This is a genomic window from Actinokineospora enzanensis DSM 44649, assembly GCF_000374445.1.
Taxonomy (GTDB): Bacteria; Actinomycetota; Actinomycetes; order Mycobacteriales; family Pseudonocardiaceae; genus Actinokineospora; species Actinokineospora enzanensis.
This window is the reverse complement of the sequence record NZ_KB894431.1, coordinates 57,672-114,489: the sequence shown is the minus strand read 5'-3', so window position 1 is coordinate 114,489 and position 56,818 is coordinate 57,672. Positions and strand designations below refer to the sequence as shown.

Genomic DNA, 56,818 nt, shown 5'->3' with positions numbered 1-56,818 from the left:
CACCGCCCAAGAGACCGCGATCGCCCGCTACATCCGCTGGACCAACAAACACGCCACACCCAAACAACACTTCGCGGTCAACTCCAAGATCCGCAGACCTGATTACCTACCCAACATTGCTTGATGCGGCACTAGCTGGTGCTCATCGGTCTTGGCCGAGCATCATGTGAGCCGGTCGGAAGCGCCCAGCGGCGACCACCTGGACCTCACTACGGGCGTGCCAATACTCGGTGGGTGGGAGAGTGTGCGCGACGATTGCTCCCGAACACCGGAGGGCCCATGTCGGCACGCAACGAGTCTCTCGACGAACTCAGGGTGAAGTTGGCTTTTGGTTCGCCGGTTCGTGAGGGTGTCGAACTGGTCCGCGCGCAGGGGCGGGGCGCGATCGTTGTCCTCGGGTGTGGTTCCTGCCATGAATCGATGTTCGGCAACGGTGTCGTCACGGACCAGCCCGTCACCAGCGAGGTGATCCTGCGTGCGACGAGTGGTGACGGCGCACTGGTCGTGAACGCGGACTGGAGCCGAGTCGTTCGTACGCACACCAGGCTGGAGCCGGACCCGACGCCGTCGTCGGCTGGTGGAACCAGACATGCCACAGCCGAGCGGTTCGCGGCTCAGTCCGGCCACCCGGTCATAGTGGTGAGTGAGGAGCAGCGGGCCATAACGCTGTTCATCGGTGGCCGTGGTCACCGCCTCCGTGAACGCGTCGAATTGCGCGGCGAGATCGACGACCGGATGAACCTCGTCCGGACCCTGGGAACCAATCGCGATACGTCGGATCATGACACCGTCACTACAACGCTGCGGGAACTCAGCGGACTCCTCGACGAACTGGGTGAATCGGGGCGAACGCTTCGGACCGAATGCCAGATACTGATGTCGCGGGTCGACAAGGCCTGGCCGGGCACCGACCTGACACCTGCCGCCCCGGTCATCAAAGGCGTGAGCAACCAGATGGCCGGTTTCGCGCAGACGGTGGTACAGGCGGGAACGATCACGTCGCTGATACTGCCGTCCCCGGCACCGACTCAACCGACGCCTCGACAGCTCCCTTTCACCGTTCGGGAGCTGGTGAATCAGGCCGTTGCCCTCAGGCGCCTCACCGAGATGGCCGACGCGGACATACCCGAGGTGCACTGCGTGGTCGGCACACCCGGTGTCGGGAAGACTGCGGTCGTCGTGCACTGGGCCACCGTGCACGAGGACCGCTTCCCCGACGGTGTCCTCTTCGCGGAATTGCGCGGATACCATCCAACTGCGCGTACAGCGGAGCCGGACGAGGTCATCGACGGATTCCTGTCCGCTCTCGGCATGTCGGCGCTGGTGACGGGGAACTCCCTGCAGAGCAGGGTCGCGCTGTACCGCTCGGTCATGCACGATCGCCGGATGCTCGTCGTGCTGGATGACGCGAAGGACGCCGAGCAGGTTCGGCTCCTGCTGCCCAGCGGCCGCAACGCGGTCGTCGTGACCAGTCGCACGAGGTTGCGCGGACTGGTCAGCCGGGAGGGGGCAAAGGTCATCGACCTCGACCCGCTGCCGTCGCACGAGGCCATGATCCTGCTGGGGCAGGAGGCCGATCCCGATGTCGCCGACCTGGCCCGGTTATGCGGACATCTGCCGCTCGCGCTGCGGATCGCGAGGCAACGGCTGGCAAGCGGCGAGTACGCCGACGTCGCGGCGTTCATCGCCGAACTACGCGCGGACAACGCATTGAACCTGTTCGACGATGAAGATCCAGCGGCCGCGTTACGCCCGGTCTTCATCGCTTCTTACCGTCACCTCACCGACTAGCAGGCGCTCACGTTCCGCTTCCTCGGACTGTTCGCGGGGAGCACCATATGCGCGGAGGCAGCAGGGGTGCTGTCCGGTCTGGGTACGGCCAAGGCTCGCAAGGCGTTGGCCGGGCTGCACCAGGTCAGCCTCGTCGAACTCGTGGGCCCCGGCCGGTACCGCGCGCACGACATGCTGCGGCTCTTCGCCATCGAGCGGATCAGCACGGAGGAGTCGGGCGACACCCGGACCGCCGCGGTCCGTGCGGTGATCACGTGGTACCTGGCAAGCGCCGCCAACGCTGACCGGCTGTTCGATGTGAAGCACCCCGAGATCTTGGGGATCGCTGGTCCCGGTATGGAGTTCTCCGACGCGACGGCCGCGATGGACTGGCTGCACGCGGAGCGGACCAACTTGGTCGCTTGCGTGCACCAGGCGGCAGAGTGGAGTCTGCACGACCTGGCTTGGCGCCTGGCAGCGACGCTGTTCGAGTACTTCTACCGCACGAAGATGTGGTCGGACTGGATCGGTACCCACACCACCGGTCTGGCTTCCGCGCGCACCGAGAGGGATCGCCACGGCGTCGCGACGATGCTGTCCAGGCTCGGTGTCGCCCACCGTGAGCGGTACGAGCACGAACTCGCCGAAGATTGCTTCCGGGAAGCGCTGTCGACCTGGGAGGAACTGAAGTATGCCGTCGGTGTCGCGTGGGTCGCGGGCCGCTACGCACAGGCTTGTCGGGAACGCGGTCGGCTCGACGAGGCCGCCGTGCTGTGCCTGCGCGGGCTCCACGTGGCCGAGCAGACGGCCGACCGTCAGGAACAGGGCGTCATCCACAACAACCTCAGCGGCATCTACCGCGACGCGGGCCACTTGGACGAGGCGCTGGAGCACTCCACACGGGCTCTCACCGCCTTCACCGAGGTCGGCTACCACCGCGGTATGGCCTGGGCCAGGACCAACGCCGCCAACATCCACCGCGACGCGGGCAGACTGGACATCGCCTTGGAGCTGTACCAGCAGGCCTACAACCAACGCGTGGATCTGGGCGACCAGTACGGCCAAGCCCTGACCCTCAGCGACATGGGCTACGCGCAATGCCTGGCGGGTGCCGTCGAGACCGGCGTCGCGACCATGCGTACCGCCCTCGACCTGTTCCCCGAGGATGACCCGATCACCCGACGACTCCGCGCTCGACTCACCGAGTTCACCGACACGATCGGGTAATCCGGCCACACCTCCACGCGCAGGATGCGTGACATGCGACAAGGACATTCTGCACCCGTGGTCCGCATCGACCGGCTAGCGTGATGCCCCGTCTGTGGACCAAAGCCCAGCCGGCGCGGACGGAGCTTCGATGGCCGACCACCCTGAGCAGTTGCCCCCCGTTCTGGCCTTCGGTCAGCAACTTCGGAAGGGACTTGAACGCGTCCGGGGAAGCGGTAGGGGGACCGCGGTGGTGCTGGGCTGCGAGCACTGCCACGAGGAGTTGCTCGACGGGGGCATGCCCATCGAGCTGAACGTCACCTCCGCCTTGATCCACGACGGGTCGCAGCAGCACGGGGCGATGATCCTCAACACCGCTTTGGACCGGGTGATCCGGATGCGGACCATGCTGCGCCCTTCTCGGAGCGCCCTGCTCACCGACGGCGGTACCAGACATCTCAACAGCAAGCGGTTCGCCGCGGAGACACGCCATCCGGTTGTTGTCGTCAGCGCGGAACGCGAAGAGATCACCCTCTTCCTCGGGGATGACGAGTACGAGCTCCGCACGTACGAAGAGTTGATCAGACGCACCGGGTGGTACCTGTCGGCGCTGCGCGAACTCGACAGCGATCTCACGGAACGGTCATCCGAGCTGGCACGGGTGCGAGCCGGTCTGGAGGCACATCTGACCGAGCTCGGCAGGGAAGCCGACGTTTTTCGCTTCCAGCGAACGGCGATCATGGAGTCACTGGCCAAGCGGCGGCTTTCACTCGCCGTCGCGGATGTGCGGGCGATCGACCTGCGGCCGCTCTCCGTGGTCCACGGTGACACCGGGCACCCATCAACCGCCATCGTCGACCGCGAAGACTACGTGCGGGACCTCCGAGATCTGGTTGTGAACGGCCCTTGGGGTGTGTCCGTGCTGCGCGGCACGCGGGGCATCGGCAAAACGCGCATCGCGGACGAGACGCTGGAGAAGCTACGGAACGACGGGGTGCGGGTGGCTCGACACCGCGCGGATGCCACGAACCGGCTGGACGTCGCCACGTTCATCGACTACGTGGAGGGTGGCCCAGACCCGTCGCGCGACTCCGGCAGATCCTCGCTCGTGCGGCTGGAAACCGCGTTAGGGCGGATTGTCGCACCGGTGGTGGTCATGATCGACTCGGCGGACCACCTGCTCGACCCGAGGACGAATCATCTCATGGACCCGCAGTTGGACGAGGCGTTGGAGATGATAGCCGACACATCGGAACACCTGCTGACCGTGCTGCTGGTCACCCAGGCCGACCCGGTCTCGCCCAGCGGTGGCACGTGGTCTGCACCGGGGCGGCAAATCACCGTCGACCAATTGTCCCAAGAGCACTTCCGCGACTACCTCCGAACCCTGGAACCCGCCGGGCGCTGGGACCTCGACCGGCTCACAGCGGAAAACTGGGCAGCCCTGCACAAACGGTGGCAAGGCAATCCTCGGCTCGGTGAGCTGGCCCACGCCGTGGTGGTCGTTGCCGACAGTAGGTTCGACCCGGTCACCTTGGCCGACCACCTGAGCCGATTCAAAGCGAGCAACGTGCTCACCGAGCTCATGCACCTCTTGGTCGAGAGCGTGACAACGTCGCAACGCGCGGTACTGCGGGCTTTGGCGGCCTTTGGCACAGCGGTACCGTCGAGCCTGGTTGTCAATCTGGTCGAGAGCGCGACAGCCGCCGAGGTCGAGGAGGCGTTGTCCACCCTGGCGCGCCACCGGATCATCTACCGCGTGGCAGGCGATCACTACTCATTGCCGGAGGAGGACGCCGTCCTGGTCCTGCGGCACAAGGACCAGCCACCAGCGTCGACCATGTATCTCCGCGCGGCGATGTTGCTCAAGTCGCAGTTCGTCGCAGTTCCCCGCAATGTGCACGAACTCCGGGCACATTTCGCCGCGTTGGAGGCACGACTCCTGGCTGATGCTCCGAGTTCCGCGTACGAGGTGGTGGAATCGATCAACGGGGTTGTTCGCGAATGGAACGCCGAACACCTGTTGTTGGACAGTCGGGAGCGGTTGCGAGCGGCGTTGGATGACCACCACCTGCGCAAGGCGAACCTGAATGCGCTGGGTATCATCCATCTTTCCGCGCAGCGGTACCAGGAAGCATCAGACTGCCTTCGGGAAGCGCAGGGCATGGCACTGGAGGCCAATGACGGCCTCAGCGTGGCCAAGATCTACAACAACCTCGGCACGCTGGAATGGGAGTGTCACGACATGACGATGGCACTCACCTACTACGAGATGGGCCGTGAGGGCGCTGAGGAGTGCCAGAGCTTGTCGACGCAACTGGAAGCCTTGGAAGGCATCGCCAGCTGTCATCGCCGCCTCGGCAGGTATGACCTGGCCCTGCATGCCGCCGAGAAGATCACCGATATCCGAGAGCGGCCGGGGTTCCCGGAAACAGATGGCTCGCCGATGTTCTTGTCGAACACCGTTTCCGCTGCCCTCCGGCTTGCTCGTTGGCACAGCGAACTCGGGAACTCCGAACGAGCCGGGCATTTCCTGAATATGGCCGAAACCGATGCGAGGCGACATCCGCTCGGCCTGTTGCGAGCGGCGACACTCGACGGCCGGGCCGAGGTCCAACTGTACCTCGATGATCCGGAATCGGCGAAAGTATCCGCGAACATGGCCATCGACCTGGCACTGGATCAAAGGGATCCGGTCGTGTTGGCGCAGGCCCGGACCACCCTCTGCTTCGTGTACCTGACGATGGGCCAACCCTCCGCTGCCAGGAGGGAGATAGGGCTGGTTTGGCCCTCCCAGCGTAGGCACCAGGCACTCATGGTGTTGGCCCTCCGAGCGTTGACCGCCCATCTGACCGGCGATACCCGCGAAGCAAGGACCCAGTTCGAAGCGTTGCGCGATGAGTCGGCAGGCCGGGTGAAACACAACGGCGACGACTTCGCCGCCTGGCTGCTTCTCGGCTACGCGCTGTGCGGTCTGAACTTCACCGCCCCTGACGACATCTCCGCTGCTCTCGTAGCCTTCCAGGCCGGGCTCCGGCCGGACATTCCTGCCCTGCCCGGTTTTCTAGGGCGACTGCGGTACATGATCGAACAACTTGGCCACCCCGAGGCACTCAAACCCGCGCTCGACATGTTGTGACAGGTCAGAACCAGTCGGACTCTCGCGCCAGCATGATCGCCTCGATCCTGGTGCGCACCCCCATCCGTCGGTAAACCCCGCGTAGCAAGCGGAACATAGCCCGTTCGGAATACCCGGCCGCGCTCGCCAACCGGCCGACCGTCACTCCCGCCGCCAACTGACGCAGCCATGCCACTTCTTCCGTCGACACCGGTCGGACCGTGTCCGAGCGATCGCCCGCCACCAATTCGGCGGCCACGGCGGCGGGCATCACAGCTTGGCCCTCGATCGTCCCCACCACAGCCCGACGCAGCACTTCCCCGGTCGCGGCCCTCGGCACCACCGACCGTGCCCCCAAGCGCAGCGCCCGCACCCCTGCCGTCGTCCCACCGTCGAGCACCGCAATGACGACATGCGCACCCGCCAACGCACACAACCGCCGAAGTACGTCCCAGTCATGCTCGACGAGCAAGGTCAGCAGTACGACCACATCGCCGGGTTGGCGCACCCACGCCAGCGGGTCGGCGTGTGTCTCCACGGGATGACCGGCAGCGGCCAGGACCGCGGCCACTCCCCGCCGATACAGGGGCAACGGGTCGACGACGAGGATCGGAGCGACCACGGTGACGCAGCGTTCCTTCCCGGCGGCCATCCGGCGACCGCACCGACAGATCATCGTCCCTGACCGCCGCGGCGGGTGCGGACACGCCAACCATGTCAGTGCCCTGCCACCAGACCTGTCATGGACCCGCGTGTGTCCGCGTTCCTAGCGTCGACGGGTGAGGTGATGCCCATGAATTACGATGACGACACCGGCCGACGCACATACTCCGAGATCCACAGTGCCGACCGTCCACCGGATCCGCCAAGCAGCGTGCGCGCGGTCGATCCGGCGGTGCGGAACTTGTTCATCGACCACATGCACCGCCACCCCGACTGGAGTGCGGCGGAAATCTGTGACCACTTGCGGGTTGAGCACCAAGCCCAGGCGCTCAACCACTCGACCGCACACGCGATCTTCACTCAGCACGGCAAGCTTCGACGTTAGACGGCCTCTTTCTGACGCGACCGCAGAACAGGCAGCCTCGCCCGAATCGAGCGAGGCTGCCTACTACTGTCGTTTCTACCGATCGGCAGCAGGCTCCGGAACAACGTCGGGCAGGCGCACGGCTCGCCAACGTGGCGGCACGATTCACCAGGACCGTCAACGGCGACGCGGATGTGGCCATCGAGCGGGAGCGCCTCGGTCGGATCATCGCCGACTCGGCCAACGGACGCCCGACGTGGCTTCCAGCCCGACCCACCGCGAGAAGAATCTTGAAAGTGTCCGAGACGATGTCGAAACCGGGTAGGCCCGTTCGACGCCCCCATCGGTGACCGCGTTCCCGCTCGGTGAAAGTCAGCGAAAGAATGACCTGACCGGCTTGAGCTCACACTTCTCGGCCCCGTCCATTGCCGTGCTCCGGTCGCGCTCGTCTTCCCAGACGTCCACCTCGGCCAAGCCACGCGTGTAGGACTCCAGATCCGACGTGCCCATCACGTGGAAGGGAGCATGTGCAGCCGCGGCGAACTCCTCGGCGAGGACTGAGTGGGTTCGCAGGTACCCGTTCCGATGCTCGACCCAGCCACCGTCCTTGTGGTCGAGTCGCTCACGGACAGGTGTCGGGTGGTCCGCTTGACGCCGAAAACCGCCTTGTTGATCGACTGGCCGAACCTGTCGGCTTCCTCGTGCACGTCACGCAAGATGGCCGACGATATTGTCATGGAATTGTCCAGCACCTCGACCTGGACCTGGTTGGGCACCCACAACCTCGACCGGATGGCCTGAAGCGCCGCCAGCAACTCGCCGCGAGGCTCCTTTGGCGACCGGTATAAACCGAGGTAGACACAGGAGTCTGCGACGAACACGGCGGCGTCGAGGTCATCTCGCAGCCCGCGCCAGTCCGGAAGCAACAACGGACTGCGAGGCAACGCCGACGGGTTCTGCACGACACCTCCGAAGACAGGTTGACGACGATCGACCGAATCCTGTACGCCGCACCGGCGCCAGGAGGGGTACCCTGCCGGGTGTTCCGGGGAAACGATCCGAGCCGGACACTATCAGGGGGTGCAACCTGGAACCCGAGGAATCCACCGCAGGGCGTGTCGCGTTGTCGGCGGTGGCCACCGATGGCGAGGCAAATATTCACCAGCAAGGCCGAACGATCGGTGAACTTCCCGGTCGGATGCGAGTCGTGGCCTATTTGGACAACGGTGACGCGGCTTTCTATCGGCTCGTGCTGGACGTACTCCTCGAAGAAGAGTCGAGGCTCGGCCTGCATCTTCCGACTGCCGAGATCGCGAGTCGTGTACTCGACAAGCTGGCGGGCCACACCCAGCGCGACGATCTACCGCCGGTGGAGCGGCTGCTTGGCAACCTCCACGAGTGGGGAAACGTGGATCGCATTCACAACACCCACCGTAAAGGGTCATACCAGGAGTACCTCAAAAAAGACTACCTGTTCCAGCTGACCCCCGCAGGCGCCCAGGTGCACCGCGCTCTCACCGCGATCGACCAGGAACTCGGCGCCGCGGGCGCGCTCCAGTCGTCGATGCTGCCGGAGGTGTTGAGCTCGCTGAATTTGCTGGTTACGCAGCTTGGCCAGGCTCCCGACGGGCACGGCCGCGAAAGGGCGCGGAAGACAGCCGTCTACGGGACGGTCCAGCGAGTCTTCAACGGATTCACCCAGCTCTCGGAGAATGCCAAGCTCTTCGTACAGGGGTTGAACCGGGCCTTGGAGCCCGGCACCGATCTCGACGACGAGATCTTCCTCGCCTACAAGGATGTTGTCGTCCTCTACCTGCGTACGTTCGTGATGGCATTGCTGCAGTACGCCGCGCCCATCACCCAGGCGATCGAGGACGCCGAGGCAGGCGGAATCGTGCTGCTGTTCCCGGAACTGGCCAGACTGGAAGCGACACCCGTCCTCGGGATGTCCATTGTCGAGGTGGTCGAGCAGGACACGCGGTTGCTCGACGAGCAGTGGCGCGGACTCCGGAGTTGGTTCTTCGGGGAGCACGATCGCCCACCTGTGGCGCAAACCCTGCAGGATCGTTCGGCGGAAGCGGTCAACCACATCGTGGCCATCGTGCGGCGCCGCAACGATCGCCGCTTCCGCAAGGTCAACCGCGCCGCCGACCTGCTCACCCTGGCCACCTGGTTCTCCGGAACCTCGGATCCGGTGGATCGCGCCATGATGTGGCGCGCCGCGTTCGGCATGTATTCCGCGCGCCACATCGGCGCCGCGCACTCACGGGAGAGCGATCTGGACGCGCGCCCCAAGACCAGCTGGTGGGATGGACCGGCAGCGCCTGTCGAGCCCAGGCTGCGTAAGCACGGTCCCAAGGCCACCACCGGGCGTCCCGCAGGCGTGGGCGACCCGAAGGCCGCGAAGCGAAAGTTGGCCGCCCGCCGCGCTGGGGAACAGGCTGTCGTGGACGCGGCGGTCGCGCTGTTCGTACGGCAGTCACCGGTACGGATGTCCGCGTTGCCATGCTTGGCTGACAACGAACTGGATCTGCTCCTCGGCTGCCTCAACGTCGTGCTCGCAGCCCGACCCGATGCCCACGGCCTGCGCCGGGGACGGACCGGGGACGGCCGGTTGGACATCGTCCTGCGCCGCGGGAGTTCCCGACGAGGGGCCACCGTCCGTACGCAGCGAGGTGATCTCGCGATGGAGGACTTCGAGCTGACCGTGATCGATCGCAGTCAGGGGATCCGATGACCGCGGACGAGGATCTGGATGACATGCGGCGCGCCGCGCGGATGCTGCTCACCCGCCCGCTGCTGAGAGCGGGTGGTGAAGCAGCCGATATCGCCGCGGCGGTCCGCAGGCCCGAGTTGCGGACCAGACTCCAGCAGTGGTTCGACCACAACCTGGGCTGGGAGCTCGTCGTCGACCGCGATGTCATCCGATTGAACAAGGTTCCCACTCGGACGCGGTGCGGCGAACACGACGCGCCGACACAACGAACCTGTGTGTTGTACTGCCTCATTCTGGCGGCGTTGGAGGAATGCGGCGACCAAGTCGTGATCAGCGAGATCGCCGAGATGGTCGGAGCGTTGGCGAGCACCCGGCCGGAGATCAATTCGTTCGATTCCGATGTCTTCAGCGATCGGCGTGATCTGGTCCGCGCGTTGCGGTTACTGGTCGACCAGGGGGTGCTCGTGCATACCCGGGATGCCGCATCCACCGAGAAGGACGAACGGGCCTACGAGAAGGCCGAGGGCAACGCGATCTACGACGTGGATCATCGGGCGGCGGCGCTGATCCTGGCGTGCCCGGTTCCACCGACCAAGGCGGGCACGCCCACGGGCATGACCGCGCAACCGCTGCCCGACACGGCCAGCGGCCACAACCGCCGCCGCCGTCACGGCATCATGCGGCGTCTCGTCGACGAGCCCGTGCTGTACGTGCACGAGTTGACCGACGACGAGCTGACCTACTACCAGTCACAGCGGCACGCGCTGGTCCGTGAGGTCGAGCAGGTGCTGGACGTGCGAGTGGAGATCCGCGCCGAGGGCGCTGCGGTGATCGACGAGGAACTCACCGACCTCCGCTTCCCTGCCGAACGCACCCCGCAGTTCGCCGCTCTGCTGCTGGCCGGCGCTTTGGCCGCCGAACCGGGAGTCGGGACGGACTCCGCCGCGGTGATCGCCAGGTACAGGCTGGAGGAACTCGCGAGCTGGCTGGCGGGCGAGGTAGCGGGCCGGGTCAAGACGATCGAAGGAGGTGTCGTGACTCCCGAGTCCGTACTCGGCGCCGCGTTGACCGTGCTCTATGCGCTGCGACTGGTCGAACCGGCAGGAGACGGGGTGCGGGCATTGCCCGCGCTCGGCAGATTCCGCCCCTCGGCCGACACACCGATGCCCCCTGTGTCCGGTGGACGACTGCTCGATGACCTCGCCGCACCGGACAGCCCTGAAGGAACGGAGTCATGACCGACACGCCGATCACGAGTATCGATGCGGCCTTGGCCGCGCTCCTGGAAGGCGACCTCCCCAAGCCGAACCGTCGACGTTTCCAGCCGTTGCGGATGGGACTGATCGGCATTTGGCAGTACGACGAACAGGAGTTCTTCTTCCACGACGGCAGAATGGTGTTGCGAGGTCGCAACGGCAGCGGCAAGACCAAGGTGCTGGAGGTGACCAGTCCCTTCCTGTTCGATGCCAACTTGACCGCCCGCCGACTCGACCCGTTCGGCACCGCGGCGAGGTCGATGCGAGACAACCTGCTCTACGGTGATCGAAGGCACCAGATCGGGTACGTCTGGTGCGAGTACGGCAGGCTCTGCGCGAACGGGGACACGGAGTTCATCACGATCGGCGCCGGGATGCGCGCCCAGGCCACCAAGAGTGGCGCCCCGGACGCGTGGTACTTCCTCACCGAGAAGCGAGTCGGCCTGGATCTCCGGCTCTACGACAGCGGGCGAAGGCCTGCCAACGAACGGGACCTGGTCGAGCGAGTCGGCAGGAATGCCGTGTTCCAGACCGCGGACGCCTACCGCCGAGAGGTCGGGAGGCGTCTGTTCGGTCTGACCGCCGAGCGGTTCCGATCGCTGGTCGAGCTGCTCATCACGCTCCGCAGGCCCAAACTCAGCGAGAACTTCGGTGTCGACCGACTGACCGGCATTCTGAGCGACGGCCTCCCGCCGGTCGATCACATCCTGGTCGACGAACTGGCCCGCGGGTTCGACGAACTGGCCCGGGAACAGGAAGACCTGCAGTCTCTGATCACCGCAGGCGAGGAGATCGATCGCTTCCTCACCGCGTACCGCACGTATGCCCGCCGCATGGTCCGGTTCGTCGCCGCGAAGGTCCGCGGTGCCGTCACCCGCTACGACGACGTCACGAAACAGGGCAGGAAGGCCGCGGAGGCTTTGGCCGAGGCTCGACAGACGGTCACCGACCTGGGCGCGCGAGCCGAGGAACTCGGGTTGGACCGCGCCCGGTACGTCGCCACGATCAGGGCTCTGGAGCAGCGTCCCGAGGTGGAACAGCACGCCGAGCTGCTGGCGATGGAGAAGCAGGCGGCGGCCGCGCGCAGGCAGGCCGGTATCGCACGAGACCGGTTGACCGAGGCCGAACGCGAACTCGAAGGAATCGAACAAGAACGCGCCGATTGTCAGGGCGACCTCGACAGCGCGATCGAGGAACTGCACGAGGCGGTGTCACGCGCGGCGGAACAAGCGACCTCCAGTGGACTCCGCATCGAGCACGACCTGCAGGTCGAGCGGCTGGGCACCGACCCGAAGTCGGTCCGGGTGCTGCTGCAGACCGTGATCGACGCGAGGAAGTCGGCCATCCGGCACGCCCGGGAACTGCGTCGGGCGGTGGAGAAGGCCCAGGGCGATTTCGATCGCGCCCAGGCCACCCGGGACGACCTCGCCGCCCGACGTGACGAGTCGGCGGAGGAGGTCACCCGGCGGCAGGGTGAGTTGGCCGCGGCGGTCGAGGTTGTGAGCACAGCTGTGGCGTCCTGGCTGGAGGACTGTCGAGAGCACCTGTGGAACGATCTGGACCTCGCCTCGCTGCTCGACGCCGTGGCCCGCGCGGGCGAGCCGGGAGCACCGTCACTGCTCACCGCCGTGCGGTCCCGTTCCAACCAGACGGAACTCGCCTTGCTGTCCGCCAGGGCAGCCGTGGAGGCGGATCATGTCGCCGCGCGGCGACACCGTGACCAATTGGGTGAGGAACGGGATCGGCTGATGGCCGAGCGCGAGTTGCCGCCGCCACCACCGTTGGTGATGAGGCGAGACCGCGCCGGGGACACTCTTCCCGGGGCGCCCCTGTGGAGCCTGGTGGACTTCGTCGACGGCACGCCACAACCGGTTCAGGACCAGGTCGAGGCCGCGTTGCTCGGAGCCGGACTGTTGGACGCCTGGGTGACTCCGAGTGGAGCGGCCCTTCGACCCGATACGCTGGACACCTTCTTCCGACCGACCACTCCCACCGAACACACCTCCCTGGTCGGGGTGCTTCGACCGGCAGGTGACAGCGAAGTCCCTACCGACGTGGTCGTGAGCCTCCTGGAGAGCATCGAGTTCGCTGCTGCAGCCGATCTCGCGGGGCCTGGAACCTGGGTCAGCGCAGACGGCGGCTGGTCCATCGGTCCCTTGACGGGTAGGACCGAGGGAGGACGGGCGAGCTATATCGGCGCGAACGCGCGAGCAGAGTCCAGACGGCGCGCCCTGGCTCATCTCGACCAACTCCTGACAGAGACACAGGGCAAGATCGAGTCGCTGCACGGAATGATCTCGGCATTCGACGACAGGCTCGAACGCCTGCGTGCCGAACGTGATGGCTGCCCCGCCGACGACCAGGTCCGCGAGTGGCGGTTGGCCGTCGATGTCACGCTGCGTGAGGCCGGCCGATTGACCGTGGAACTCGGCCAGTCGGAGAAGCGCTTGCGGGCCAGGCAGGTCGTGCTGGCAACCGCCACCGGGCAGCTCACCACCTACGCGAGCGAGCACTCGCTCGGGACATCCGCCGAAGCACTGGAGACAGCAGGCAACGCGCTCGGCGCGTACCGTGAATCCGTGGTCGACATGACCGCGGTCGGCGAACGTGCGATGATCAGGCGGACCGCACTGGCCTCGGCACTGGGACGGGTGGAACGGCAACGTGACAGGCACGAGGCGGCCGAGCAGGAACACCGGGCTCTGACGACAGAGGCGGCTGAACTCACGGCCGAGTTCGAGTCCCGCAACGAGCTGATCGGCGCGGAAATCGGGCAAGTCATGGCCGAGCTGAGTCGGGCGAAGGGCAAGTTGGCGGCGACCGACAAGGAGATCGAGGGCGTCCGACAGGACAATCAGCAGGCCGCGGAACGGCTTGGGGTGGCCCGCGGTCGCCTGGAACTGATCGAATCGGATCGCCGGGCTCGTGCCGTGGACCGGTCGGCCGCCGTCGATGAATACGACAAGCTCCGCCACCACGGTTTCCTCGAACTCGCCCAACTGTTCGGACAGCGGGCCGACGAACCGGCGACCCTCACCCAGAGCGTCGACGACGCGCGAAGGGCCGAGGACGCCCTGCGCGGTGAGGACCTGTCCGAGAAAAGTCGCAACGCGGGACGGAATCTGGTCGACGAGCGGTTCCGCGATCTGCAGATGCGGATCCAAGGACCGGACTGGCGCCCATGGGGCGACAACGACGGTGATCTCTTCGTGGTGCGGGTGACCCACAACGGCGTCGAGGAAACCGTCCCCGGGCTTCGAGCGATCATCGAGGCCGAGGTCGACACCCGCCGCGGCTACCTCGACGACCGCGAGCGCGAGCTGTTCGCCGACGTGCTGCTGGGGCGGATGGGCGAACACCTCCGCCAGTGCCGGGTCGAGGCGATGAGCCTCTGCGATCGCATGAACGACCTGTTGAGGGACTCGACCACGGCCTCCGGCCTGCAGATGAAACTGGTGTGGGAGGCCGACCCGGAGGCCGGGACCGACGTCAACCGGGCCATCAACCTGCTCGACACGCGGTCCGCCAGGTTTCTCGACGACGAGTCGAGGAATCAATTGGTCGGCTTCCTTGCCGATCGCGTGCGCAAGGCACGGGAAGGTGATCTCGTGGGCGACTGGCGGGTGCATCTGCGTGAGGCGTTGGATTATCGCAAGTGGTCACGCTTCACGTTGGAGGTCCGCAAAGGCCTGGGCGACAGGTGGTCTGCTCTCAACGATGCAACTCACCAACAAGGATCGGGCGGGGAGAAGGCGGTCATGCTGCAGCTCCCGTTGTTCGTCGCCGCTGCGGCACACTACAAGGCTGCTGCGGCGACCGCACCCCGCCCGGTCTACCTCGACGAGGCATTCGCGGGCATCGACGCGGAAATGCGGGGCAACTGCATGCGCCTACTCACCGATCTCGACCTCGATTTCGTCCTGGCCAGCCATGATGAATGGGGTTTCCATCGTGAGGTGCCCGGCCTGGTGACCTATAGCCTGTACCGCGATCCATCGGTTCCGGGGGTGCTCACCACACCCTTCATCTGGGACGGCGAGACCAGCCACCGACTCGACGACCCTGCGCTGGTGGCCGACGAACCCGAGGCGGACGGAGGCACGCTGTTCGATGATTGAGCTCGATCCGGTGTTGCGTGACTGGGCGGACAAGCCCGGTCCGACAGCATTCCTGCGCACGCTCCATCACAAGTTGGTACGCGGAGGCGGTACGGCACGCCCGCTGTTCCTGGACCAACCGTTGACCGAGGATGAGCGGCGGGAGCTGGTCGAACTCTTCGGACTCGCTGCGGTGCGGGCTCACCGGATCGATCTTCGGCGGGCCGAGCAGTCGCTTCGGGCCAGCCGATACTCGATGAGTCTCCAGGATCTCGTGGAAGGAGTGTTCGGGTCGGTCGTGACACAGTCCGAGCGCAAGCGTGCGAAGGACGAGCAGAACAGACTGCGTGTTCAGCGGCAGCGAACCGAACTTCTGGACATCATGCGTCCCGTGCGGCAGTTGGCCCACGAGTACCGGTTGCTGGACGAGTTGCCACCCGGCTCGACAAGTAAAGTCCCGCCGGATTCCATGACCCGTGCCGGGGCGTGGAGCACATACGAGACCGCCATCCGGGCAGCGGCTACGTGGTGGCCCCGGCATGAAGCCGGGGAGCGCACGACCAAGCACGGATTGGCCGTGTCGGCCCTGGGTGGCGCCAAACGATGGACCGATCAAGGCGAGCTCGCCTTCCAGAACCTGGTCTGCCTGCCGTTCGACCAGGCAGTCGAAGTACCCGACACCGAGATCCGGCTACGCGGGCCACTGATATGGCGACTTGACGACGTCATCGTCGATGCTCGTACGGCCAACCCCTGGGTCAGTATTCCCGCCCACGCCGCGCTGCGTCTCGGAAGGCTCGAAGGTGACGCCGACGGGATCCTGTTGATCGAGAACCAGGAGAACTTCAACCAGGTCTGCATACACACCGACAGTCCACAAGAGTGGCTCTGTGTCTGGATCAAGGGGTTCGCCTCCGACGGCCTCGTCGAGTTCGTGCGGGAGTTCTCGCATCTACCCGTCTCCGCCTGGTGTGACCTCGATCCCAGCGGAATAGAGATCGTTCAGGACATCATGAAGCGCGCCGAGTGTGAGGTGTTCCCGGTGGGTATGACTCCCGAACTCTGGGAAGTCGCGGCGAAACGCCACGACGAACCCGACGTTCGCGAGGAATGGCGGAAGCGAGCGGAAAGCCTGGCCAAGGAAGGTCCGCCGAGCCTGCGTCCACTGGCGGCCCGGATCGCGGTGACCGGGCACCGGGTGGAACAGGAGGCCCTTGAAGTCTACGACCGGGTCATGCCGGTCCTCGCCGACCAGCTTCGTGACATCGTCAAAATCTGTGGTGAGGAATCGTTCACTCGATAGTACGGACTTGATCTTCAGCTTGGTGGCCGACCTGCCGATCCGGACCGTTCAGCACGGCCAGGGCTGCGGCGCGTGCACCCGGGATGTCGAGCATGCGGGCTGCGTACTGTGCGATCAGGAGTTCCGGCCCCAGCCAGTCGTCGTACTTGCCCAGCTTGGGTTCGAGCACCGTGCTCGCGAGACCGAGCGCGTCGACGTCGGCGGCGGCGACGCGGTGCAGCAGGTCGAGCACGGTGTCCACCCGGGTGCCGGGCACGGTGATGGCGACGCGCCCGGCGTCGGCTTGCATGCCGTCGGCGCGGAGCATGGCGGCCAGCGTGGCCAGTTGCCTGTCCCCCACCCAGGGCAGGATGAAGGCGTCCGCGCCGTCCTGGACGACACCCGCTCGCGCCAGTCCGGACCGTTCGTAGGTGCGGCGGGCGAGGTCGAGCAGGCGGAGCGCGGCCGGGTCCGAATAGGCCGGATCGCCGTCGCCGCCGAGGATGTCGCGCATTCGTCGGCGCACACGGGTGTGCACTCGGTACCCGCCCGTGCCGGAGAGGACGGCGTTACCGGCACGCGACGGTGCCAACTCGATGATCTTCTCGGTGTCGTGCAGCCCAAGCACACGCCAGCGGCGGCCCGCGAAGGTGAGGGGCATGTCGGGGAAGATCGGGAAGTCCACTGGCATCGTGCCCAGGGTCTGGCCGTGCGCGACGAGTCGGTACTCCTCGGGGCTGTGGAACGCCGCGTAAAAAGTGTAGTGGTTGACGGTCTGCTCACCGCGATCGCCGAGCAGCAGTGTGCCGTCGGCGATCTGGGTGATCACCTCGTGCTCGCCCAGGTCCCGCAGCAACTGCAGAAAAGCGGAGGTCGGGACCTCGTGGAACGGGCCACCCCGACCGCACAGCACTCGGTACGCCTGGCTCGCGGACACCCCGCCGTACTGGGCGATCGTCGAGAGCAGTTGCTGGACGAGGGTGCTCAGGTGGACCGCGCCCGGTTCCGGCGGTTCGCACCAGGACTCGAACAGCAGGTCGATCACCGCGCACGTCTGGACGAGGTCGGGGTGCAGGCGGTCGACGAGCGGGGTGCGCGAGTCCGGTTCGCGTTCCTCGACGTAGGCGCGCAGGATCGCGGGCTGCCCGGCACGGCGGCCGGAGCGTCCCAACCGCTGCCGCAGCGACGCCACCGTGCTCGGTGGGCCGAGCTGGGCTACCTGGGCGATCTCGCCGATGTCGATCCCCATCTCCAGGGTGGTCGTGCACACCGCGGTGGTCGGGCGAGTGATGTCGCGCAGCATCGCCTCGACGTCTTCGCGTAGTTCCTTGGCGAGGTTGCCGTGGTGCGGGTGGAACTCGTTGGGCAGGCCCGCTTTCTCGCTGAGTCTGGCGAGCTCGACGCTGTACTCCTCCACCGCCGAGCGCGAGTTGGCGAACGCCAGGTTGGTACCGCCGCGCAGCCGGGCGTGCAGGTGTGCCGCGATCTGTTTCTTGGCAGGGCTGATGATCGCCCCGCCCGGATCGGGTCTGCCGTCGGTGTAGGCGCGTACCTGGACCCGGATCTCCTGCCCGCCATCTCCCGGCGCGTTGACCAAGGCGAGCGGATAGCTGTCACCCGGCCGCAGCTGCCGTGCGGCGAGGCTCATGTCGCCGAAGGTCGCCGACAGCCCGACCCTCGGTACCTGGCGCCGGATCGTGGTGTCGAGGCGGTGCAGGAGGGACACCAGTTGCACGCCCCGGTCGCTGCCGATGAAGGAGTGCAGCTCGTCGACGACCACGAAGCGCAACGCGGCGAACAGCTTGGCCATCTTGGTGCCGCGCAGGACGAACATCCCCTCCAGGGATTCCGGTGTGGTCAGCAGGATCCCGTTGGGCGCTTTGAGCAGCGCGGCCTTCCTGGATCCGGCGACGTCGCCGTGCCAGCGGTGCACGGGGACGTCGAGGCTCTCGCAGAGCCCTTCCACCCGGCGGAACTGGTCGTTGATGAGCGCCTTCAACGGGCTGAGGTAGAGCACGTCGACCCCGCCGCCACCGGGTTCGGCGACCAGGCTCGAACAGATCGGCAGGAACGCGGCCTCGGTCTTGCCCGCGGCCGTGGAGGCGCCGATCAGCACGTCCCGGTCGGCGGGCAGGACGACGGGGATGGCGGCGTTCTGCACCGGGTGCAGGTCCGTCCACCCCTTCAGGTACACCCAGCGCTGCACGGCCGGGTGCAACAGCGGGAAGCTGGACTCGGTCATCGACTAGAGCCGGAATGCGGCCAGCTCGTCGCCGTCGTCGGTGGCGTGCGGCTGCCCGACCGCCGTGTCGTCGTTCGGCAGCGGCTCCAGGTCGGTGTTGGTCTCGGTCTCGACCCGCACCGCGCCGATCAGCTGTCGCCAGTCGGTCCCCGGGTTCTGCTCCAGGATGGCGAGCAGGTTGACGAACTCCTTGATGGTGTTGCGCGGCGTGCGGAAGTAGGCGTCACCGATGCGCTGCGAACAGTGCTGCATGAACTCGGACAACGCCTCGTCCGGCACGAGGTGGGCGGCGGGGTCGCCGGAGGCGAAGACGGTGCGCAACCGTTCCAACAGGACGTACATGTCCTCGGCGGTCAGGTTGGCCAACCGCAGCACCGGTCCGGAGTGGTCGACGAGGCCGCCGACGGCGAAGGTGTTCTCCGCGAGCCTGCTGCGCAGCGCCTCGTAGCTGTAGAGGCCGCGCCGGGTGTCCATGAGCATCTCGGGAGTGCCGCCGAAACACACACCGAGACCTTCGACGTTGCCCTGCAGGCAGTCGTTGACGATGCGCAGGACCTGCTCGTAGTTGGACTTGCGCGCGCCGGTGTGCGCCAACTTGTAGAGGTTGACCATCTCGTCCAGGCACAGCAGCAGACCGCCGTAGCCCGCGAGGCGGACGAACCGCGCCATGAGCTTGAGCTGGTCGTACACGCTCGCGTCGTCGACGATGGTCCGCACGCCCAAGGCGGCGCGGGCGTCGGACTTCGTGGTGTACTCCCCGCGCAGCCAGCGGATCGCGGCGTGCTTGAGCGTCTCGTCGCCGGTGTCGTGCGCGCGCCAGTAGGCGCCGATGACCTGGGCGAAGTCATAGCCGCCGACGCCCTCGGAGAGCGTGTCCAGCCGCCGGGCGATGACCACGCGCGGCGCCACGCCCTCGGCGGTCGCGTCCTTCACCGCGGAGGTCACGAACCGCTCGACCACGCTCGCGAGCGCGTTGCCGTCGGGGCTCGACCTGGTGGCGAGGTTGCGCATCAGCTCGGCGTAGAGCGAGCGGGCCTGACCGCCGCCTGCGTGCAGGCGCCGGTCCGGCGTGAGGTCGGCCGCGGCGGTGACCAGCTTGTGCTCGGCGGCGATGGAGCGGACCAGGTTGAGGAAGAAGGTCTTGCCCGCCCCGTACTCGCCGATGACGAAGCGGACCGCAGCACCGCCGTCGGCGACCCTGGCCACGTCGGCCGTCATCGCGGCGATCTCGGCCGCACGGCCGACCTGGATGTGCTGGAACCCGCCGCGGGGCACCACGCCGGTGCGCAGTGCCGAGATGATCGCGTCCCGGTCGCGGGGCCGCAGGCGGGTCGTGGAGCTGGTCATGAGCGCATGTCCTCCGCTACGTCTTCGTTGATCGTGATCGGGTCGGTGCCCTCCCACACGGGATCGCCCACGGTGTCGAACGCGGCCTCGTTGACCGTGTCCAGGGCACCGTCGAGCAGCAGGCCCACCTCGGTCGCGAGGTCTTCCAGATCGGCGCGAGCCCACTGCGGCCGCCCGACCAGCCGTCGCAGGAACTCCGTGTGCTCGGCGTCCAGTCCGGCGAGCTGGGCCGCCGGAACGGGTGGCGGCGGGGCAGGCTCGTCATCGGTGAAGATCTGCGCGAGCTGTTCGGCGACCCGTTGGGACTCCGCGCGTTTGCGCGCCAGCAGTTCGAGGTCGAGACCGACACCGGACGTGGCCGGTCGTGCGGCCTCGGCCGGGATCGGCACCCGCTGGGCGGGCGTACCCGCGACGCGGAGGGCGATCGGTTCATCGCCGCGCGTGGTGGCCCTGCCGTGGATCCGGCCGTAGACGTCGGCCGAGTCCAGTCCGAGAAAGGCGTAGAGGCGTTCCAGCGTGCGAACCTCGTGCACGCTCACGTCCCCGTCAGCCGCGGCGATGTCGGTGAGCAGACCCGCGACCGCGGTCCGGTCGGGCTGCGGCACCGCGGCGAGCCGCCGCTTGAGCACCGCCTGGGTCGGCGGGTTCGCCAACACGAGGGCGACGTGGGCGTCGAGCCTGCGCAGTTCGTCCTCGGTCAGGTCGAGCGTGGTGACGGCGTAGTCGCGGATGGCCTGCCGCTCGGGCTCGGTGACCGTGCCGTCCGCGATCGCCACCGCCGCACCCAGGTTCACCGCCACCTGCGCCAGCGAGTAGTCCGGGCTGGGGGTCGCGACGTGCTCCCGGCCGCGCCGGAACAGGACGACGGATCCGTTCGGCGCGGGCGTGCCGCCACCGAACCGCACATCCGGTTCGATCCCGATGCCCCGCTTCTCCAGCAGCCGGGCGACGAGCACTGCGTCGGCCTTGGCGAGCTTGGCCGCCGCTCCCGGCCAGTGGGCGACCAGGTCAGCGGTGGGGACGACGGCGTCGGGCGCGTCGGCGAGCCTGGCCGTCGCCCACGCCCACACCGCGTCGGTCTCCGGGCTGGGGGGCGGCGTGAGGTCGTCGGGCAACAGCGCGAGGGCGGCGGGCGACCCGTGCCTGTCGGGGTAGCGCCCGAGGTAGCGGCTGTAGGCGTCCAGCGCGTCGGTCGCCTTCTCGGCGAGGTCGCGCAGCTTCTCGATCGGCGCGGTGAGACCGGCGACGTCCGGGAGACCGCTGTCGACGACGGTGACGGTGCCGATGGTGGAACTGGCCGCGTGGTAGGTCGTCTTGATGGTGGTCTTGTTGCGCTTGAGGCGCAGGCCCGCGCCGTACTCACGCTGGTAGAGGTGCGCGAACATCGCCCGGAACTCGTCCGGGCACCGGATCGCCGGGGTGCGCGGATAGGTGTTCGGGTGGCCGCGGTACCAGGCGAACGCCCAGTCGACCGGGATGGGCACGCCGCGGGCGATGTGCTGGCCGAGCCCGATGCGAAGATCGGCGGGCAGCTCGTAGGTGTGCTCGGCAGGCGGCTCGGGTGGATGCTTGCCGACCCAGTCGAGCACCGGATCTGCCATGACCTCAAGCAACCTGGTCGCATAACCCGCGAACGATTTGTTGCGCGAGTACATATCCAGCAGCCTGCGCACCTCGTCGAGCAACGCGACGCGTTCTTCCGCGGAAGACCGGTCGGACTCCAGGAGGAGACGGCGCTCGATACCGTAGAAGTAGAGGAAGACGTAACCGATGTAGGCCTTCGGATCCCGCCGCCCACCGGCCAACCACGCGAGATACGCGGCCCGCGCCTGGGGCGAGATGTCCGAGTACGACGGCCAGTAGCCCATCGACTCGCCTGCCCGGTCCGGACGCCGGTGGTCCACCCGCAGGCTGGGGTCGATCAAGGCGGGATCGGGGATGCCGCGCGGTGTGGTGAGCGTGGTGCCGACGTAGAGCATCCCGCCTGCCAAGGGCTGTCCCTGCACGGTGACGTCGGTTCCGGGCGGGACCCACACTTGCTCGGAAGACCGGGACTTGGCCGCTGCGGCGGGCCGGGGCTTGGCGGCGGGCTCGGGTGCGCGTCGGACCGGGGCTTGCCCAGGTACAGGAGCTACTCGGTTCGCGGGCACACCGTGTGGGGAAGGGGTAGGTGCGACGGGCCGCGTCGGCGTGGAGTGCCCCGCTGGTGGGATCGCTTGGGTGGTCTCGCCTGCCGGTGGCAGACCGAGGCGATGCCGGAGCTCGGCGGCCGTCCGGTGTTCTCTCGGCTGTGTGGACCGCACCTGGGTGGGTGGTGGGGTACGAACCCGAGTGGGTGGTGGGGTACGAACCCGAGTGGGCGGTGGGGTGCGGACCGGGGATCGGGTCGCCGGTGGCCGTGCCTTGCCCGCAGCCGGGCGACCGGGCCCACGGACCACAGTGACCAAACCCCAGATGACCAGGCCGATGATGACCAAGCCGACAACAAAATCCACCGAAGACGTGCCTCTCACTTCGCCTGGCGCGGCCACCCGCACCGTGCCTCTTCCGTGCGGACATCGCCCCAGGCGGTTGATCAGTTACCGACGTCGGCGACCGGTATCCGGGTGGCCTTCGCGCTGCCCAGCCGCTCGCACGCCGCTACTGCCGCTAGGCGTGGCCAGCTCGCGATGCGGGGTGAACATGATCTGCGGTCCAGGCGGACCCTGGCCTTGGAGCATCGGCGCATGTGCGGCGCCACCGGCCTGTGCGGCGTCCAGTCGTTGGCCGCCCGACGTCAGGTGCGTCGGCTGACCCACCGCAGGCCGCCGCCACCCGGCCGGGAACCATCCAGTCAGTCCCCCGCCCGGCCGGTGTCGTACGCCCACATCGCGATCTCGACCCTGTTTCGGGCGCCGAGTTTGCTCAGCAGGCTGGCGACGTGGGTCTTGGCGGTCGTCAAGCCGATGAACAGCTCGGCGGCGATCTCGGCGTTCGTGCGGCCGCCTGCGACCAGCGTCAGTACCTCCTCCTCGCGTTCGGTGAGCGGCTCGATCGGTTGGATCCGTCGGCTCGACGGTTCCCTGGCGGCGAGGGTGGCCAGCAGCCGCCGGGTGACGTTCGGCGCGATCAGGGCGTCGCCGACGGCGGCGGCGTGGACGGCCTGGACGAGCAGCGCCTGCCCGGCGTCCTTGAGCAGGAAGCCCCGGGCGCCTGCCCGGAGCGCACCGTGGACGTACTCGTCGAGGTCGAACGTCGTGATCACCACTACCGCGATCGGGTCCGGGACGCCCCGTCCCGCGAGGAGCTTGGTCACCTCGATGCCGTCGAGACCGGGCATCTGGATGTCGACCAGGCACACGTCGGGGCGGAGCCGGTGCGCCAGCTCGACGGCAGTGTGGCCATCGGCGGCCTGGCCGACGACTTCGATGTCGGGCTGCGCGTCGAGGATCATCGACAGGCCGGTGCGCACCAGGTCCTGGTCGTCGGCCACCAGCACGCGCACCGTCATCGGTGTACCCCTGTCGGCAGTTCGGCGTCGACCGTCCACCCGCCCTCGGGTGCGGGCCCGGCGCGCAGCGTGCCGCCGAGCAGCTGCACGCGCTCGGTCATGCCCAGCAGCCCGAAGCCGTGGTTCACCGGCCGTGCCGGGTCGATCCGTCCGTCGTCGGTCACGCGTAGTCGCAGCCTTCCCGCGCCCTCTACCAGGCGGATCTCCACGCGCGAGGCGTCGCGCGCGTGGCGCAGGGCGTTGGTCAGTGCCTCTTGCGCCAGCCGGTAGACCGCCGCGTCGACCTGGGGCGGAAGTTCGTCCAGGTCAGATGGCAACTTTACGTCGATCATCGGGACCGGGGCGCGTCGGGCGAGGGACACCAGGTCGGCGACGCCGGGCTGGGGGGCGTACTGCGCGGGCGCCGCGTCGCGCAGCACCCGGACCATCGCCCGCATCTCCGTAAGCGTCCGGGAGGCTTCCCCTTCGATGGCCGCCAGCGCCTGGAGCGCCGCTTCAGGTCGCTGCCCGGCCATCGCCCGGCCCGCCTGCGCCTGCACGGCGATCGCCGAGACGTGGTGGGCGACGATGTCGTGCAGTTCGCGTGCGAGACCGACCCGCTCCTGGCCGCGGCTCTGCTCCAAGGCCCGGCGCCAGCTCTCGCCGCGGTAGCGCGACGCCGCTCCGCCCGCCGCCGCCGACGCCAGGACGGCGAATCCGCCGATGGCGTCCGGCGGCCCGATGTGGTCGGCGACGGTACCGATTCCCGCGGCCACCGCCACCACCGCCAGCCCGGTCACGATCTCACGCCCCGAGCCCCAGCGGACCAGCGTGTAGACGAGCACCAGGATGTAGATCATCGTGTCGAGGCCCACGTTGGGGGCCCCGCCCAGCAGGCTCGCCAGCCCCAACGCCATCGCGGTGCCGAAGGCCACCACGACACAGGCCAACGGGTGGGTACGCCGCCACAGCAGCACCGGCGCGAGTCCGACCGCCACGATCGTCGCCACCGGCCGCCAGGCGACGTCGTCGCGGAGGACTCCTTCGAGCAGCGCCGCCACGATCGACACCCCGACCAGCAGCCAGTCGCGCCACACCCGTTCGGGCGCGTCCACGGCACGGGGCTCGGTCCACAGCGAGCGCAGGGCATTGGTGGTCACCCACCCAGCCTAGAGACCGCCGGGGCGTCGGGGACCGACCGAAAGAACGAGACGCCGCCTCTCCCAACGGATGAGGCGGGTCCGGCCTCGACGCCGATGTGCCCACCGCCGGGCTCGGCGATCGTTGACCCACCGGTCCTCGCCACGACAACGGAGCCTGCGATGAGTACACGTCAACCCGCCACGACCACCCTGGAAGACCCGCGGATCCCGGTGAAGGCCAAGCTGGCCGCGGCGTGGGCGGGCGTCATGTTCTTCTACGCCTATGTGGACATCATCGCCTTCTTCAGGCCCGGCGTCGTCGCCAACATCGAGGCAGGCCGCGTCTGGGAGTTCGACGTCAGCCAGACGTTGTTGACCACCTTCGTCGCGCTCATGGCGATCCCGATCTTCATGATCGTGCTGTCGATGACGCTGCCCGCCCGGGCGAACCGCATCACGAACCTCGTAGTCGCCTCGGTACAGGTCCCCTACGCGGCGTTGAACGCGGTGGGCGAATCCTGGACGTACTTCTACGGCCTCGGTGTCGCACTGGAAGTGATCCTGCTCGCCTTCATCGTGCGGTGCGCCTGGACTTGGCCCCGCACCGCGGCATCGGCGACCAGCCCGGACCGTGAAACCGTTCGCGCCCAGCAGTGAGCGTGAACTGCCGGGAGGCCCCGCACGGCGGAAAGTCCGGCGACACTTGAAGTTTAGCAACCATGACACCCCAATCCCGCGCCCTGCCAACGAAACAACGGCACGCTGCCCCGTGCCCAGCGTCTCGTGTTGCCGAAACCGTACGCTCCGGGCTGGGCTCAGCCGTATCGTTCGACGAGTGCGTTGCCGATCGAGGCCAGGTGGTCCCGCACACCCGGAGGGCCGGTCACCTCGATCCATTCGACCAGCCCGGCGAGTTCACCGGCGAGCATGTACTCATTGTGGCCGCGGATCACGACCTCGACGCGGCCGTCGGTCGCGGAGCCGCCCACCTCCAGTCGATCGCCGAGTGCCATCCGGAGTATGTCCATCCCGTGGGGCGCGCAGGCCGCCTGGATCTCCAGCGGCGTTCGTTTGCGGTCGATCTCGTCGGCGATCTCGCGCCAGCTCCGGGCAAGGTCGAAGTCCTTGGGGCGGTCCACGGGATCGTCGGTCGGTTCGGCGGACGACACGCGGTCGATCCGGAAGGTCCGCCTGCCTGCCTCGGTGTTGGCGACGAGGTACCACGACGGGCCTTTGGCGACGATGCCCAGCGGGTGGACGGTTCGCTCGGTTTCGGCGCCTTCGCGGTCGAGGTAGCCGAGCCGCACCTGGACGCCGCGGATCACCGCGTCCTGGAGTTCGTCGAGGAAGCGAGGCGGTCGGCGCTCGATCCGGCTCGACCCCCATCGTTGCGGGTCGGTGACCAACGACGATGCCGCTGCCTCGGCCTGCCCCCGGAAGGGCTCCGGCAGGGCGTGGACGAGTTTGCGCAACGCTGCTTTCAGGGCGGGTGTCGCGGCCGAGGCCGGGCCTGCGAGCAGGAACAGTGCGCGGGCCTCGCTCGCGGTCAACCCGGACAGGTCGGTGCGGGCGCCGCCCACGAGTCGCCAGCCGCCGCCTCGGCCCTGCGTGGAGTACACGGGCACCCCGGCCGTGACCAGGGCGTCGAGGTCGCGGCGGGCAGTGCGCTCGGAGACCTCCAACTCGCGGGCGACCTCCGCGGCTGTTACGTGTTCGCGCCGTTGCAGCATGAGGAGAATGGCCACCAGCCTGTCGGTTCGCACGCCGACAACACTGGCACAGAAACCGGTCATGAGCTGACCGGTTTGGTCGGCAGGATGGCGACATGACTCACCGACAGGCCCCACTGCGCCGCGGCCGTGGCGTCCCTCGGCCCGTCGGGGGTGCACCGACATCAGCTCCGGCAACCTTCGTCGCCTGATCAACCGAAAAGATCGAGAGGACATGCGTTGAACCCCACAGACTTTCCCGAGCCCACTCTTGTTTCAGTCAACGGTGTGGAACTCGAAGTCTTCGAAGCGGGCAATCCGGGAAAACCCATTGTGCTGTGCCACGGCTGGCCGGAGCACGCCTTCTCCTGGCGCCACCAGATGCCCGTCCTCGCCACAGCGGGCTATCATGTCATCGTCCCGAACCAGCGGGGTTACGGCAACTCGTCCCGTCCGACCGAGGTGACGGACTACGACATCGAACACCTGTCGGGTGACCTCGTCGCACTCCTCGATCACTACGGGTACGAAGACGCCACCTTCGTCGGCCACGACTGGGGTGCGTTCGTCGTCTGGGGACTGACCCTGTTGCACCCCGACCGGGTGAACAAGGTGATCAACCTGAGCCTGCCTTACCAGGAACGCGGAGAAAGGCCGTGGATCGAGCTCATGGAGGACATGCTCGGCGGCGACTTCTACTTCGTCCACTTCAATCGACAGCCGGGCGTCGCGGATGCCGTATTCGATGACAACACATTCCAGTTCCTCCGGAACATGTACCGGAAGAACGTCTCCCCCACGGAGCCCGAGCCGGGCATGGCGCTGATCAACCTCGCCAGGGCGGAAACACCGCTCGGCGAGCCCATCATGAGCGACAGCGAACTGGGCGTCTTCGTCTCCGCTTTCGAATCATCGGGTTTCACGGGCGGTATCAACTGGTACCGGAACCTCGACCGCAACTGGCGGCTGCTGGCGGACGTGAACCCGATCATCCAGCAGCCCACACTCATGATCTATGGCGAGCGGGATACGATCGCGAGATCCGAGAAACTGGCAGAGTTCGTGCCCAATGCGGAGGTGGTCACTCTGGATTGCGGTCACTGGATCCAGCAGGAAAAGCCGGACGAGACAAACCAAGCGATCTCACAATGGCTGAAAAATCAGGATGCCAGGTAGTGGTGCGACTCAGAACGTCGGCCGTGTATCGGCGGGTCCACGGCGTGGCCTGCGGTGCCACCGGACGGCCTCGTACTGGATGTACTTGGTCGTTTCGGCGGTGTCGTCGGGCGCGTCGTGGGCGAGGTCGAGACCGGAGGTGTTCCGCCGCGGTGAAACCGCCACTCGGTGCGAACTCCGAGCGCAGCCGCGCCCGCGGCAGGTCGCAGGCACCAGTCCCGATGCGATGGTGATGGCGCTGCCCGCGCAGGAGTTGAGGCTGACGCCGAACAGCGGCAGGTCGACCAGGCGCGGGTTCGCCAGGAAGACGCTCTCGAACCCCTGGGAGATCTGCCAGTCGAACCGCCCGCGGCTCGCTGCCGTCGGGCACCGCGCTCGTGGTCTCCTCGATCGCCGTCGCGGCGAGTGACCACACCGGAACCAGCCGTCTTGCGGACGGTGCGCAGACCTTCCTCCAGCAGCCGGTCCCGGTTCTCGACGGTGAACCACGGCGCGTCCGCGACGGGCACGGCCTCGCCAGGGTGTGCCCGGGCTCAAGCAGGAACACGTCATCGCGTTCGTCGATCAACCCGTGCGCGGTCAGCCGCCTGCCCAGTTCGAGCGCGGCCCGCGTCCGCGACGGCCGGGGGCGGGCCGGGCCGGGGGCGCCCGGACACCTGGAACGCAGCGCACTGACGGATTCGGTCATCACGCCTCCGCCACCCAGCAATGCCTGCTCGATCCGAAAGCCCGAACGGTGCGAAGGGCCGGTTTCCACCAATGGATCTGGCCGCTCGCCGTCGCGTGTCGTAGAGTGTTCGTCAACAGATGTAGACCTATCGGCACCCTAGGACGCGCTGTGGCGGGAAGCCCGACCGGCTGCCTCGACCGACAGGGCGGACGGACCGGGACGCCCCTGTCCTGACGTCCCTGCTCGGGAGCAAGTATGCGCGCGCCATCGCACAGGAAATGCGCGCGAGTCGCGCCCGGCACCCTGCCGAGCGGATCGAGCGGGCCGCAGTGGCACGCACGGCCGCACCTGGCCGAACAGCTGACGGGCAACCGGGACACAAAAGGACGTGATGGGAATGGGTCGGCATGCTCCGGGAGCGGTCGAGACCTACCGTCCGCCGACCCGGCGTGACCTGAGCGGCCCCGGTCCGTTCCTGTTCTGGCTGGTCCGCTCGCAGCGGTCGCGCATCGCCGCCGGGATGGCGCTGGGCAGCACGTGGATGGTCAGCCTGGCGCTGCCGCCGTTCGTGCTGTCCCAGGCCATCGACCACGGGCTCATCCCCGGCGACCGACCGGCCCTGCTCCGGTGGGCGGGCGCGCTGCTGGTCTCCTCCGTGCTCATCGCGGTCCTGGCCATCTCCCGGCACCGCACGATGAGCCGGATCAGGATGGACGCGTCGTTCCGGACCGTGCGGGCGACCGTGCGGCACTCGACCCGGCTCGGCTCGACCCTGGCCAAGCGGCTCAACAGCGGCGAGGTGGCCGCGATCGGCATCGGCGACGTCCAGACGGTCGCGCAGGCGATGACGGTCACCGGGCCCGGGTTCGGCGCGGTGGTCGCGTACGCGTGCATCGCGGTGATCATGTTCGACATCTCCGTGCTGCTCGCGATCGTCGTGCTGGCGGGCGTCCCGCTCCTGGCCGTCTGCATCGGCCCGCTGCTGCGCCGGATCGAGCAGACCACCACCGGCTACCGCCGACTGCAGGGGCGGCTGACCGGCCGCCTCGTCGACGTGCTCGGCGGGCTGCGGGTGCTCAACGGCCTCGGCGGCAAGGACGCGCATCTCGACCGCTACCGGAAGCAGTCCCGGGAGCTGGTCGAGAAGGGGTTCCAGGTCGGGAACCCGGCCAGCTGGGTGGTGGCGCTCGCCACCGGCCTCCCCGCGCTGTTCCTCGCGGTCGTCGTCTGGATCGCCGCGCGCATGGCCGCGGGCGGGGAGATCTCGATCGGCGACCTGGTCGCCGTCTACGGGTACGTGGCGGTGCTGGTCGTCCCGGTCGCCGCCCTCATCGAAGGCGGCGGGGACATCGCCCGAGCCGTGGTCGCCGCCCGCCAGGTGACCGGTCTGCTCAGGATGGAGCCGGAGTACCGCGACGCCGACCCCGTCCGGCACACCGGCCCGGCGGGCCAGGCCCGCCTCGTCGAACCGGCCTCCGGTGTGGTGATCGAGCCGGGGTCGTTCACCGCGATCGTCAGCGCCCGGCCCGCCGACGCTATCGCGGTGGTGGAGCGCCTCGGGCGCTTCCGGGACACCGACGCGACCTGGGGGGATGTCCGGGTGGACGAGATCGCCGTCGACGTGCTGCGCCGACGCGTCCTGGTCGCCGACAACGACGCCGACTTCTTCGCGGGCACCGTCCGCGGCGCGGTCGCGGGCCGCCGGGAACCGGACGACACCGCGATCCGGAAGGCGCTGCACGACTCCGTGGCCGACGACATCGTCGACGCGCTGCCCCACGGGCTGGAGTCCGCGGTGGTGTCCGGGGCCACGACCCTCTCGGGTGGACAGAAGCAGCGGATGCGGATGGCACGGGCCCTCTACGCCGAACCGGACGTGCTGCTCGCCGTCGAGCCGACGTCCGCTGTGGACGCGCACACCGAGGCCGCCATGGCCGAACGCCTCGCCGCCGCGCGACGCGGTCGGACGACGGTGGTGACCACGACGTCGCCGCTGGTGCTCGACATCGCGGATCGGGTCGTCCTGCTCGTGGACGGGGCGGTCGCCCAGGTCGGCACGCACCATGACCTGCTGGCGTCCTCTCCGGACTATCGCGAGGTCGTCCTGCGCACCCGGCAAGCGGAAGAGGACGAGGTGATGGGCCGATGAGCGGCGAGGTCACCCTGCCGATCGCGTCGACCAGGCAGGTCGGCGCGGCGGCCTGGGCCGAGGTCAAGGCCGCCAGGGGCACCGTGGTCACCATGCTCGTGCTCAACGCGCTGGCCGCGGGCGCGGCCCTGGTCAGCCCGTGGCTGCTGGGCCGGATCATCGACGCGGTGCAGGGGGGCGCGGGGCCCGACCTGTTCGAGACGATCGACCTGCCCGCCTTCCTGATCGTCGTGTTCACCGTCGTCCAGACGGTGCTCGTGCGCTGGGCGCTCGCGGTCGGCTACCGCTTCGGCGAGCGGGCCGCCTGCAACATCCGGGAACGCTTCCTGCAGCGGGTGCTGTCCGTGCCCGCCACCGTCGTGGACCGCGTGCCGGTCGGCGACTTCGCGGTGCGCGGCACCACCGACGCGGCGATGGTCGCCAACTCGCTGCGCCGCGCCATCCCCGAGGTGCTGATCGCGACGGTCCAGGCGCTGTTCCTGATCGCCGCGGTGCTCATCGTCGACCCGCTCCTCGGCCTGTGCGGGCTGGCCTCGCTGGTCGGGGTCGGGGTCGCGCTGCGCTGGTACCTGCGTCGCGCCCGTCCCGCCTACCTGCACGAGGCGGCCACCGGGGCCCGGCTGGCCGACGTGATCACCAGCACGGCGAAGGGCGCGCGCACCGTGGAGGCGCTCGGCCTGCACGACGAACGGGCCAGCACGACCGACGACGCGATCACCGCGGCCCGCGGTGCCCGGCTGCGGACCCTCGGGCTGCGCACCGTGCTGTTCCCGTCCCTCGACATCTCGTACATGCTGCCGGTGGTCGCGGTGCTGCTGATCGGCGCCGCACTCGTCGACGGCGACGTGGTCAGCCTCGGCGCGGTCATCGCCGCGACCGTCTACCTGCGACAGCTCATCGGTCCCATCGACACCCTGACGCTGTGGGTGGAGCAGATCCAGGGCGCGGTGGCCTCCTACGCCCGGGTGGAGGGGGTCGAGGAGGTCACGGGAGTCGCCGCGGCGGCCACCACGACCACCGTGCGGGACGACAAGATCGTCGTCGACGACGTGCGCTTCGCCTACGACAGCGGCCGGGACGTCCTCCACGGCGTCGCCCTCACCGTGCGGCCGGGGGAACGGCTCGCGATCGTGGGTACCTCCGGCGCCGGGAAGTCGACTCTCGGGCGGCTCCTCGCAGGCGTGGACCGGCCCCGGGCAGGCACGGTCACCGTCGGCGGCGTGCCCGTCGCCGAGCTGTCCCCGGACCGCCTCCGCGAACAGGTGGTGCTGGTGACCCAGGACCACCACGTGTTCGAGGAATCCCTTCGGGACAACCTCCTCCTGGTCCTGCCCACGGCCACCGACGCCGAACTGGAGCAGGCGATGCGTGCCGTGGGTGCCGGTTGGGTCGACGACCTGCCGGAGGGACTGGACACGATCCTCGGCACGCAGGTCAAGCTCGACGGCGCGCAGGCGCAACAGCTCTCGCTCGCCCGGGTGGTGCTCGCGAACCCGCACACCGTCATCCTCGACGAGGCGACGGCACTGCTGGACCCGACGACCGCGCGGGCCACCGAGCGCTCCCTGGCCGCGGTACTGGAGAACCGCACGGTGATCGCCATCGCACACCGACTGCAGACCGCGCACGACGCGGACCGCGTGGCCGTGCTGGAAGAGGGCAGGCTCATCGAACTGGGCTCACACGAGGAGCTGGTCGCGGCCGGTGGCGTCTACAGCCGCCTGTGGCGCTCCTGGCACGGCGACTGAACGCTCCGATTCCGCGGATACGAAAGAGCCCCTCGGGCCGCTCAGGGTAGCGGCCCGAGGGGCTCTTTTGTGGTCGTTTCACGGGACTGACGACCCTGTTCAGCCATCGACGGACAAAACGACGCTATCGGGATGATTGGTGCTGTTCTGTCGTGAACAGTGGATAATGGACACGACCGCATGCCGAAATCTCGTCCCTGACCGGGGTGTACGGGTTTGTGCGGGAAACAGGACTCCACCGCGTGTCCGGCAGCATCCTTCTCCTGTCACCCCCGTGCCGATTCGGGCCGGGTGGCTGTCGATGGGGGACGGCAACAGGTCGACTCCCGTACGTGGACCAGGAGATCGGGAATGAACAAGAATCGCACCATGATCGTCGCGGCCGGATTGCTCGCGCTGGCCGCCGTCGCGGGTGCCGCGGGCAACGCCAGTGCGGCGACCCACGACACGAACATCCCGGGCGGGGACTACCTCGAAGCCAGGCTCCAGACGCAGGGTGGCTGGTCCGGTGTGGGTACGTCGTGCATCACCGTGCAGTCGGACGTGATCCTCTACGGGAACAACCCGTTCTACGCGCAGAGCATCAAGAACGAGACGACGCTCGACGCGTACGGTTTCCAACCCACCCTCTCCTGGCGTGGCATCACCCGGAGGGGCGGCAACGTCAGCGTCAGTCTGACGGACTCGTACACCAACGGCTATGACTGGCGCTCCACCATGGGCGGCGCCGCGTGCATCAACGTGACCACGCCGTACATCACCGGCGTCACGAAGGGTTCGGCATACGTTCCGTCCCAGGGCGGCTGGTACTACTCCAACGCAGGCATGAACTGACACGCCACGAGGGGGTGCCGCCGGAAAGGCGGCACCCCCTCGTCCTGAACCACAGGGAGGGATCTCGACCATGCCATCAAGAATCCGAAATGGGGCGGCGGCCCTTGTTGGAGTCCTTCTCCTGGCCGGTTGTTCCTCGGCCAAGGCGCCACCGGAGGCCTCGCCGCTCGCCGATCTCGTAGGTGGCAACGGGCTCTATGTCTCCGCGGAGACATTCGCGACCGTGCGCTCCGCCGTCAGCGTCTCCGACACGGTGTACGACGATCTGACGCTCAAGCTGGCGGGCAGTCCCGTTCCCGCGCCGTGGCGGACCTCGACAGGAGCCGCCGCCCTGGACGACTTCGCTCGTCAGCATCCCGTCTGGGGGCAATGGTTCATCGCGATGGCCGAGCAGGCCGCCGGTGCGTCGTCCGGTCGGCTCGACGCGCGGTCGGTGCTGCCGATGTTCCGCGAAGCGGGGTACTTTTCCGAGCCGGGGGAGAATTCGGCCGACGCGGCGGGAGAGGTCGCCGAGACGCAGGCCGCCTTGCAGGTGCTCGCGGGCTCAGGATTGCACCTGCCCGATCACGACGCGGAGCTGGTCGACCAGTGGCTGGTGACGCAGGCAAGCCGGATCCGGTACCCGGTCCAGGCATGCACCCTCGCCAAGGCGTTCACCTCCCTGGCGACACCCGCACCGCCCGGCATCGCCGCGTACGCGAACGACTGGATGGCCGCGCACGCGACCACCGGGCTGAACGAGGTCACGGCACTCTCCGACACCTATGGCGCCGTCTGCGCGGGCACACCGTCGGACGAGACCAGAAAGCAGCTGACCGTCGCATTGACACCATACGTCGACCGGCCCGGTCAAAGCACGTCACTGCAGCGGTTCCAGCTGGCACAGACGTGGCTGGCACTGGGCAATGACGCGAGCAGGCTGACGGCCTTGGCGGCCATCGCACGGTCCGATCTGGGCGACCGTGGTCTCGCAGGCGGCAAATCCACCCTGGCCGGTGGGCTGCTCCCCACCTACTTCGCGACGAAGATCGAGCGGCGGTCGGGCCATGGCACCGACCCCGCGGTCGAGACCGCGGTATCCCAGGCGTCGGTGGACCCGGCCACGGACCCGGTCGACTACCTCGCCGCGACCGCGACACTCTGCGAGATCCGGGCGTGCCACCTGGATCAGACGGCTGTCGACAAGGCCGTCTCCGCACTGCCGCGACACATCGACGAGCACGATGTCCAGACCTACGTCGACTCGGCCGGGATCCTGGGTTCGCTGCGGATGAGATACCCCGAGGTCACCATCGGCGATTTCGACAAGGGCACGGAAACGGGATTCTTCGGTCTGCTGCTGCTCGCCAGGGCAGGCTCGGAGGCCGCCGACAGGCAGTTGAGCACGGCCGAGATCACCGCCGCCTGGCGTGCCCACGGCGATTCATGGGACCTCCGCGAGATCAATGCCATGGTTCTCCTGTTGCAGTCACGGCATTCGCTCGACCCCGGGATGTCGGACGCGGTACGCGATCGGTACGACCGCTCACGTGGATGCGCCGGTCTGGATGTGCTGTACGCGACCGACGCGGGCACGGACTCCGGCTGTGATCTCTCGGCGACGCTGGACGCCATCGAGGCTGTCGGATATCTCCCTCACGGCACCTGATCCGGCGTTCGTGCCGCCAGGGGGACGGGTACACCCAAGTGTGCCTCGACCCTCTCCGCGTCGGGCACGCCGATCCGGACGTAGCAGTCGTGCGCGATCCGGAGCTGGCTCGCGCCCCGCGCCCGGTGTCCCTCGGTGCACAACGCCACCCCCAGGCCCTCGCGGGCGCGCGCGAGCCAGTACGGATCGCCGACCTTCCTGGCGAGCCCGAGTGCCCGCCGATGGTGGTCGAGCGCGGACGAGGTGTCCCCGAGTGCCGCCAGGACCTCGCCGAGCCCGATGAGCGCGGCGCACTCGCCCGCGGGCGTGTCGACCTCGCGGGCGGTCGCCAGCGCCTTGCGCAGATGCTCCGACGCGCGGCCGTGGTCGCGTTGCCGCCGATACAGGTCGCCGAGCGCCAGCAGGCTGTTGCACATGTTCGGCTGGTTGAGGTGCTGGCCGCGGATCTCCAGCGACCGCAGCAGGTCGGCCAGTGCCCGGTCGTCGTCCCCCTGCGCGAGCCGCACCCGGCCCCGGACCTCCAGCGCGTCGGACTCGGAGGCGGGCAGGCCGTGTGCCTGGGCGAGCTCAAGCGCCCGGTCCAGGTGCTCGGCCGCTCCCGCGTGGTCCCCGGTCCGTTCGCCGACGATGCCGAGCCAGGTGAGCGCCTGGACCTGGGGGTTGGGATAACCGTGGTCCTGGTGCACGGCGAGTGCCCTGAGCAGATAGTCGTGCGCTGTGCCGTACCGGCCGAGATGGAACGAGGCGATGCCCAGGTTCCCCAGGGTGTTGCCGACGCCGAGCATGCGGCCGAGCGACTGCCACACGGCCAGCGCCTCGTCGAAGTACCGGACCGCCCGCGCGTACCGGCACATCAGCACGTTGACGTTGCCCAGCCCCTCCAGGATGGCGGCCCGGTCGCCCGGGTCCTCGCACAGGGTCCGGGCCTGCTCGAACACGGCGAGTGCCTCCCTCCCCAGGCCGAGGCGTTCGTAGGCCAGGCCGCAGAAGCGCAGCGCGTTGGTCAGCCCCCTGCGGTCCCCGCTCGCTCGCGTGACCGTGACGGCGAGCGTGTGCAGCTCCAGCGCGTCGCGGTGGTGGCCGTGGTCGTGCAGGAAGCGCCAGGTGATGTGCGAGAGCTGGCTCACGTGCGCGGCGAGGCCGCAGGATTCCGCGCGCGCGGCGACGGCCAGCAGGTTGGGTCGTTCGGCCTGCAGCCAGCCGAGCGCGTCGGCGCGGCCCGCGAACTCCTGCGCCTCGGTGTCCGGCGGCGTGACGCGGGGCCGCCGCTCCCGCGTCGCGGGCTCGATCAGGTCCATGGCCACCGCGGCCGTGTACCGGTAGTGGTCGAACAGCCGGGTCAGGGCATCGAGATCCGGGTGTCCGCCCGACTCCTCGGCGGCAAGCTCCCTGGCATACGTCCGCAACAGGTCGTGGAACGCGTACCGGCCCGGGGTGTTCTGTTGCAGGAGATGCTCGTCCTGCAACTGCTCCAGCATCTCCCGCGCGGCGCCGACGCCGACACCGGCCAGCGCGGCCGCCGCCTGCGCGGTGAAGTCGCCGCCGGGGAACATGCCGACCGCGAGGAAGACCCGCCGCAGCGGTTCCGGCAATTCGGCCATGGAGAGGTCGAAAACCGCGCGCACGGAGCGTCGGCCGATGCTCGCGGAGACCACGCCTGCGTCGCCGATGCGTTCGGCGAAGTCGGCCAACCGCCACGCGGGCCGGGAACGCAGCCGGGACGCCGCCAACGAGACCGCCAACGGCAGGTAACCGCAGGCTTCGACGATCCGGTCGGCGGCGGCGGGCTCGGCGGCCACCCGGTCGGCGCCCGCGATCCTGGCCAGGAGGTCGAGCGCGTCCGACGGGTCGAACACGTCCAGCGGGTGGAACGAGGCCCCTTCGAGCGCGGCCAGGGTGCGCCTGCTGGTGATCAGGACCAGACAGGTGGGACTCGCCGGGATCAGGTCGCGCACCTGCCGGTCGTCCGTCGCGTTGTCCAGCAGGATCAGGGCGTTCTTGCCTGCCATGCGGTCGCGGAACATCGCCGCCCGCTGGTCCAGCCCGTCCGGGACCCGCTGCGCGGCCACGCCCAGCTGCCGCAGGAAGCCGTCCAGCACCGCGCCGGGGTCGGCGGGCGACTGCTCCTCGGCGAAGCCGCGCAGGTCCACGTACAGCTGCACGTCCGCGTACCGTCCGGCGCGCACCAGCTCGTGTGCGACGTGCACGGCCAGCCGGGTCTTGCCGACCCCGGCCATGCCCTCGATCGCCGAGACCACCACGGTGCGGGGCCTGTCCTCGACGACCGCCGCCATCAGCCGCGCGAGCTCCCGCGTCCGCCCGGTGAACGTCGCCAGGTCGGCGGGCAGCTGGCGGAACACGCCGACGGGACCGCCGGTCCTGGCGTCGGCGTGCGCGGCGATACAGGCGGACCGCCACCGGTCGACCGCCGCCTCGTCCAGTCCGAGCGCCCGGACGATCGCGACGACCAGGTCGATGTCCAGCCGCCTGCGTCCGGGTTTGAAGGCGTCCACCAACGTCGACGGCGACACCACCTGGGCGGGCCGCAGCAGGGGACCCACCCGGCCTGCGAGGCTCCGGTACGACGGTTGCCCCGCCCAGGTGCGCAGCTCCCCCAACAGTGCGATGAACTCGGCCAGATCGACGGCTCGGTCAGGACTCGGAGCCGTGTCCCCGGATACGCCAACACCAGCGCCCCCCACATGCCACCCCCGCAGCTTGTAGCCGACGACGAGTGTATGAGCTGTGCCGTCTCGTGGGGGGCGGGTTGGGCAACCGGACCGCGGAACGGTCCGCGCGCCCGTCATGTCCCGGCCTGCTGCCACCAGTCCCGAGCGGGTCGCGCTACCGGCTGGTGGCGGGTGTGCCAGCCGCCTGCCGCTTGGTCCTGGCCGCGGTCAGCCTGTGTTGCAAGCGGTGCGTCGACGCCGAGATTCCGATGGCCGCCACCAGGGCCGCGCCGCTCGCGATGCTCTGCCAGAAGGTGGTGACACCCAGCAGTACCAAGGAGTTCGTCAGCAGGCCCATGAACAGGACACCGACCACGACGCCGAACATGCTGCCCTCGCCGCCGGTCAGGGCCACTCCGCCGAGCAGGACGGCGGCGAGCACGGAGAGTTCGAAGCCGGTCCCCAGTTGGCCGGGCGGGGCCGAGTTCAGCCGGGCCACCGTGATCACCCCGGCCAGTCCGGCGGCCGCCCCGGAGAGGGTGAACAGCCAGAACGGGATGGCGCGGGTCTGCACACCGGAGAGGAAGGCCGCCTCGCGGTTGACGCCGACGGCGAACACGTGTCGTCCCGTGGGGGTCAGGGTGAGGAACACGCCCGCCGCGATGACGATGACGGCGGCGATGAGCACGGGGATCGGGATCCCATTGACCGCGCCCACACCGAGCGTGGTGAAGGAGGTGCCGAACCCGGAAGGGGCATACGGCGAGAGCAACTGCGCGAAACCGCGCACCGCGGTCAATGTGCCCAATGTGACGATGAACGGGGACAGGCCCAGCCACGCCGTGAGCAGACCGTTGACCGCGCCCACCAGCGCGCCCACCGCGATGGCCACGAGGACCGCGGCAGGCGTGCCTGCGCCGTCGCGCAGCAGCATCCCCGCGACGACGCCGCCGAGCGCGAGCGTGGAGCCGACGGACAGGTCGATGTAGCCGGCGATGACGATCATCGCGCAGGGCACCGCGGCGATGGCGATGATGGCGACGTCCAGCAGCACACCGCGCAGGTTCTGCCAGTTCAGCTGCGCCCCGGTGGCGATCTGCACCAGCACCACCATGGCGATGAGCAGGACCAGCAGCGGGTTGCGGACCAGGAAGTCGACCGCCCTCGTGGCGACCGGCCTGGCGAAGGGCCTACCGGAAACGGGCTTGCCGGAAACGGGCTTGGTGAAGGAAACCCCGGTCATCGGGCCGCCGCCTTCCGTGGGTCTTGGTGGATCAGGTTCAACAGCGTCTCCTCGTCGAGGTCCGCGGCGTGGTGCGAGCCGAGCAGGCGGCCGCCGCGCATGACGACCACGCGGTGGGCGAGGGCGAGCGCCTCCTCCGGTTCGTTCGTGGCGAAGAGCACCGCCAGTCCGGTGTCCTCCGCCAGGACCCTGAGCACGCCGTAGATCTCCGTCCGGGCGCCGACGTCGACCCCCTGCGTCGGGTCGTCCAGCAGCAGGACCCGGGCGGGCGCGGCGCCGTTGGCCCAGCGGGCGATCAGCAGCTTCTGCTGGTTGCCCCCGGAGAAGCGGTCGGTGGGCAGGCCGCGGTCCAGTGGCCGCAGGCTCATCCGCGCGCCGATCTCGGCGAAGACCTCGCGCTCGCGGGCGAAGGAGCGCATCGGTCCGCGGCGCAGCGCCGACATCGCCCGGATCAGCACGTTCTCCCCCGCGGGCAGGGTCCCGAACAGGCCCTGCCTGGCCCGGTCGGCGGGGACGAAGGCGATACCGCCGCGCAACGCCGCCCGCGGCGACGAGACCTCGACCGCCGCGCCGTCGACCTCCACCCGACCGGAGACCGGGCGTCGGGCGCCCGCCACGTGCTCCAGCAGCCGGGTGCGACCGGAGCCCACCAGACCGTAGAGGCAGACGATCTCCCCCGGCGACACCCGCAGCGACTGGGGCTCGGGTCCGCCGACGTCCAGGCGGTCGACGCGCAGCCGCGGCACGGTGTCCTGGCCCGCCGCCCGCGGTGCCGAGGTGGTCCGCGTCATCGGCGCGCCGGAGATCGCGGTGACCAGGTCGTCCTTGGTGAACCCGCGCTCGCCGGAGGCCCAGGCGACGCGGCCGTCGCGCAGCACCGTGGCGCGGTCGGCCAGCCGCATGACCTCGCCGAGCAGGTGCGTCACGTAGAGGATCGCGATTCCCTGGTCGCGCAGCCGCGGCACCAGCGCGGCGAGCCTGCGCGACTCCTCCGGCGACAGCGACGCCGTCGGCTCGTCGAGGATGAGCAGCCGAGCGTCCCGCAGCAGGGCCTTGGCGATCTCCACCTGTTGGCGCCGGCCGATCGGCAGCTCGTCCACGCGGGTGTCCGGGTCGACGTCGAAACCGACGCGCGCCAGCGCCTCCTCGGTCCGGCGGCGCTGTTCGGCGCGGCGCACGAGACCCCGGCGCGTCAGCTCGTTGCCGAGGAAGACGTTCTCCGCGACGGAGAGCGTGCCGATCAGGCTCAGATGCTGGTAGATCACCGCGACACCGTGGCGGATCGCGTCGGCCGGGGTCAGCGACGGCACCGTGGTGCCGTCGAGGTCGATCCGGCCGCCGCTCGGCTGGGTTCCCCCGCCGAGACACTTGATGAGTGTGGACTTGCCCGCGCCGTTGTGGCCGAGCAGGGCGTGGACCTGTCCGGAGTGGATCGTCAGGTCCACTTTGTCCAGTGCCAGGGTGGCCCCGTAGCGCTTCGAGATCCCGCTGAGCGTGACGGTCATGGTCCTACTCCGAGCCTGCCTTGATCCACTCGTCCAGGTCGGGGGATTCCTTGGTGATCAGGTACACCGGGGCGTTGTAGTCCTTGACCGAGGCGTTGCCCTCGCCGAGCCCGACGGGCACGTCCACCACGGCCTTCGCCATCTCCCGCGGCTTGACCGAGACCAGCCCGCGAACCATCTTCCCGTCCTTCATGGACTGCAGCAGCGGCGTGTTGCCGTCCAGCCCCCCGACGTAGGTGTCGGGGTCGTCGTCGGGCCTGCCCGCCGCGACCAGCCCCTGGTAGGCACCCTGCGCGGCGTCGCCGACCGCGGCGAGCACGACGTCGATGTCGGGGTGCTTGGCCAGCACCGTGCTGGTCATGGACAGCCCTTGCTCCGGGGTGATCGCCTGCTGCTGGTCGACGATCGTGGCCTCCGGCGCGTACTTCTTCAGACCGTCGACGATGCCCTGCGTGCGCTCCTTGCCGATCTGGTTCGATTCGTCCTTGAGCACGAGGACCTTGGCCTTGCCGTGCAAGGTCCGGCTGATCCACCCGCCCGCCGACTCGGCGAGCATGTCGCCTGCCTTGGTGAAGCTGAACTGGATCGAGGCGTCCTGCCCGGGGATGTCGCCGCCGTAGCTGATGAAGTACTTCCCGTTGTCCCGGTACTGACGCACGATGGACCCGACGGCGTTCGGGTCCATCGCGAAGGAGATGACCGCGTCCACGTCCTTGCGGGTGGCGTAGGTGGTCAGGTTGGAGATCTGCCGGTTCAGGTCCATGTTGTCGTTGGTGAACTCGATCTCGATCCCCCGGGCCGCGGCTTCCTCCTTCGTGTACCTCGACATGGTCGTGTAGATGGGGAGAGCCGTGTACGGGAAGTCGAAAACGATCTTCTTGACCGGGTGCGCGGGCGCGCTCGCGGCAGGCGCACCGCTCTCGCTGCCGGTGGACACCGTGCAGGCGCTCAAGGTCAGGGCCGCGACGGCGGGGATGGCGAGGAGTGCCCCGAGGGGAAGGCGCGCTCTCATTGTCTCTCCGAACTGTTGCCGGGGTGGGGTGGGTGATGCGGGGTGGGAGGGCGGGTGAGGTGACGTGGGGCGGGAGGGCGGGTGATGTGATGCGGGATGGGAGGGCGGGATCAGGGGGCGGCTTCGTAGACCCGGGTCCCCGCGAAGTGGGTGGCAAGGACCCGCGTCGACGCGAGTTCGGTCGCGTCCACCGTGAAGGGGTCGCGGTCCAGGAAGACGAAGTCGGCCGACTGCCCGACACGCAGCCTGCCGGTGACCTCCCCGAGCCCCATCGCGTCGGCGGCGCGACCGCTGACCGCGGCGATCGCCTCCTCGCGGGTGATCGCGTGGTTCGCGCCCAGGGTGCCCGGGAACCGGCCGGTGGGGTCCTGCCTGGTGACCAGGCCGTGCACGGCGTGCCAGGGGTTCGGCGACTCGGACACCGGCCAGTCGCTGCCGACGGCCAGGTGCGTCCCCAGGTCCAGCAGCTCGCGGTTGGGCTGCAACCCGGCGAACACCTCGGCGGGCAGCACCGACTCCAGCGCCTGGGGGATGACGCCGGGGAACCAGATGTACGGGGAGATCTCCGCGATGACGTCGAGCGCGGCGAGGCGGGGGCGGTCCGGCGTGGTGATGAACTGGCCGTGCGCGATCTGGACGGGCACCCGCGAACCCTCGCCACGCACCCGTTCGACGGCATCGAGGACCGCACGCACCGCGGCGTCGCCCGCGCAGTGGATCTTGACGCCGACGCCGTGCCGCTCGGCGGTGCGCAGCCAGCCTTCGAGCTGTTCCGGTGGCAGCAGTACGGAGCCGAAGTGCTCGTGGCTGCCGACGTACGACTCCAGGAACGCGGCCGTGCGCGTCGGCGGGACCCCGTCTAGGAAGATCTTCGTCCAGGTGGGACGGTGATGGTCCGAGGCGAACGGCGGTGCCTGCTCCAGAAGCGGCTCGCCGAAGGGCTCGGTGCCGCGGATGGTGTCGTTGACGAGCATGCTGGAGACCACCCAGGCGTGCAGCCGCCCTTCGTCGTCCAGCTTCCGCAGTCCGCGCAGCATCTCCAGGGTGGACGCGGCATCCTGGAACGCGGTGACACCGTGCTGGGCCAGCAGTTCGATCCCCCGCTCGCTACAGCGCGCGAAGTACTCGTCGTCCGGCAGCCCGCCCGCGATCCTGGCGCGCTCGATCGGGGCGCCCGCTCGCTCCAGCAACAACCCCGTCAGCTTCCCGTCCGCGTCCCGGATGAACCGCCCGCCCCGCGGGTCGACCTGCGCGTCGAAGAGTCCGGCCAGGTCCATGGCCGCCGAGTTGGCCCAGGTGTTGTGGCGCGAGTCGTCCACGAGAAGCACCGGACGATCACCGGTCGCCGCGTCGAGCAGCCGCAGCGGACCGCCGGTCGCGAGCTCGTCGGCGAGGCCCGATCCCCAGGCGCCACCGACCACCCACTCCCCCGCGGGCAGCTGCGCCGCGTAGGCGCGCACGTCCTCGACGATCTCCTCGATGCTCGCGGTCGGCGCGAACGAGAGGCGGAACAGGTCTTCCTCACCGGCGAGCGAGTGGTGGTTGTGGGCGTCGACCAGGCCGGGGAGCACGACGCCGTCCCGGTGCTCGACCAGCTCCGCGCCCGGGGTCGCGGACAGCACATCGGCCAGGGTTCCGATCGCGGTGATCGTGCCGTCCGCCACGGCCATCGCCTGAGCGGTCGGTCGCTGCTCGTCGAGCGTGTACAGGGTTCCCGTCACGATGTACCGATCGGGCAAGGATGTGGTCATCGACTTTCCTTTGCTTCGTAACGGAAGCGCCCGCCGACCATGGTCGCCAGCACGCCGATCTCCTTGATGCTGTCCGGGGAAACCGCGAGCGGGTCGTCGTCGAGCACGACGAGGTCGGCGAGCCTGCCCGGCACCAACGTGCCTTTCCGGTGCTCCTCGTGCACCGCGTAGGCGGAACCGAAGGTGTAGGCCCGGAGTGCCTGGGCCGGGGTCAGGGCTTCCGCCGGTCCGATGGGGACACCGCTCGCGGTGCGCCTGTTCACCATGTCGTGCAGGGACAGCAGCGGCTCTCCGGGAACCACCGGCGCGTCGGTGGAACCGGGTAGCTCGACACCGGCGTCGACGAAACTGCGCATGCGGTAGGCCTGTTCCGCGCGTTCCGGGCCGAGAGCGGAGCGGATTCCGTCGCCGATCTCGGAGAGGAAACGCCCCTGCGGAACCGGGATATGTCCACTCGCGACGATCCGGCGCACCTGCGCTTCGGACGAGACCGCCACGTGTTCCAGCCGGTGCCGCGCGTCCGGTCGAGGCAGGTGCCGCTGGCCTTCCTCGTACGCGTCCAGCACCAGGTCCAGCGCGCGGTCGCCGACGACGTGGGTGGCGATCTGCCACCCGTTCACGTGGGCCGTGACCAGCAGATCCCGCAGCTCCTGGTCGCCCCAGCGGAGGAAGCCCGCGTTGCCCGGACTGTCGTGGTAGTCGTGACACATGGCGCCGGTGCGCCCGATCATGGAGCCGTCGCTCATGATCTTCACCGGCCCCAGCCGCAGCCACTCGTCGCCGAAACCGCTGCGGATGCCCAGGTCGATCCCCCATCCCTCACCTGTCCCGATATCACCGATCCCGTGCAACGCGTCGATGTACGGCATGAGGGTCAGCCGGGTGTGCAGGAGACCGCGCTCGCGGGCGGTCTGGTACGCGCGGACGTCCGCCGGGGAGTTGCCGATGGCGGTGCCCGCCACGCCGGGTTCGCTCACGCTGGTGATGCCGTGCCGCAGGCACCACGCGGAGGCCGCGGCGAGGCCGTCGACGAGGTCGTCCTGGGCGACCGGGCGCAGCACGTGCGTGACCAGGTCCATCGCCTGCTCCAGCAGCAGGCCGTCGAAGTCCCCGGCGGCGTCCCTGCCGAGCCTGCCCCCGGACGGCGGCGTGAGCGCGGCCGGGTCCGGGTGACCGGCCCGGCGCAGCGCCTCGGTGTTGACCACCGCCATGTGGTGGGAGGCGTGCAGCAGGTACACGGGACGGCCGCCCGCGATCGCGTCGAGGACCCGCAGTCGGGGGTGGTGGCCCCCGAGCTTGTTCTGGTCGTAGCCGCGCGCGAGGACCCAGGCCCCGGCGGGCTGCCGGGCGGCGAACTCCCTCACCACCCGGTAGAGGTCGTCCAGGGTCGGTGCCGCGGCCGGGGTCACGTCGAGCTGGACCATCTCCAGGCCCACCGAGGAGAAGTGGAAATGCGCGTCGTTGAACCCGGGTACGACGCACTTCCCGCCCAGGTCGATCCGCTCGTTCGCCTGGACACCGTCGAGCTCGCCGTCCAGGCCGACGACCCGGCCGTGGTGGATCCCGACCCGCTCGGCGTGCGGACGGTCCGGGTCGACGGTGCGGACCCTGGCGTTCTCCAGAACAGTGTCTATGCGCATGGTCGTCTTTCGGGAAAAAGGGCCGGAACTGCACCTGGCGGTTCAGCAGGCGCCCATCTTGCGACGAGTTGGGCCATGCCACACAATGCTCGTTATGCACCGGACCCATGCCTGCGAGGCATGATCTCCATGGAACTACGCGTGGTGAAGTACTTTCTGGCCATCGTCGAGGAAGGTTCCGTGACACGCGGCGCCGCCCAGGCCCGGATATCCCAACCGGCCGTATCGCGCCAGATCGCCGCGCTCGAACGGGAGCTGGGCACGCCGCTGTTCGAACGCGGGAAAGGCGCGGTGAGCCTGACACACGCGGGCCGGAGATTCCTCCCCCTGGCCGAGGACCTCGTCCGGCGCGAGGCCGACGCCCGCAAGGCGGTCAACCCGACGGACATCCAACAGCTGAGGCTGGTCATAGTCACCCAGACACCGAGCCCCACCAGGGCGATCGGCCCCTTCACCGCACAACACGGGGCGAGCCTCCCGCTGGTCGACACCATCGAGTGCCGCCCGGCGGAGGTCTACGACACGCTGCGCGCCGAGTCCGCCGACCTGGCCGTCGCCACGGTCGCGCCACCGAGCGGCCTGGTCTCGAAAAGGCTGTGCGACATCGGGCTCACGGTGCAGGTGGTCCGCGGCCACGCGCTCGACGGACGGGACTCCGTGGAGGTCCGGGAACTGGTCCACCACCACCCGCTGATCCTGATGGACCGGGGTTTCTCGGCCCGCACCGCCTTCGACGAGGCCGTCGCCCGCAGTGACGCCCAGGTCACCGACCCCATCGTGCTGCGCTCGACAGTGCTGGCCCAGGCCCACGCCGCGTCCGGCCGCGGCGCGGCGGTACTGACCGACGCGCCGACCGCGGGCATGCACGCGGCCAGACTGACGGTCGACGGCGCGCAGGTCCGGCTGACCCTGTACGGAGCCTGGGAACGGACACACTTCGCCGCCGACGCGATCGAGCACTGGGTCGACCGGTTCACCACGTGGTTGTCCCACCTGCCGGATGTCGAAGAACTCAGGAACTCCCCGCGCACCTGAGAAAGAATGCCCACCGCACGTGCTTCTTTCCTTACCGCACAACGGTGACCGTGCGAGCCCACGGACCTCACGCCGGTTGGATGAGGCGGCTTTCGTAGGCGAAGATCACGGCCTGGATCCGGTCGCGGAGTTCGAGTTTGTGCAGGATTCGGCCCAGGTGGGACTTCACGGTCGCCTCCGCGAGGCCCAGGCCTGCGGCGATCTCGGCGTTGGACAGGCCGGAGCCCACCTGGACGAGCACCTCGCGCTCACGGGCGCTGAGCCTGCTCAGCCGCTCGTCGCGAGCGCGGGCGGCGGCGTCGGGGATGTGTGGGCGGAACTTCTCCAGCAGGCGGCGGGTGATGCGCGGGGAGACCACCGCGTTGCCCTCGGCCACGGTGCGGATCGCGGTGAGCAGTTCCTCGGGTCTGGCGTTCTTCAGCAGGAAGCCCGAGGCCCCGGCCTTGAGCCCGGCGAAGGCGTACTCGTCCAGGTCGAAGGTGGTGACGATCAGGACCCTGGTCTGCGGGCAGGTCCGGACGATCTGCCGGGTCGCCTCGATCCCGTCGGTTCCGGGCATGCGGACGTCCATCAGGACGACGTCGGGGCGCAGGTCGGCGGCCAGGCGGACGGCGGCGGCGCCGTCCTCGGCCTCGCCGACCGGGGTCAGGTCCGGCTGGGCCGCCAGGACCATACCGAACGCCATCCGCAGCAGTGCCTCGTCGTCGGCGATCAGGACGCGGATCGTCATGTGGACGGGCCCGCGCCGAAGAGGAGGCGGGTGTGGACTCCCCAGCCGCCGCCGGGAAGCGGTCCGGCCAGCACCGTCCCCCCGTAGTCCGCCGAACGTTCACGCATGCCGGTGATGCCGTGCCCGGAGTGGGTGACGAGGGCGGTCGGCGGGCCGGTGTCCGTGACCTCGACCGTGACGGTCTCGGCCGCGCACTCGATCCGGACCTTCGCGTGGGTGCCGGTGGGTGTGTGCTTGAGGGTGTTGGTCAAGGCTTCCTGCACCAGGCGGTAGACGGTCAGTTGCGCGGTCGCGGGTATGTGCGTGTGGCCGCCGTCGATGTCGAGGTCGGTCGGGAGCCCGGCAGCGCACATCTGACCCGCGAGGGCCGCCAGTTGCGCGATGCCGGGCAACGGGTGGCGCGCCGCGTCCGGTTCGTCGGTGCGCAGCACACCGAGTGAGCGCCGCATGTCGGCCAGTGCCTGTCTGCCCGTCTCGGCGACCTGGAGCATCGCGGTGGTGGCCTTGTCCGGCGCCCGGTGCTGCGCGTAGACGGCGGCGTCGGTGAGCGCGACCATGACGGACAGGTTGTGGGTGACGATGTCGTGCATCTCCCTGGTGATCCGGGCTCTCTCCTCGGCGACGGCCCGTTCACGCACGGCTTCCAGGTAGGCACGGGTGGTCCGGTCGTTCACCCCGAGGACGGCCGCGGCGACGACCATCGCGGTGACCGCGGCGAGCGGGGTCAGGAACGCGCCATCCGTCGCCCAGCGCAGGCAGGCGAGGACGGCCCCGATCTCCACGATGACGACCGCGACGACCGTGACGCGCCTGCCCGAGTTCGCGGCCACCGTGTAGAGCGCCACCAGCAGGGCGATGTCCGCGGGCAGCTGGACGTCCACCAGCCACTGCACGACGGCCGCGGCCACCACCGCGCCGAACACCGTGAGCGGGGCCCGGCGCCGCCACACCAGCGGCAGCGCGAGAGCGGTGGTGAGCGCGACGGCCACCGGCAACTCCGCGGGTGTCCACATGGTCAGGACGTTCAGCAGGAGGAGCGCGGGCAGCAGCGAGTCCCCCACCGCCTGCGGCAGCCGGGACGTCCAGTGCCGCTCGGTCATCACAGGACGATGGTAGGTCGACGGCCCGCCGCGCGCATGAGCCCGACGTCTGACGGTGGCGAGCCGGATTGCGACCACGGTAGGAGTCCCGATACGTCCCGTGGTCGTAGTCCGGCCGCCGATCCGGGGTGCTCGACTGCCACCGGGGACGGCAGCGGGAGCACGTCCGGGGAGCGATGTGGGCGCGCGGGTCCGGCACCGAATATGGCCTGGTGACCGACATCATCACGGGACTGAACCTGTCCCCACTGGAAATCCTGACGTTGCTCGGCGCTGTGGCGCTGGTAGTGGCGCGCTGGCTGCCCGCCGCTGCCCGACCACGCGTCACCATCGTGGCGGGGGCGGTGTTCCTGCTGTCCGCGATCCTGCTCTGCGTGACGGGGATCCGTTGGCAGCTGCTGCCGGTGCTGGCGGCTGCGGCCCTCGCGGCGCCGTTCGCCATCTCCCCGCTGGTGCGCGACCGGGCTCGGCGGGCCCGCTGGTGGCTGGCGTTGCCGGGTTCGGTGGCCTGCGTCTGCCTGATCACCACGGCCCCCGTGGCGGCGTGGGCTTTCCCCGTCCCCGTCTTCCCGGAGCCCTCCGGCGACTTCGCGGTCGGTACCCGCGTGCTGCAGTGGACAGACCCGGACCGCCCCGAGACCTTCACCGACGACCCACAGGACCGCCGCACGGTCGTGGCCCAGCTCTGGTACCCCGCGCGCAACAGCCCGGCGGACGCCCCGCGCGCCCAGTACCTCGGACGCACCGAGGACGAAGCACGCACCGTCTCCGCGGCACTCGCGGGCGGCGTCGGCCTGCCGGGTTTCCTGTTCGACGGCGTTCCGCGCGCCCGTACCCACTCGATTCCCGACGCCCCGGTGGCGGCCGACGGAGGACGGTTCCCGATCGTGCTGTTCTCGCCGGGGTCCAGCGGAGTGCGCACCCAGAACACCGCGTGGGCGGAGGAACTCGCCAGTCACGGCTACGTGGTCGCCGCGCTCGACCACCCGTACGACTCCGCCGCCGTCGTCCTCGCCGACGGCCGCACGATCACCACCGCGACCGTCTCCACCGGCGACCGCGACAAGGACGACAGGCTGGCCGACGACTGGACGGCCATCCGGGCCGCCGACCTCCGCTTCGCACTGACCCGATTGGCGGGTCTCGACCGAGGTGACGGCGCTGACCCGCTCGCCGGACGCCTGGACACCGACCGGGTCGCCGCGACCGGTCACTCCATGGGCGGCGCCGCCGCACTGCAGGCGGCCCGGCAGGACCACCGGTTCGACGCCGTCATCGACCTGGACGGCTACCCTCGCGGCGCCCTGTCCCCCGACCTCGGCCTGCCGATGCTCGCGCTCACCCAGGCCGTCACCCCGGACACCGATCCGCGCTACATGCCGCTGCTCACCCAGGTGCTCGCACGCGGCACGGCGACGAGCTACCGACTCACCATCCCCGGCGCCGCGCACCTCACCTTCACGGACGCTCCCCTGTACCTGCCGCCGGTGTCCTCCATTGTCGGTTCGCTGGGCCGCACCGAAAGCCCGCGCGTCACCGCCGGTGCCAGTCTCGCGTTCCTGGATTCCGTTCTGCGCCACGGATCCGGTGACCTGGCGGGCACTCTGTCGACCTACGGCGAACTCAGCGTGTTCCACTCCGGCAACGGCCGCTGACTCAGTCTGTCGCCATTTGCCCGGCGGATCTTCCATCTCGCCGAGCACGGTCAAGGGGCACGACCGGACAGCGGAGGTTCGCCGCGCCTCGGGACCGTGGTGCTCACGGTCCCGGGGCGAGAAGCTTTCCGCCTCACCGAACGTCTGCGCAACGACCACACGGGCTTCGGCGCATCACGTACGTCTGCAACGGATCCCGCACGCCCCCAGCAGACAGGTTCGGATCACCGTCGAACTCCCGTCCCCCGGTGACCGGATCGGCCCCGCGACCCACGCGTCGGACCAGAGCTGGAGCGGTGGCCGAGCGGGCGGGTTGGTGCGATTCCGGTGGCATGAGGATCTTCATCGCACGTCACTCCCGTCAACAGGCGGAATCGGTGGCAGGCGGTCAGTCCCGGCCGTCCGCACGGACAACGCCGCGTTCGACCATACCTGCGACCAAGCGACGCCCGGCCTCGGGCGGCTCTCCGCGCTCCACGGACGCGTGGACGCCATGACGACGCATGTCCTGACCGACAGGGGTGAGATTGCCTGCTGTGGTCAAGGTCGCCGAGCTGCCCGGGTGCGGACGATGATCTGGACCTTCTGGTAGGCCGGGTTGTCGATCTGGTGGTCCAGCACCGCCTGATCCTCACCGACCGAGACGATGTCGGCCACCTGCGCCCTGCGGACGCCTTGGCCGATGAGCAGGCCCAGTACCGTCGCGCACCGGCGACGGGACAGACGTTCGTTGTAGCCTTCCATCCCCGGTCGGCCCTGACTGCTGGCGAAGCCCCGCAGGATGATCTCGTCGACGCCGTCCACGATGCGGCTGCGAAACTCGATCTGATCATCCTGGTCAGGCAGGAACCGGCCCTGGGCGAGGCGGATCACGACCGCGGGGTCCAGGACCTCCGCCCGGTCCTTGGCGAAGTAGACCTCCTCCATGTGTCGGATCGGCACCCGCAGCCTGGACCGGATGACCAGGGAGAAGGTGAAGAATCCGTCCCCGGACGCCGCCCCCGGGCTCGTGACGGTCCTCGACTGCGAGGTCGACGAGCTGCTTGCGGTACTGCTCTCGCTGGTCGATGTCTGTGACGCGGTCCCGGTGACGGAGCCGCTCTGCTGCGAGCCGAGCTTGCCACCGGCCGCGGCGACCTCCTCGGAGGTCGAACCTCCGACGGTCGTGGCCGTCGTCCCGGTCGTCGCCGTGCCGGTCCGGCCGCCGGTCTCGGTGCCGGAGGTCGTCCCGCTCGCCGTCTGCACCTGGTCGGGGTCGCGATGCCAGCGGAACCCGAAACGCAGGGTGGCCACGTCGTGGTCACCGGCGATCGACCGCTCCACCACCGGCGGATCGACGGTCGTCCGATGCTGTGGGAGCGTGAACATCAGACCGCCCGACGGCGGTGACAGCGACAGTCGCCCGTCGTCGGCCACCTGGAAGGTGATCGCCTGGCCGCCGCCCGCGGCAACTCCCCCGCCATGGGCGGTCCAGTAGCCCGATGAGACTCCCATCGAGATCACGCCGTTGCGTACCCCGGGCGCGACGTCCATCTCCCCTGGCTGGTCGGACAGGTCGAGTGCGGTTTCGTGGCCGGTCATCCATGCCCACGGCGCGAACCACACCTGGGCGCCCGCTTCTCCCGGCTCGTTCAACTGTGGCACCGGGATGTTCCTCGCCCGCTGGACGATGACCGCCGCGCCGCGGTCACCCGCATTCGCGGTTACGAGCGAGGTCGCCGCCCGGTTGCCCGCACTGCGCTGCAGGCGTACCACACCCGCGGTCGTGAGCGGCCCTCGCCCGTCATCGTGGGTGGTCTTCGGCGCGGCCTTCGGGTCGTGATGGTCGTGGGCGGGGCCGCACTCCGTGATCTCGTGGGCAGGCATGGTGATTCCTCCTCGGTGTCGCGACCGTGTTACCGGAGTGGGCACGAACGGAGAGGAGCCCGCCGGTCGGACATCCGGCTGACTCTGGTTGCCTGAACGCGCAACGCCGGGGACATGTGGTTCCGCGGCGACGCGCCTACACCACGCTTCTCCTGGAGGCCGTCCGGCACCAGGGGAAGTTCGGCTGCCGCCGAACGGGCGACAGGCTATCGTCAGTCGCGATCGAGAGGAGCTGACGACCAAGGTGGCGCGTCTTCATGTTGGCTGCGCGATGTGGACCCACAAGACGTGGCCTGGGCGGTTCCTGCCGTCGTCGCTGCCTGCCAAGGAGCGGCTGCGGGCCTACGCGGGCTGGTGCAACGCGGTCGAGGGCAACACCACCTTCTACGCGACCCCCGCACGGAAGACCGTCGAAACCTGGGCGCAGCAGACCGATCCCGACTTCCGGTTCGTGGTCAAGCTGCCCAAGGTCGTCACGCACGAGCGCCGGTTGGTCGGTGTCGAGCGCGAGATGCGGGCGTTCCTGGACGCGATCGAACCCCTCGGTGACCGGGCGGTCCTGTGGACCCAGCTGCCCGGCTCGTTCGGCCCCTCGGACGTCGACGCCCTCGGCCGCTTCCTGCGCAGGTTGCCCGCCGACCGCAGGCGGGCCGTGGAGGTGCGGCACCCCGGTTTCTTCTCCGAGGCGGGCTCGACGTCGACGCTGGAGGCTGTACTCGCGCACGCGGATGCCGAGTGGGTGCCGTTCGACACCACGGTCTTCTTCCAAAGCCCGCCGACCAGCGAGGCCGAGCAGGACGCCTGGGTCAAGAAGCCCCGGCTACCGCGGCGGACGCGGGCGTTGACCGACCATCCGATCGTCCGGTATCTGGGTCGGGACTCGGTCGAGGATACGGTCGAGGGGTGGCGGCCGTGGACCGCGGTGGTCGCCGAGTGGCTGCGCGAGGGCCGGTCGCCGACCATCTTCCTGCACACTCCCGACAACGACGACGCGCCCGCGCTCGCCCGCCGGTTCCACGATGACGTGCGGGCGCTCGTGCCCGACCTCGACGCACTGCCCGAGCCGGACCCGGTCGAGCCCGCGACCCTGTTCTGAGCGGTGTCTCGGCTGCTCGGCCGACGGCCGGATGCTCCATTCGATCCATCCGCAGTGGGCATGGGCGACCTCTCCGTCCAATCCGGGAATCTACAGTGGATTCGCCCGGGTGCGCCTAACGTCCCATGAGCAGCGTCCGACCGGCCCGCAACAGGCGTGGAACCATTGGTACGGCAGGGTGACGGGCATTCCGGACACCCGCCGCCGCATGTGATCGTTCGCTCATCCGATCTCGAAAAGGGGAGTCGATGAGGAAATCAGCAGCATCGGCCGCGGCCGTGCTCGCCGCGGCGGCCGTGGTCGTCGGAGCGGGCACGGCGAGCGCGGGCATCTGGGGCACCGGCTACGAGGGCCCCTGGACGGCACAAGCACCGTGCGACAGCTTCTCCGACGCCGTCAACGACCCGCCCTACTACTACAGCTACGACTGCTCCTACTACGCGTCCGACCCGCAGGGGATCAACCGCGGGGCCGGTTGGTACTACTGGTTCCGCCAGGACATCCGCTAGTAGCGTGTCGCTGCTGGACCGGAGGTCCACACGGCTGGGCCGTGTGGACCTTCCCGCGGCGCATGCGCGGTCCGAGATCGGGCTCAGTTCGTAGCGTTGGCCGTGCCGCGTGTGCCGAGCGGGGTGATCAGTAGCGCGGTGACGAGGAAGACCGTCGCCAACACACCCCAGCCGAGCATGCCCTGCGCGCCGGCCAGCCAGGCGAACAGTGCCGGACCGAACATCATGCTCAGGTCGAAGCCGGTGTTGAAGAATCCTTGGTACTGCCCGAGCGACTCCTCCGGCGCCAATGCGTAGACGAGCCCCCACGAGCCCGCCGTGTAGCAGACCTCGCCCGCCACGATGACCAACGCCAGCAGCACGACGACACCGACCGCCAGAGGTATACCGGACACCGCTCCCATCACAGGGAACAGCGCTGCCGCGACAGCGAACAGCAAGCCGCCACGCCGCCCGGCGCGCACCGAGGAGTGCATGTCGTTCACGCGGCGGGATGCGGGGATCTGGAGAATCGTGATTCCGACGGTGTAGCTGACCACGGCGACCGACACGATCCACAGTGGAGCGTGCATCCGGGTGGAGACCCACAATGGCAGAGCGATGGTGAGCATGAATTCGGAGAGCGTCAGGACGCCGTTCACGATGGTGAGCGCGGTGAATCTGACGTCCTTGAAGACCACGAGACGGGACCGTCCAGCGTGCTCCGGCCTTGTCGCCTTTTGCGCCTGCTCCGCCGACTCGGCCGACGTCGACAGCCAGACCAACAGACCTGCCACGACGAAGGTGAGTGCCTCGGCCGCGAACCCGAACCGGAAAGCAGGCCTGGAGCCGTCGGCCAGGACGAGTGCACCCAAGCCCAAGCCGATCAGCATGGTGGAGTTGCTCAGGGACTTGACGACCGCGCGATACCGGATCCGGCGCTCCTTGGGCACCGAACGCCCGATCAGTGCGCCGATCACCGCAGCACTCCCCCGGCCACAGATCGTGAGCACACTCAGCAAGATCAGAGCCAACCAGCCCGGAGCGACGATGACGGTCGCGGTGGCCGCACACATCGACCACACCAGGATGGCGTACAGCCGGTGACCGTCGACCCGGTCCGCCAACATGCCCATCACCGGCCCGGAAGCGATGCCGAGCAGCGCCGCGACACTCATCCCGGCACCGTAGGCGACCGGACTCAGTCCGAGATGTCGGATGCAGTACAGGGCGAGTAGCGAATACGACAGTCCCGTGCCCAGAAACAGCACCGCCATGGCCGCCGCCAGCATGCGTTCTCCACGGCCGTGCAACTCATCCACGATTCTCGACAAGCGATCCCCCAGCGTGTCGTGATCATTTCGAGTTCATCCTGGCCGACCCGAGCACCGACCGGACACGGTCCAATGGTCCTCTACGACGCCACCCGCAAAGGCTCCGCGGGCACGCGACGGGCCAGTCGGAGGGTGGCCAGTCCGGCGAGCAGGACGACGATCCCGAGCAGGAGCCAGCCCCACGGGCGCACGGTCAGTACGAGCACGGTGAGCCCGGCCGGACCGACCACCCGTTCCGCCGTCGTGCTCAGGCTGAACGTCGCCAGATACTGCGAACGGCTGTGGTCCGGTGCCAGGTCCATCGAGATCTGCCAGGACGACGCGGCCTGCCACATCTCCGCCACCGTCAGCAGCAGGGCCCCGCCCAGCACCACGATCACCGCGTAGGTGGCGACCGACAGCCAGGAGGCGGCGAGGAACAGCACGCACGCGGCCGCCAGCAGCACCGCGGCGGCGAAGGCCGCCCGCCCGGCCGCGCTGATCGTGGTGATGCGTCTGGTGGCCGGGAACTGCAGCAGTGACACGATGATCGTGTTGACGATCAGCGGGGTGGCGGCGAACCCGGGCGGGATCGTCGGGTTGGCCAGGATCCACAGTGGCAGCAACACGTTCAGTGTCGTGACGTGCAGGCTCAGCACGGTGTTGAGCGCGGTGAACGCGAGGTAGCGCCGGTCCTTGAACGCCCACTCGCGCCTGGTTCGCACGGCTCCGACCGCGTCCGGGGCGGATCGCACCCGGGTCAGCATGCCCGCGCAGATCACGTAGAACAGGGCCACCATGGCGATCGCCGAGTAGTACACCGGGCGACTGTTCGCCGTGATCGCGAACCCGGCGACCAGCCCGCCCGAGGCGTACCCGATGTTGCGCACCGACCTGATCACGGCCAGCAGCCCGATCCGACGGTCCTGGTCGGCCACGTCGGCCACCACGGCCTGGCCGATGGCGCCCGCGGTCCGGTCGGCGATCGCGGTGAACACCACCACGATGATGAAGGTGGTGAACGTGCCCGCCAGTGCGTAACAGGAGTATCCGACCGCCCGCCACAGGTTCAGGCAGATCAGTGTGCGGCGCGCGCCGAACCGGTCGCCGAGCAGTCCCATCGGGATGGTGAGCACGAACCCGACCAGCCCGGCCACCGACAGGCCGAGCGCGTACTGGGCCGCCTCCAGACTGCCCATACGGGTGAAGAACGCCGCGCCGATCGCCAGGAAGAGACCGGACCCCAACGAGTCAGCCAGGCAGCTGAACACCAGGATGCGCTCCGAACGGCTGCTCGCGCGCAGCGAGTCCGCCGAGCGCCGCACCGCACCGGTCAGCTTCTCAGTCAGCATCGGACTCACCGACCACGAACCGCACCGCGCGCACGGCCTGCTGCGCGGTGGCCAGCGCCTCCTCGGCGGTGTCGCCGACAGCCCAGACCCAGGCGGGGCGCGCGCTGGAGGAGGTGATGCCGGACAGGAAGTCCCCCGCGCTCTTGCGAACCGTCACCTCGCGCACACCGGGCCGGTCCCGGGCCTCCTGCTCGCCGCACACCTCGGTGATCTTGCCGGTGGTGTCCGGTGTGGCGTACCAGATCGCCGCGTACCGACCCGTCGCGGCCTTGTCCACCTGGCCGCGCAGGTCCTCCAGCGCGGGCAGGCCGAGGGACTGCCGCGCCAGCGCGGGCACGATGTCCACCTCGCGGGCGCCTGCCAGCAGGTACGGGATGCGGTCGCCGCCCTGCCGCAGGTGCGTCTCGACGATGTGCACCCCGTCCTCGGTGGCGATGACCTCGGTGTGCGTGACGCCGTGGCGGATCCCCAGCGCGGTCAGCGCGGCGACGACCGCCGCGCCGATCCGCTCCGCGCGTTGCTCGCTCACCGGCGCGGGCAGCACGTGTCCCAGTTCCACAAAGGTGCCGGGAAGCAAATACTTCTTGGTGATGCACAGGGGAAGGTGCTCGCCGTCCTCGCTGAAGCTCTCGACGCTGAACTCCTCGCCCACGTGGAACTTCTCCACCATCACCTTGCTGCCGCCCAGTTCCACCGCCCCCGAGCGCGCCCGGTCCAGACACGCTGCGATGTCCTCGGCGCGGTCGAGGCGTACCACGCCGTGGCTGCCGACCCCGTCGACGGGCTTGCAGATCAGCGGGTAGCCCACGCGCTCGGCGAAGGCCACGATCTGCTCCGGCGTCGGCGAGTCCAGGTAGCCGGTGCGGTCGACCCCGTGCTCGGCGAGGCGTTCGCGCATCAGGCGCTTGTCGTCGACCGCCCGCACCGTGTCCGGCGGGTGCCAGGGCAGGCCGAGCGCGGCCGCGATCGCGGCGGCGGCCTCCTGGCCGGTCTCGTTGAAGCAGACGATGCCGTCGACCGGCTCCCGCTCGTGGATGAACCGCCCGACCGCCACCCACTCCGCGAGCGGCGTGCCCTCGGGGAGCACGAACACCCTGCGGTGTTCCTCGGTCTTCGGGTGCTTGCGCGCGTCGGCGGGCAGGCACAGCACCGAGGTGCGCAGCTCGGTGCGCAGTGTGCGGGCGAACTCGATGATCTCGCGCTCGTCGCCGAGCACCAGCAGGTGCATCGGACCGTCTGGCATGGACTGCACTGGTGATCCAATCTGTCCGGGCGCTACCCGATCTCCACGGTGCGCTGGAACCAGTCCACTGCGCCGTCCAACGACTTCTCCACCTCGACCCGGGTGGAACCGGCTGCCAACAGGAACGCGATCTTGTCCATGCTGTTGCGCGGCGCGGCCAGCCGGGTCCCCACCTCGGCGCCGGGCCGGTAGTCGACGATCCCGGCCGTCGGGCACTCGGCCGGAATGCTCATCAGCATTCCGGGTCGCGGCGGGACGAGCGCCAGCCCGGCCTGTTCGATCGGGACCGGGTCGAATTCCGGTGGCGAATTGTCCGCGAGCGCTCGTACGTACACCTCGGGCAGCGTGATGCCGAACCCGCGCCGCAACATCCACTCGATCATTCCGCCGCCCATTCTGCAGGCGATCTCGTTGAACACCAGGCCATGCCGTTCACTGTGGAACACCTCGGCGTGGAACATGGAGATCTCCGGCGTGGGCAGCACGGCGAGAGCGCGACCGGTCAACTCGCGCA

39 protein-coding genes (1 of these 39 running past the window's edge) are annotated in these 56,818 nt (G+C 69.1%); 18 read left to right on the top strand and 21 right to left on the bottom strand.

Going from position 1 to position 56,818, the window contains the following annotated elements:
• Positions 1 to 279: 279 nt before the first annotated feature.
• The 3 genes from C503_RS0128010 (at position 280) to C503_RS0128000 (ending at position 6,115) form a co-directional block, all read left to right on the top strand.
• Complete coding sequence (locus C503_RS0128010) at positions 280 to 1,791, top strand: diadenylate cyclase (protein WP_084477350.1); 1,512 nt, start codon at positions 280 to 282, stop codon at positions 1,789 to 1,791.
• A 66-nt stretch (positions 1,792 to 1,857) separates the two neighbouring features.
• Complete coding sequence (locus C503_RS43690) at positions 1,858 to 2,997, top strand: tetratricopeptide repeat protein (protein WP_018685536.1); 1,140 nt, start codon at positions 1,858 to 1,860, stop codon at positions 2,995 to 2,997.
• 130 nt (positions 2,998 to 3,127) lie between these two features.
• Positions 3,128 to 6,115: a diadenylate cyclase gene (locus C503_RS0128000; protein WP_018685535.1), complete on the top strand. Its 2,988-nt coding sequence runs from the start codon at positions 3,128 to 3,130 to the stop codon at positions 6,113 to 6,115.
• A 4-nt stretch (positions 6,116 to 6,119) separates the two neighbouring features.
• Here the strand turns inward: C503_RS0128000 and C503_RS0127995 are convergent, their stop codons facing one another.
• Positions 6,120 to 6,746: a helix-turn-helix domain-containing protein gene (locus C503_RS0127995; protein ID WP_018685534.1), complete on the bottom strand. Its 627-nt coding sequence runs from the start codon at positions 6,744 to 6,746 to the stop codon at positions 6,120 to 6,122.
• A gap of 141 nt (positions 6,747 to 6,887) precedes the next feature.
• On the opposite strand from C503_RS0127995, the gene C503_RS0127990 reads away from it, so the two are divergent.
• The gene (locus C503_RS0127990; RefSeq protein WP_018685533.1) at positions 6,888 to 7,142 is read left to right on the top strand and encodes a hypothetical protein; all 255 of its coding nucleotides are present in this window, start codon (positions 6,888 to 6,890) and stop codon (positions 7,140 to 7,142) included.
• Positions 7,143 to 7,630: 488 nt separating this feature from the next.
• Here the strand turns inward: C503_RS0127990 and C503_RS48960 are convergent, their stop codons facing one another.
• Positions 7,631 to 8,002 (bottom strand): PIN-like domain-containing protein, encoded by a 372-nt coding sequence (locus tag C503_RS48960; protein WP_425393537.1) that lies wholly within the window; start codon positions 8,000 to 8,002, stop codon positions 7,631 to 7,633.
• A 251-nt stretch (positions 8,003 to 8,253) separates the two neighbouring features.
• On the opposite strand from C503_RS48960, the gene C503_RS0127975 reads away from it, so the two are divergent.
• The 4 genes from C503_RS0127975 to C503_RS41150 are packed head-to-tail and all read left to right on the top strand — an operon-like array spanning position 8,254 to position 16,493.
• Positions 8,254 to 9,858 (top strand): TIGR02677 family protein, encoded by a 1,605-nt coding sequence (locus tag C503_RS0127975; RefSeq protein ID WP_156893570.1) that lies wholly within the window; start codon positions 8,254 to 8,256, stop codon positions 9,856 to 9,858.
• Entirely contained in the window at positions 9,855 to 11,075 is a 1,221-nt protein-coding gene (locus C503_RS0127970; RefSeq protein WP_018685529.1) for a TIGR02678 family protein, read from the top strand. The genes C503_RS0127975 and C503_RS0127970 overlap by 4 nt, the downstream gene beginning before the upstream one ends.
• Positions 11,072 to 15,211 carry a TIGR02680 family protein gene (locus C503_RS0127965; protein ID WP_018685528.1) on the top strand — a complete coding sequence of 1,380 codons (4,140 nt, stop codon included), beginning with the start codon at positions 11,072 to 11,074 and terminating at the stop codon, positions 15,209 to 15,211. The genes C503_RS0127970 and C503_RS0127965 overlap by 4 nt, the downstream gene beginning before the upstream one ends.
• A complete protein-coding gene (locus C503_RS41150) occupies positions 15,204 to 16,493 on the top strand; it encodes a Wadjet anti-phage system protein JetD domain-containing protein (RefSeq protein WP_018685527.1) in 1,290 nt (429 codons plus the stop codon). The genes C503_RS0127965 and C503_RS41150 overlap by 8 nt, the downstream gene beginning before the upstream one ends.
• On the opposite strand, the gene C503_RS0127955 is transcribed toward C503_RS41150, so the two are convergent.
• The 5 genes from C503_RS0127955 to C503_RS0127935 all read right to left on the bottom strand — a co-directional run bounded on the left by C503_RS0127955 (position 16,483) and on the right by C503_RS0127935 (position 24,690).
• Positions 16,483 to 18,714: a DEAD/DEAH box helicase gene (locus C503_RS0127955; protein ID WP_018685526.1), complete on the bottom strand. Its 2,232-nt coding sequence runs from the start codon at positions 18,712 to 18,714 to the stop codon at positions 16,483 to 16,485. The two genes, C503_RS41150 and C503_RS0127955, sit on opposite strands and share 11 nt — an antisense overlap.
• Before the next feature lie 3 nt (positions 18,715 to 18,717).
• Positions 18,718 to 20,061, bottom strand: a complete 1,344-nt coding sequence (locus tag C503_RS0127950) for an ATP-binding protein (RefSeq protein WP_018685525.1) — start codon at positions 20,059 to 20,061, stop codon at positions 18,718 to 18,720.
• Positions 20,058 to 22,097 carry a tellurite resistance TerB family protein gene (locus C503_RS0127945; RefSeq protein WP_281170537.1) on the bottom strand — a complete coding sequence of 680 codons (2,040 nt, stop codon included), beginning with the start codon at positions 22,095 to 22,097 and terminating at the stop codon, positions 20,058 to 20,060. The genes C503_RS0127950 and C503_RS0127945 overlap by 4 nt, the downstream gene beginning before the upstream one ends.
• A gap of 797 nt (positions 22,098 to 22,894) precedes the next feature.
• Positions 22,895 to 23,551, bottom strand: a complete 657-nt coding sequence (locus tag C503_RS0127940) for a response regulator (RefSeq protein ID WP_018685523.1) — start codon at positions 23,549 to 23,551, stop codon at positions 22,895 to 22,897.
• Positions 23,548 to 24,690, bottom strand: a complete 1,143-nt coding sequence (locus tag C503_RS0127935) for a sensor histidine kinase (protein WP_018685522.1) — start codon at positions 24,688 to 24,690, stop codon at positions 23,548 to 23,550. The genes C503_RS0127940 and C503_RS0127935 overlap by 4 nt, the downstream gene beginning before the upstream one ends.
• A gap of 162 nt (positions 24,691 to 24,852) precedes the next feature.
• On the opposite strand from C503_RS0127935, the gene C503_RS0127930 reads away from it, so the two are divergent.
• On the top strand, positions 24,853 to 25,329 hold the full coding sequence (locus tag C503_RS0127930; RefSeq protein WP_018685521.1) for a DUF6326 family protein: 477 nt from the start codon (positions 24,853 to 24,855) through the stop codon (positions 25,327 to 25,329).
• 158 nt (positions 25,330 to 25,487) lie between these two features.
• On the opposite strand, the gene C503_RS0127925 is transcribed toward C503_RS0127930, so the two are convergent.
• Entirely contained in the window at positions 25,488 to 26,435 is a 948-nt protein-coding gene (locus C503_RS0127925; RefSeq protein ID WP_026316770.1) for a helix-turn-helix transcriptional regulator, read from the bottom strand.
• 234 nt (positions 26,436 to 26,669) lie between these two features.
• On the opposite strand from C503_RS0127925, the gene C503_RS0127920 reads away from it, so the two are divergent.
• The 5 genes from C503_RS0127920 (at position 26,670) to C503_RS0127890 (ending at position 34,606) form a co-directional block, all read left to right on the top strand.
• Positions 26,670 to 27,557, top strand: a complete 888-nt coding sequence (locus tag C503_RS0127920; protein ID WP_245572601.1) for an alpha/beta fold hydrolase — start codon at positions 26,670 to 26,672, stop codon at positions 27,555 to 27,557.
• Positions 27,558 to 28,624: 1,067 nt separating this feature from the next.
• The gene (locus C503_RS0127905) at positions 28,625 to 30,376 is read left to right on the top strand and encodes an ABC transporter transmembrane domain-containing protein (RefSeq protein WP_018685517.1); all 1,752 of its coding nucleotides are present in this window, start codon (positions 28,625 to 28,627) and stop codon (positions 30,374 to 30,376) included.
• The gene (locus C503_RS0127900) at positions 30,373 to 32,124 is read left to right on the top strand and encodes an ABC transporter ATP-binding protein (protein ID WP_018685516.1); all 1,752 of its coding nucleotides are present in this window, start codon (positions 30,373 to 30,375) and stop codon (positions 32,122 to 32,124) included. Before C503_RS0127905 ends, C503_RS0127900 begins: the two co-directional genes overlap by 4 nt.
• A gap of 351 nt (positions 32,125 to 32,475) precedes the next feature.
• Complete coding sequence (locus tag C503_RS0127895; protein ID WP_018685515.1) at positions 32,476 to 32,958, top strand: hypothetical protein; 483 nt, start codon at positions 32,476 to 32,478, stop codon at positions 32,956 to 32,958.
• A 223-nt stretch (positions 32,959 to 33,181) separates the two neighbouring features.
• Positions 33,182 to 34,606, top strand: a complete 1,425-nt coding sequence (locus C503_RS0127890) for a hypothetical protein (RefSeq protein WP_018685514.1) — start codon at positions 33,182 to 33,184, stop codon at positions 34,604 to 34,606.
• On the opposite strand, the gene C503_RS42755 is transcribed toward C503_RS0127890, so the two are convergent.
• From C503_RS42755 to C503_RS0127860, 6 genes are all read right to left on the bottom strand, one after another.
• Positions 34,594 to 37,224, bottom strand: coding sequence for an ATP-binding protein (locus tag C503_RS42755; protein WP_169514622.1), 2,631 nt, complete (start codon positions 37,222 to 37,224; stop codon positions 34,594 to 34,596). The genes C503_RS0127890 and C503_RS42755 overlap by 13 nt on opposite strands.
• Before the next feature lie 226 nt (positions 37,225 to 37,450).
• Positions 37,451 to 38,518 carry an ABC transporter permease gene (locus C503_RS0127880; RefSeq protein ID WP_018685512.1) on the bottom strand — a complete coding sequence of 356 codons (1,068 nt, stop codon included), beginning with the start codon at positions 38,516 to 38,518 and terminating at the stop codon, positions 37,451 to 37,453.
• Positions 38,515 to 40,023: a sugar ABC transporter ATP-binding protein gene (locus tag C503_RS0127875; RefSeq protein ID WP_018685511.1), complete on the bottom strand. Its 1,509-nt coding sequence runs from the start codon at positions 40,021 to 40,023 to the stop codon at positions 38,515 to 38,517. Before C503_RS0127875 ends, C503_RS0127880 begins: the two co-directional genes overlap by 4 nt.
• A gap of 4 nt (positions 40,024 to 40,027) precedes the next feature.
• On the bottom strand, positions 40,028 to 41,035 hold the full coding sequence (locus C503_RS0127870) for a sugar ABC transporter substrate-binding protein (protein ID WP_018685510.1): 1,008 nt from the start codon (positions 41,033 to 41,035) through the stop codon (positions 40,028 to 40,030).
• 110 nt (positions 41,036 to 41,145) lie between these two features.
• The gene (locus C503_RS0127865; protein WP_018685509.1) at positions 41,146 to 42,786 is read right to left on the bottom strand and encodes an amidohydrolase; all 1,641 of its coding nucleotides are present in this window, start codon (positions 42,784 to 42,786) and stop codon (positions 41,146 to 41,148) included.
• The gene (locus C503_RS0127860; protein ID WP_018685508.1) at positions 42,783 to 44,426 is read right to left on the bottom strand and encodes an amidohydrolase; all 1,644 of its coding nucleotides are present in this window, start codon (positions 44,424 to 44,426) and stop codon (positions 42,783 to 42,785) included. The genes C503_RS0127865 and C503_RS0127860 overlap by 4 nt, the downstream gene beginning before the upstream one ends.
• Positions 44,427 to 44,546: 120 nt before the next feature.
• Between C503_RS0127860 and C503_RS0127855 the strand changes: the two genes are divergently transcribed.
• The gene (locus C503_RS0127855; protein ID WP_018685507.1) at positions 44,547 to 45,461 is read left to right on the top strand and encodes a LysR family transcriptional regulator; all 915 of its coding nucleotides are present in this window, start codon (positions 44,547 to 44,549) and stop codon (positions 45,459 to 45,461) included.
• Positions 45,462 to 45,528: 67 nt separating this feature from the next.
• Here C503_RS0127855 and C503_RS0127850 read toward each other — a convergent pair whose 3' ends face one another.
• Positions 45,529 to 46,191, bottom strand: a complete 663-nt coding sequence (locus C503_RS0127850; protein WP_018685506.1) for a response regulator transcription factor — start codon at positions 46,189 to 46,191, stop codon at positions 45,529 to 45,531.
• Positions 46,188 to 47,291, bottom strand: a complete 1,104-nt coding sequence (locus tag C503_RS0127845) for a sensor histidine kinase (RefSeq protein WP_018685505.1) — start codon at positions 47,289 to 47,291, stop codon at positions 46,188 to 46,190. Before C503_RS0127845 ends, C503_RS0127850 begins: the two co-directional genes overlap by 4 nt.
• A 212-nt stretch (positions 47,292 to 47,503) precedes the next feature.
• On the opposite strand from C503_RS0127845, the gene C503_RS0127840 reads away from it, so the two are divergent.
• Complete coding sequence (locus C503_RS0127840; protein WP_245572600.1) at positions 47,504 to 48,946, top strand: alpha/beta hydrolase family protein; 1,443 nt, start codon at positions 47,504 to 47,506, stop codon at positions 48,944 to 48,946.
• 540 nt (positions 48,947 to 49,486) lie between these two features.
• On the opposite strand, the gene C503_RS0127835 is transcribed toward C503_RS0127840, so the two are convergent.
• Positions 49,487 to 50,812 carry an OmpA family protein gene (locus C503_RS0127835; protein ID WP_026316767.1) on the bottom strand — a complete coding sequence of 442 codons (1,326 nt, stop codon included), beginning with the start codon at positions 50,810 to 50,812 and terminating at the stop codon, positions 49,487 to 49,489.
• Between the two features lie 271 nt (positions 50,813 to 51,083).
• On the opposite strand from C503_RS0127835, the gene C503_RS0127830 reads away from it, so the two are divergent.
• Together C503_RS0127830 and C503_RS0127825 are read left to right on the top strand one after the other, a co-directional pair.
• Positions 51,084 to 51,908, top strand: a complete 825-nt coding sequence (locus tag C503_RS0127830) for a DUF72 domain-containing protein (protein WP_018685503.1) — start codon at positions 51,084 to 51,086, stop codon at positions 51,906 to 51,908.
• Between the two features lie 248 nt (positions 51,909 to 52,156).
• Entirely contained in the window at positions 52,157 to 52,417 is a 261-nt protein-coding gene (locus tag C503_RS0127825; protein WP_156893569.1) for a hypothetical protein, read from the top strand.
• Positions 52,418 to 52,500: 83 nt separating this feature from the next.
• On the opposite strand, the gene C503_RS0127820 is transcribed toward C503_RS0127825, so the two are convergent.
• The 4 genes from C503_RS0127820 to C503_RS0127805 form a co-directional block, all read right to left on the bottom strand.
• A complete protein-coding gene (locus tag C503_RS0127820) occupies positions 52,501 to 53,688 on the bottom strand; it encodes an MFS transporter (protein WP_018685501.1) in 1,188 nt (395 codons plus the stop codon).
• A 122-nt stretch (positions 53,689 to 53,810) separates the two neighbouring features.
• Positions 53,811 to 55,061, bottom strand: a complete 1,251-nt coding sequence (locus C503_RS0127815) for an MFS transporter (RefSeq protein ID WP_018685500.1) — start codon at positions 55,059 to 55,061, stop codon at positions 53,811 to 53,813.
• Positions 55,051 to 56,304 carry an ATP-grasp domain-containing protein gene (locus C503_RS41135; protein WP_156893568.1) on the bottom strand — a complete coding sequence of 418 codons (1,254 nt, stop codon included), beginning with the start codon at positions 56,302 to 56,304 and terminating at the stop codon, positions 55,051 to 55,053. The genes C503_RS0127815 and C503_RS41135 overlap by 11 nt, the downstream gene beginning before the upstream one ends.
• Positions 56,305 to 56,336: 32 nt before the next feature.
• Positions 56,337 to 56,818: the 3' end of an ATP-grasp domain-containing protein gene (locus C503_RS0127805; RefSeq protein ID WP_018685498.1), read on the bottom strand. The gene runs 733 nt beyond the window's last position; 482 of the gene's 1,215 nt are visible here — the last part of the coding sequence; its start codon lies beyond the right edge, outside the window; the stop codon is at positions 56,337 to 56,339.

What these genes read in the sequence shown, in the direction of transcription:
- C503_RS0128010 (WP_084477350.1), top strand. Translation starts at nt 280, where the DNA reads ATGTCGGCACGCAACGAGTCTCTCGACGAACTCAGGGTGAAGTTGGCT.
- C503_RS0128000 (WP_018685535.1), top strand. Translation starts at nt 3,128, where the DNA reads ATGGCCGACCACCCTGAGCAGTTGCCCCCCGTTCTGGCCTTCGGTCAG.
- C503_RS0127995 (WP_018685534.1), bottom strand. Translation starts at nt 6,746, where the DNA reads ATGGCCGCCGGGAAGGAACGCTGCGTCACCGTGGTCGCTCCGATCCTC.
- C503_RS0127990 (WP_018685533.1), top strand. Translation starts at nt 6,888, where the DNA reads ATGAATTACGATGACGACACCGGCCGACGCACATACTCCGAGATCCAC.
- C503_RS0127970 (WP_018685529.1), top strand. Translation starts at nt 9,855, where the DNA reads ATGACCGCGGACGAGGATCTGGATGACATGCGGCGCGCCGCGCGGATG.
- C503_RS0127965 (WP_018685528.1), top strand. Translation starts at nt 11,072, where the DNA reads ATGACCGACACGCCGATCACGAGTATCGATGCGGCCTTGGCCGCGCTC.
- C503_RS41150 (WP_018685527.1), top strand. Translation starts at nt 15,204, where the DNA reads ATGATTGAGCTCGATCCGGTGTTGCGTGACTGGGCGGACAAGCCCGGT.
- C503_RS0127955 (WP_018685526.1), bottom strand. Translation starts at nt 18,714, where the DNA reads ATGACCGAGTCCAGCTTCCCGCTGTTGCACCCGGCCGTGCAGCGCTGG.
- C503_RS0127950 (WP_018685525.1), bottom strand. Translation starts at nt 20,061, where the DNA reads ATGACCAGCTCCACGACCCGCCTGCGGCCCCGCGACCGGGACGCGATC.
- C503_RS0127940 (WP_018685523.1), bottom strand. Translation starts at nt 23,551, where the DNA reads ATGACGGTGCGCGTGCTGGTGGCCGACGACCAGGACCTGGTGCGCACC.
- C503_RS0127930 (WP_018685521.1), top strand. Translation starts at nt 24,853, where the DNA reads ATGAGTACACGTCAACCCGCCACGACCACCCTGGAAGACCCGCGGATC.
- C503_RS0127905 (WP_018685517.1), top strand. Translation starts at nt 28,625, where the DNA reads ATGGGTCGGCATGCTCCGGGAGCGGTCGAGACCTACCGTCCGCCGACC.
- C503_RS0127900 (WP_018685516.1), top strand. Translation starts at nt 30,373, where the DNA reads ATGAGCGGCGAGGTCACCCTGCCGATCGCGTCGACCAGGCAGGTCGGC.
- C503_RS0127895 (WP_018685515.1), top strand. Translation starts at nt 32,476, where the DNA reads ATGAACAAGAATCGCACCATGATCGTCGCGGCCGGATTGCTCGCGCTG.
- C503_RS0127880 (WP_018685512.1), bottom strand. Translation starts at nt 38,518, where the DNA reads ATGACCGGGGTTTCCTTCACCAAGCCCGTTTCCGGCAAGCCCGTTTCC.
- C503_RS0127875 (WP_018685511.1), bottom strand. Translation starts at nt 40,023, where the DNA reads ATGACCGTCACGCTCAGCGGGATCTCGAAGCGCTACGGGGCCACCCTG.
- C503_RS0127870 (WP_018685510.1), bottom strand. Translation starts at nt 41,035, where the DNA reads ATGAGAGCGCGCCTTCCCCTCGGGGCACTCCTCGCCATCCCCGCCGTC.
- C503_RS0127865 (WP_018685509.1), bottom strand. Translation starts at nt 42,786, where the DNA reads ATGACCACATCCTTGCCCGATCGGTACATCGTGACGGGAACCCTGTAC.
- C503_RS0127860 (WP_018685508.1), bottom strand. Translation starts at nt 44,426, where the DNA reads ATGCGCATAGACACTGTTCTGGAGAACGCCAGGGTCCGCACCGTCGAC.
- C503_RS0127855 (WP_018685507.1), top strand. Translation starts at nt 44,547, where the DNA reads ATGATCTCCATGGAACTACGCGTGGTGAAGTACTTTCTGGCCATCGTC.
- C503_RS0127850 (WP_018685506.1), bottom strand. Translation starts at nt 46,191, where the DNA reads ATGACGATCCGCGTCCTGATCGCCGACGACGAGGCACTGCTGCGGATG.
- C503_RS0127845 (WP_018685505.1), bottom strand. Translation starts at nt 47,291, where the DNA reads ATGACCGAGCGGCACTGGACGTCCCGGCTGCCGCAGGCGGTGGGGGAC.
- C503_RS0127835 (WP_026316767.1), bottom strand. Translation starts at nt 50,812, where the DNA reads ATGCCTGCCCACGAGATCACGGAGTGCGGCCCCGCCCACGACCATCAC.
- C503_RS0127830 (WP_018685503.1), top strand. Translation starts at nt 51,084, where the DNA reads ATGTGGACCCACAAGACGTGGCCTGGGCGGTTCCTGCCGTCGTCGCTG.
- C503_RS0127825 (WP_156893569.1), top strand. Translation starts at nt 52,157, where the DNA reads ATGAGGAAATCAGCAGCATCGGCCGCGGCCGTGCTCGCCGCGGCGGCC.
- C503_RS0127820 (WP_018685501.1), bottom strand. Translation starts at nt 53,688, where the DNA reads ATGCTGGCGGCGGCCATGGCGGTGCTGTTTCTGGGCACGGGACTGTCG.
- C503_RS0127815 (WP_018685500.1), bottom strand. Translation starts at nt 55,061, where the DNA reads ATGCTGACTGAGAAGCTGACCGGTGCGGTGCGGCGCTCGGCGGACTCG.
- C503_RS41135 (WP_156893568.1), bottom strand. Translation starts at nt 56,304, where the DNA reads ATGCCAGACGGTCCGATGCACCTGCTGGTGCTCGGCGACGAGCGCGAG.